Source organism: Mesorhizobium sp. M0152, assembly GCF_040322415.1.
Lineage (GTDB): Bacteria > Pseudomonadota > Alphaproteobacteria > Rhizobiales > Rhizobiaceae > Mesorhizobium.
This window is the reverse complement of the sequence record NZ_JAMYTH010000007.1, coordinates 170533-227394: the sequence shown is the minus strand read 5'-3', so window position 1 is coordinate 227394 and position 56862 is coordinate 170533. Positions and strand designations below refer to the sequence as shown.

The 56862-nt window shown below is 63.8% G+C and carries 57 protein-coding genes (2 of these 57 cut by a window edge); 36 read left to right on the top strand and 21 right to left on the bottom strand.

Features of this window, described 5'->3' with window-relative positions; genetic code table 11:
* The 7 genes from NKJ26_RS10695 to NKJ26_RS10665 form a co-directional block, all read right to left on the bottom strand.
* On the bottom strand, positions 1 to 277 hold the 5' portion of the coding sequence (locus NKJ26_RS10695) for a F0F1 ATP synthase subunit B (protein WP_027023007.1). The gene continues 215 nt to the left of window position 1, outside the view; only the first 277 of its 492 coding nucleotides appear in the window; it begins with the start codon at positions 275 to 277; the stop codon falls past the left edge of the window.
* A 10-nt stretch (positions 278 to 287) separates the two neighbouring features.
* Entirely contained in the window at positions 288 to 887 is a 600-nt protein-coding gene (locus tag NKJ26_RS10690; RefSeq protein ID WP_352695218.1) for a F0F1 ATP synthase subunit B, read from the bottom strand.
* A gap of 63 nt (positions 888 to 950) precedes the next feature.
* Positions 951 to 1175 (bottom strand): F0F1 ATP synthase subunit C, encoded by a 225-nt coding sequence (locus NKJ26_RS10685; RefSeq protein WP_013896722.1) that lies wholly within the window; start codon positions 1173 to 1175, stop codon positions 951 to 953.
* A gap of 84 nt (positions 1176 to 1259) precedes the next feature.
* Complete coding sequence (locus tag NKJ26_RS10680) at positions 1260 to 2018, bottom strand: F0F1 ATP synthase subunit A (RefSeq protein WP_352598751.1); 759 nt, start codon at positions 2016 to 2018, stop codon at positions 1260 to 1262.
* A 59-nt stretch (positions 2019 to 2077) separates the two neighbouring features.
* Complete coding sequence (locus NKJ26_RS10675) at positions 2078 to 2485, bottom strand: AtpZ/AtpI family protein (RefSeq protein WP_352598752.1); 408 nt, start codon at positions 2483 to 2485, stop codon at positions 2078 to 2080.
* 256 nt (positions 2486 to 2741) lie between these two features.
* Positions 2742 to 3926 (bottom strand): cell wall hydrolase, encoded by a 1185-nt coding sequence (locus NKJ26_RS10670; RefSeq protein WP_352695217.1) that lies wholly within the window; start codon positions 3924 to 3926, stop codon positions 2742 to 2744.
* Between the two features lie 68 nt (positions 3927 to 3994).
* Entirely contained in the window at positions 3995 to 5356 is a 1362-nt protein-coding gene (locus tag NKJ26_RS10665) for an MFS transporter (protein WP_352695216.1), read from the bottom strand.
* A 119-nt stretch (positions 5357 to 5475) separates the two neighbouring features.
* Between NKJ26_RS10665 and NKJ26_RS10660 the strand changes: the two genes are divergently transcribed.
* Positions 5476 to 6399 carry a LysR substrate-binding domain-containing protein gene (locus NKJ26_RS10660; RefSeq protein ID WP_352695215.1) on the top strand — a complete coding sequence of 308 codons (924 nt, stop codon included), beginning with the start codon at positions 5476 to 5478 and terminating at the stop codon, positions 6397 to 6399.
* Positions 6400 to 6422: 23 nt separating this feature from the next.
* Here NKJ26_RS10660 and der read toward each other — a convergent pair whose 3' ends face one another.
* Both der and NKJ26_RS10650 read right to left on the bottom strand, forming a co-directional pair.
* Entirely contained in the window at positions 6423 to 7862 is a 1440-nt protein-coding gene (gene der / locus NKJ26_RS10655) for a ribosome biogenesis GTPase Der (RefSeq protein ID WP_352695214.1), read from the bottom strand.
* Complete coding sequence (locus NKJ26_RS10650; RefSeq protein ID WP_352695213.1) at positions 7859 to 8524, bottom strand: tetratricopeptide repeat protein; 666 nt, start codon at positions 8522 to 8524, stop codon at positions 7859 to 7861. The genes der and NKJ26_RS10650 overlap by 4 nt, the downstream gene beginning before the upstream one ends.
* Positions 8525 to 8721: 197 nt before the next feature.
* Between NKJ26_RS10650 and NKJ26_RS10645 the strand changes: the two genes are divergently transcribed.
* The gene (locus tag NKJ26_RS10645; RefSeq protein WP_352695212.1) at positions 8722 to 9729 is read left to right on the top strand and encodes a polysaccharide deacetylase family protein; all 1008 of its coding nucleotides are present in this window, start codon (positions 8722 to 8724) and stop codon (positions 9727 to 9729) included.
* Between the two features lie 37 nt (positions 9730 to 9766).
* Here NKJ26_RS10645 and sbmA read toward each other — a convergent pair whose 3' ends face one another.
* From sbmA to NKJ26_RS10630, 3 genes are all read right to left on the bottom strand, one after another.
* Entirely contained in the window at positions 9767 to 11026 is a 1260-nt protein-coding gene (gene sbmA / locus NKJ26_RS10640; RefSeq protein ID WP_352598759.1) for a peptide antibiotic transporter SbmA, read from the bottom strand.
* 114 nt (positions 11027 to 11140) lie between these two features.
* The gene (locus NKJ26_RS10635) at positions 11141 to 12301 is read right to left on the bottom strand and encodes a YbfB/YjiJ family MFS transporter (RefSeq protein ID WP_352695211.1); all 1161 of its coding nucleotides are present in this window, start codon (positions 12299 to 12301) and stop codon (positions 11141 to 11143) included.
* A gap of 116 nt (positions 12302 to 12417) precedes the next feature.
* On the bottom strand, positions 12418 to 12639 hold the full coding sequence (locus NKJ26_RS10630; RefSeq protein WP_352695210.1) for a hypothetical protein: 222 nt from the start codon (positions 12637 to 12639) through the stop codon (positions 12418 to 12420).
* Positions 12640 to 12732: 93 nt separating this feature from the next.
* Between NKJ26_RS10630 and NKJ26_RS10625 the strand changes: the two genes are divergently transcribed.
* From NKJ26_RS10625 to NKJ26_RS10615, 3 genes are read left to right on the top strand one after another with little or no spacing between them, the layout of a single operon-like run.
* Complete coding sequence (locus tag NKJ26_RS10625; protein ID WP_352695209.1) at positions 12733 to 13725, top strand: LysR substrate-binding domain-containing protein; 993 nt, start codon at positions 12733 to 12735, stop codon at positions 13723 to 13725.
* Positions 13722 to 14978, top strand: coding sequence for an aminopeptidase (locus NKJ26_RS10620; RefSeq protein ID WP_352695208.1), 1257 nt, complete (start codon positions 13722 to 13724; stop codon positions 14976 to 14978). Before NKJ26_RS10625 ends, NKJ26_RS10620 begins: the two co-directional genes overlap by 4 nt.
* Before the next feature lie 25 nt (positions 14979 to 15003).
* Entirely contained in the window at positions 15004 to 15357 is a 354-nt protein-coding gene (locus tag NKJ26_RS10615) for a DUF488 domain-containing protein (RefSeq protein ID WP_352695207.1), read from the top strand.
* 220 nt (positions 15358 to 15577) lie between these two features.
* Here the strand turns inward: NKJ26_RS10615 and NKJ26_RS10610 are convergent, their stop codons facing one another.
* From NKJ26_RS10610 to NKJ26_RS10600, 3 genes are all read right to left on the bottom strand, one after another.
* Positions 15578 to 15919, bottom strand: a complete 342-nt coding sequence (locus NKJ26_RS10610) for an ArsC family reductase (protein WP_352695206.1) — start codon at positions 15917 to 15919, stop codon at positions 15578 to 15580.
* A 224-nt stretch (positions 15920 to 16143) separates the two neighbouring features.
* Positions 16144 to 16497, bottom strand: coding sequence for a SnoaL-like domain-containing protein (locus tag NKJ26_RS10605; RefSeq protein ID WP_352695205.1), 354 nt, complete (start codon positions 16495 to 16497; stop codon positions 16144 to 16146).
* Positions 16498 to 16629: 132 nt separating this feature from the next.
* Positions 16630 to 17274 (bottom strand): 2'-5' RNA ligase family protein, encoded by a 645-nt coding sequence (locus NKJ26_RS10600; RefSeq protein WP_352695204.1) that lies wholly within the window; start codon positions 17272 to 17274, stop codon positions 16630 to 16632.
* Between the two features lie 244 nt (positions 17275 to 17518).
* Here NKJ26_RS10600 and NKJ26_RS10595 point away from each other — a divergent pair, with 244 nt between their 5' ends.
* The 5 genes from NKJ26_RS10595 to NKJ26_RS10575 all read left to right on the top strand — a co-directional run bounded on the left by NKJ26_RS10595 (position 17519) and on the right by NKJ26_RS10575 (position 22951).
* Positions 17519 to 18676, top strand: a complete 1158-nt coding sequence (locus NKJ26_RS10595; RefSeq protein WP_352695203.1) for a fumarylacetoacetate hydrolase family protein — start codon at positions 17519 to 17521, stop codon at positions 18674 to 18676.
* 286 nt (positions 18677 to 18962) lie between these two features.
* Positions 18963 to 19898, top strand: coding sequence for a substrate-binding domain-containing protein (locus tag NKJ26_RS10590; protein WP_352598770.1), 936 nt, complete (start codon positions 18963 to 18965; stop codon positions 19896 to 19898).
* A gap of 116 nt (positions 19899 to 20014) precedes the next feature.
* On the top strand, positions 20015 to 21001 hold the full coding sequence (locus NKJ26_RS10585) for an ABC transporter permease (RefSeq protein ID WP_352695202.1): 987 nt from the start codon (positions 20015 to 20017) through the stop codon (positions 20999 to 21001).
* Positions 21002 to 21004: 3 nt separating this feature from the next.
* Positions 21005 to 21796 (top strand): ATP-binding cassette domain-containing protein, encoded by a 792-nt coding sequence (locus NKJ26_RS10580; RefSeq protein WP_352695201.1) that lies wholly within the window; start codon positions 21005 to 21007, stop codon positions 21794 to 21796.
* 132 nt (positions 21797 to 21928) lie between these two features.
* A complete protein-coding gene (locus tag NKJ26_RS10575) occupies positions 21929 to 22951 on the top strand; it encodes a LacI family DNA-binding transcriptional regulator (RefSeq protein WP_352695200.1) in 1023 nt (340 codons plus the stop codon).
* Between the two features lie 330 nt (positions 22952 to 23281).
* Here NKJ26_RS10575 and NKJ26_RS10570 read toward each other — a convergent pair whose 3' ends face one another.
* A complete protein-coding gene (locus NKJ26_RS10570) occupies positions 23282 to 23872 on the bottom strand; it encodes a TetR/AcrR family transcriptional regulator (RefSeq protein WP_352695199.1) in 591 nt (196 codons plus the stop codon).
* 245 nt (positions 23873 to 24117) lie between these two features.
* On the opposite strand from NKJ26_RS10570, the gene NKJ26_RS10565 reads away from it, so the two are divergent.
* The 9 genes from NKJ26_RS10565 to NKJ26_RS10525 all read left to right on the top strand — a co-directional run bounded on the left by NKJ26_RS10565 (position 24118) and on the right by NKJ26_RS10525 (position 36173).
* Positions 24118 to 24372 carry a hypothetical protein gene (locus NKJ26_RS10565; protein WP_352695198.1) on the top strand — a complete coding sequence of 85 codons (255 nt, stop codon included), beginning with the start codon at positions 24118 to 24120 and terminating at the stop codon, positions 24370 to 24372.
* Positions 24366 to 27542: an efflux RND transporter permease subunit gene (locus tag NKJ26_RS10560; RefSeq protein WP_352598776.1), complete on the top strand. Its 3177-nt coding sequence runs from the start codon at positions 24366 to 24368 to the stop codon at positions 27540 to 27542. Before NKJ26_RS10565 ends, NKJ26_RS10560 begins: the two co-directional genes overlap by 7 nt.
* A gap of 15 nt (positions 27543 to 27557) precedes the next feature.
* Positions 27558 to 28712: an efflux RND transporter periplasmic adaptor subunit gene (locus NKJ26_RS10555; RefSeq protein ID WP_352695197.1), complete on the top strand. Its 1155-nt coding sequence runs from the start codon at positions 27558 to 27560 to the stop codon at positions 28710 to 28712.
* Between the two features lie 208 nt (positions 28713 to 28920).
* A complete protein-coding gene (locus tag NKJ26_RS10550) occupies positions 28921 to 29613 on the top strand; it encodes a GntR family transcriptional regulator (protein WP_352695196.1) in 693 nt (230 codons plus the stop codon).
* Positions 29614 to 29645: 32 nt separating this feature from the next.
* Positions 29646 to 30752, top strand: coding sequence for a mandelate racemase/muconate lactonizing enzyme family protein (locus NKJ26_RS10545; protein ID WP_352695195.1), 1107 nt, complete (start codon positions 29646 to 29648; stop codon positions 30750 to 30752).
* Between the two features lie 114 nt (positions 30753 to 30866).
* Positions 30867 to 31631, top strand: coding sequence for an SDR family oxidoreductase (locus NKJ26_RS10540; protein ID WP_352695194.1), 765 nt, complete (start codon positions 30867 to 30869; stop codon positions 31629 to 31631).
* A gap of 436 nt (positions 31632 to 32067) precedes the next feature.
* A complete protein-coding gene (locus NKJ26_RS10535) occupies positions 32068 to 33042 on the top strand; it encodes an ABC transporter substrate-binding protein (protein WP_352598781.1) in 975 nt (324 codons plus the stop codon).
* 75 nt (positions 33043 to 33117) lie between these two features.
* Positions 33118 to 34197, top strand: a complete 1080-nt coding sequence (locus NKJ26_RS10530) for a quaternary amine ABC transporter ATP-binding protein (protein WP_352695193.1) — start codon at positions 33118 to 33120, stop codon at positions 34195 to 34197.
* On the top strand, positions 34194 to 36173 hold the full coding sequence (locus NKJ26_RS10525) for an ABC transporter permease (protein ID WP_352695192.1): 1980 nt from the start codon (positions 34194 to 34196) through the stop codon (positions 36171 to 36173). The genes NKJ26_RS10530 and NKJ26_RS10525 overlap by 4 nt, the downstream gene beginning before the upstream one ends.
* Positions 36174 to 36188: 15 nt before the next feature.
* Here NKJ26_RS10525 and NKJ26_RS10520 read toward each other — a convergent pair whose 3' ends face one another.
* Positions 36189 to 37547, bottom strand: coding sequence for a trimethylamine monooxygenase (locus tag NKJ26_RS10520; protein ID WP_352695191.1), 1359 nt, complete (start codon positions 37545 to 37547; stop codon positions 36189 to 36191).
* A 261-nt stretch (positions 37548 to 37808) separates the two neighbouring features.
* Here NKJ26_RS10520 and NKJ26_RS10515 point away from each other — a divergent pair, with 261 nt between their 5' ends.
* Complete coding sequence (locus NKJ26_RS10515) at positions 37809 to 38519, top strand: helix-turn-helix domain-containing protein (protein ID WP_027023041.1); 711 nt, start codon at positions 37809 to 37811, stop codon at positions 38517 to 38519.
* A gap of 408 nt (positions 38520 to 38927) precedes the next feature.
* On the opposite strand, the gene NKJ26_RS10510 is transcribed toward NKJ26_RS10515, so the two are convergent.
* The 4 genes from NKJ26_RS10510 to NKJ26_RS10495 are packed head-to-tail and all read right to left on the bottom strand — an operon-like array spanning position 38928 to position 42711.
* Positions 38928 to 39968 (bottom strand): heme-dependent oxidative N-demethylase family protein, encoded by a 1041-nt coding sequence (locus NKJ26_RS10510; RefSeq protein WP_352695190.1) that lies wholly within the window; start codon positions 39966 to 39968, stop codon positions 38928 to 38930.
* Positions 39969 to 39977: 9 nt separating this feature from the next.
* Positions 39978 to 40943: a PDR/VanB family oxidoreductase gene (locus tag NKJ26_RS10505; RefSeq protein ID WP_352695189.1), complete on the bottom strand. Its 966-nt coding sequence runs from the start codon at positions 40941 to 40943 to the stop codon at positions 39978 to 39980.
* Positions 40940 to 41536: a dimethylamine monooxygenase subunit DmmA family protein gene (locus NKJ26_RS10500; protein WP_027023044.1), complete on the bottom strand. Its 597-nt coding sequence runs from the start codon at positions 41534 to 41536 to the stop codon at positions 40940 to 40942. Before NKJ26_RS10500 ends, NKJ26_RS10505 begins: the two co-directional genes overlap by 4 nt.
* 41 nt (positions 41537 to 41577) lie before the next feature.
* Positions 41578 to 42711 carry an aminomethyl transferase family protein gene (locus tag NKJ26_RS10495; protein WP_352695188.1) on the bottom strand — a complete coding sequence of 378 codons (1134 nt, stop codon included), beginning with the start codon at positions 42709 to 42711 and terminating at the stop codon, positions 41578 to 41580.
* A gap of 286 nt (positions 42712 to 42997) precedes the next feature.
* Between NKJ26_RS10495 and NKJ26_RS10490 the strand changes: the two genes are divergently transcribed.
* The 16 genes from NKJ26_RS10490 to NKJ26_RS10415 all read left to right on the top strand — a co-directional run.
* Complete coding sequence (locus tag NKJ26_RS10490) at positions 42998 to 43285, top strand: hypothetical protein (RefSeq protein WP_352598790.1); 288 nt, start codon at positions 42998 to 43000, stop codon at positions 43283 to 43285.
* Positions 43286 to 43297: 12 nt separating this feature from the next.
* Positions 43298 to 43675 (top strand): hypothetical protein, encoded by a 378-nt coding sequence (locus tag NKJ26_RS10485; protein ID WP_352598791.1) that lies wholly within the window; start codon positions 43298 to 43300, stop codon positions 43673 to 43675.
* A gap of 15 nt (positions 43676 to 43690) precedes the next feature.
* A complete protein-coding gene (locus tag NKJ26_RS10480) occupies positions 43691 to 43852 on the top strand; it encodes a hypothetical protein (RefSeq protein ID WP_352598792.1) in 162 nt (53 codons plus the stop codon).
* A 14-nt stretch (positions 43853 to 43866) separates the two neighbouring features.
* A complete protein-coding gene (locus tag NKJ26_RS10475; protein WP_352695187.1) occupies positions 43867 to 45270 on the top strand; it encodes an APC family permease in 1404 nt (467 codons plus the stop codon).
* 45 nt (positions 45271 to 45315) lie between these two features.
* Positions 45316 to 46005 carry a hypothetical protein gene (locus NKJ26_RS10470; protein ID WP_352695186.1) on the top strand — a complete coding sequence of 230 codons (690 nt, stop codon included), beginning with the start codon at positions 45316 to 45318 and terminating at the stop codon, positions 46003 to 46005.
* The gene (locus tag NKJ26_RS10465) at positions 46002 to 46331 is read left to right on the top strand and encodes a hypothetical protein (protein WP_352598795.1); all 330 of its coding nucleotides are present in this window, start codon (positions 46002 to 46004) and stop codon (positions 46329 to 46331) included. Before NKJ26_RS10470 ends, NKJ26_RS10465 begins: the two co-directional genes overlap by 4 nt.
* 86 nt (positions 46332 to 46417) lie before the next feature.
* Positions 46418 to 47314, top strand: coding sequence for a class II glutamine amidotransferase (locus NKJ26_RS10460; RefSeq protein ID WP_352695185.1), 897 nt, complete (start codon positions 46418 to 46420; stop codon positions 47312 to 47314).
* 4 nt (positions 47315 to 47318) lie between these two features.
* Entirely contained in the window at positions 47319 to 48059 is a 741-nt protein-coding gene (locus NKJ26_RS10455; protein ID WP_352598797.1) for a GltB/FmdC/FwdC-like GXGXG domain-containing protein, read from the top strand.
* A gap of 6 nt (positions 48060 to 48065) precedes the next feature.
* The gene (locus NKJ26_RS10450; RefSeq protein ID WP_027023053.1) at positions 48066 to 49394 is read left to right on the top strand and encodes an FMN-binding glutamate synthase family protein; all 1329 of its coding nucleotides are present in this window, start codon (positions 48066 to 48068) and stop codon (positions 49392 to 49394) included.
* A 63-nt stretch (positions 49395 to 49457) separates the two neighbouring features.
* Positions 49458 to 50765 carry a type III glutamate--ammonia ligase gene (gene glnT, locus NKJ26_RS10445; RefSeq protein ID WP_352695184.1) on the top strand — a complete coding sequence of 436 codons (1308 nt, stop codon included), beginning with the start codon at positions 49458 to 49460 and terminating at the stop codon, positions 50763 to 50765.
* Between the two features lie 92 nt (positions 50766 to 50857).
* Entirely contained in the window at positions 50858 to 52111 is a 1254-nt protein-coding gene (locus NKJ26_RS10440) for a sarcosine oxidase subunit beta family protein (protein ID WP_027023055.1), read from the top strand.
* Between the two features lie 10 nt (positions 52112 to 52121).
* On the top strand, positions 52122 to 52397 hold the full coding sequence (locus NKJ26_RS10435) for a sarcosine oxidase subunit delta (RefSeq protein WP_352695183.1): 276 nt from the start codon (positions 52122 to 52124) through the stop codon (positions 52395 to 52397).
* Positions 52394 to 52642: a hypothetical protein gene (locus NKJ26_RS10430; RefSeq protein WP_352695182.1), complete on the top strand. Its 249-nt coding sequence runs from the start codon at positions 52394 to 52396 to the stop codon at positions 52640 to 52642. The genes NKJ26_RS10435 and NKJ26_RS10430 overlap by 4 nt, the downstream gene beginning before the upstream one ends.
* Positions 52639 to 55620 carry a sarcosine oxidase subunit alpha gene (locus NKJ26_RS10425; RefSeq protein ID WP_352695181.1) on the top strand — a complete coding sequence of 994 codons (2982 nt, stop codon included), beginning with the start codon at positions 52639 to 52641 and terminating at the stop codon, positions 55618 to 55620. Before NKJ26_RS10430 ends, NKJ26_RS10425 begins: the two co-directional genes overlap by 4 nt.
* Positions 55613 to 56230, top strand: a complete 618-nt coding sequence (locus tag NKJ26_RS10420) for a sarcosine oxidase subunit gamma (protein ID WP_352695180.1) — start codon at positions 55613 to 55615, stop codon at positions 56228 to 56230. The genes NKJ26_RS10425 and NKJ26_RS10420 overlap by 8 nt, the downstream gene beginning before the upstream one ends.
* Positions 56231 to 56587: 357 nt before the next feature.
* Positions 56588 to 56862 carry the 5' portion of a trimethylamine N-oxide demethylase gene (locus NKJ26_RS10415; RefSeq protein WP_352695179.1) on the top strand. Its footprint extends 2095 nt past the window's final position, so 275 of the gene's 2370 nt are visible here — the first part of the coding sequence; it begins with the start codon at positions 56588 to 56590; its stop codon lies beyond the right edge, outside the window.

Genomic DNA, 56862 nt, shown 5'->3' with positions numbered 1-56862 from the left:
GCGCTTCGGCGGCGAGCAGTTCGGCCTCGCGCTTGGCGGCCGCGACAATGTCGGCGGCCTCCTGCTCTGCTTCCTTGCGCTTGCGCTGGTAATGGCCGAGCAGTTGCTGGGCCTCTTCACGCAGCTTGCGCGCTTCGTCGAGTTCGTTGCTGATCCTGGCGGCGCGGGCGTCGAGCGCCTTCGCGATCATGCGGGGCACCTTGATGTAGACGGCGACGCCCAGGAAGATGACCAGGGCAATCGTTGCCCAGAGCGTTGCTAGAGATGTGGCGTCCATGATGCGCTCCTCACCGGGCCACGGATTTGACCGCGGCCGCGATCTCGGCCTTGCTGGCCTTGCCGCCGACCAGTGCCTCGACGATCGCCGAGGCGGTGTCTTCGGCGATGCCGCCGACTTCCTTCATGGCGTTGGCCTTGATGGAAGCAATACGCGCTTCGGCCGCGCCAAGCTTTTCATCGAGCGCGGCCTCGACCTTCTTGCGCGCGGTCTCGGCTTCGGCCTTGGCCGCATCGTTGGCCAGCTGGCCGATCGAATTGGCATTGGTCTTGGCCTCCGCCAGTTCCTGCTCGTAGGCAGCAACGGCGGCGTCGGCCTCGCCCTTCAACTTGGCTGCCTGGTCGAGGTCCTGGCTGATGCGATCGTTGCGGACGTCGATGATGCCGCCGACGCGCGGCATCACGACCCGTTTCAGGAAGAGGTAGAACAGCCCGAAAGTGATCGCCAGCCACAGAAGCTGCGACGGGAAGGTCGCAGGATCGAACGGCGGAAACGTGCCGTGCGCTTCGGCAGGCACGCTGGTGCCGGAATGCGTTTCGCCTTCCGTCGCAGCGTGGCTGGTGTCGGCTGATGGCGCGGACTCTTGCGCGAAGGCAGATGTCACGAACATGGACTATTCCCTGATATCAGGCCCACCGCTTTCGCGGCCGGCCTGTCCAATCAACGCAGAGGTTCAGCCGAACAGGGCCAGAAGCGCGATGAGAAGCGAGAAGATGCCAAGAGCTTCGGTCACGGCGAAGCCGAAGATCAGACGGCCGAACTGGCCATCGGCGGCCGACGGGTTGCGCAGCGCGCCCGAGAGGTAGCTGCCGAAGATGTTGCCGAGGCCAATGCCCGCGCCGCCCATGCCCAGGCAAGCGATACCAGCGCCGATGTACTTTGCTGCTTCTGCGTCCATTTGTTCAACTCCTTTGGATCTGAAATTCCGTTGTTATTCCATTCCGGCGGCAAGGTTGGAAACTCTTGGGCCGGAAATTTTCGATCAGTGCCCGGGATGCAGGGCGTCGTTGAGATACATACAGGTCAGCACGGCAAAGACGTAGGCCTGCAGGAAGGCGACCAGCAGTTCAAGCGCCGTCAGCGCCACGGCCATGGCCAGCGGCAGCACCGAGCCCGCCACGCCAACCGCGCCGAGCGCGGAGAGGCTGACGACGAACCCAGAGAACACTTTCAGCGTGATGTGGCCGGCCAGCATGTTGGCGAACAGACGAACCGAGAGGCTGACGGGGCGCGACACGAAGGAGATGACCTCGATCAGCACCACCAGCGGCAGCAGGAACACCGGCACGCCATGCGGGACGAACAGTTTCAGGAAGCCGAACCCATGCTTCATGAAGCCGTAGACGACGACGGTGGCGATCACCAGGGCAGCGAGGCCGAAAGTGACGATGATGTGGCTGGTGACGGTGAAGAAATAGGGGAACAGGCCGAGCAGGTTGGCGACCAGTACGAACATGAACAGCGAGAACACGAAGGGGAAGAACTTCATGCCCTGGGTTCCGGCGGCATCGCGCAACATGTTGCCGACGAACTCGTAGGCCATTTCGGAGACCGACTGGAGCCGGCCGGGAACAAGGCTGCGGCTCGACGTGGTCAGGAACAGGAACGCCGCCGCGACGACCACGGTGGCGACCATGAACAGCGCCGAATTGGTGAATGACAGGTCATAGCCGCCGATCTCGATCGGTATCAGCTTGTTGATATGGAACTGGTGGATCGGATCGACCTTGTCAGCTGCCACTTTCAATCCCCGTCAATGCCGCGTGCGGCCTCGTTACCATTGCCGCACATGAAGGGCGGTCATTTCGTGTCGTCCTGGTCACGGCGCGATCTGTCGCCCTGCCCGAATTCAGCAACAACGCCCGCCGAACGCATGACATTGAGCACGCCGGCGCCAAACCCGAGCAGCAGAAACACGATCAGACCCCATGGCGATGTCCCCGCCAGCCGGTCGATGATCCAGCCGATGCCGGCACCCACCACTACTCCGGCGATAAACTCGCTGGAGAGTTTGAGCGCCTGGCCATATCCGGCCACACTGCCCGCTTTCGCGTCGTCTTTCCCCTCGAGCCGGTTCGGCAGCCTTGTCGCAAGCGATGCTTCAAGTTCACGCCGACGTCGCTCAAGATCGTCGTCGCGGATGCCGGTTTCATGCTGATTGCCGCGGCCGGTTTCTCCGGTTCCGCCTGGCCCATTCTTTTCGGCCATCGCAACCCCCCTGCCCGGTCAGACCGTCACCGTCCGTCCGCTTCTAAAGTCGCCGGCAACATAGTTAGAGGGTTTGCGCCCGTCAAGCCACGGGCGGAAGTTCATACTCATGTATTTTAGTGAATGAAATCAGCGGATTAGAGAGGTGCGACATCGTGCCCGCCGCGATGACGGGGGTGCGTCGCGCGAATCCCCCGGACAATGGCTCCTCGATCGGCCGCAGGACCGCGCGAAAAGATCGCGGGCGTGCGGGCACTCAGCTCCAGCCGCCGCCGTACGTGCGGTAGAAGATGTGCAGGCCGATCTTGGTCATCTTCTGCATCGTGCGCGCCCAGCCGGGATGGACATATTGGGCGTAGTAATGGGTCGACGACCCGACCTCCGGGATGAAGATCTTGCCGGCGCTGACGGCCATGGCGATGTCCTGCGCGGTCTTGTAGGCGACAGGGCTGTCGATGCGCTTCTTCCTGCCGTCGCAGGCGAACGAGAACTGGCAGCGATTGAACCAGTTGTCGTTCTGGTAGACGACGCCGCAGATCGAGTTCGGATAGGATGGATTGCGGACGCGGTTGAGGATGACCTGGGCGACGGCGGCCTGGCCGCGCAAGGATTCGCTCCTCGCCTCGAAATAGATGCCGTTGGCCAGGCACTTTTGCTCGGGCTGGGAAAAGACGCTTGCCGGCAACGGGGTCTGGATCCACGAATGATCGCCCTTGGCCATCGGCGGGATGAAGCGGCCATCATTCGGCTGCTCATCCTGCAGGAGCGCTTCGAAAGGCGAGGCCTTGGCATAGTCGGGCGCGGACTGCGCATAGGCGGTCGCCAGCACGTCCGGATGGTCGTTGTTGACCAAGCCGGCAAGCATGGACGGCACGCCGGAATCAGGCTTCTTGTCCTCACGCGCATGGAACGCCGCGGCGATCTGGATTTCTTTGCCTTTGATCTGCGGCTTGGCGAAGGCCATCTTCAGGTCGCCATCCATGCTCGGCCGCGTCAGGGACGAGGTGCGCTCGAAGATCGACCCGGCATTGAAGTTCTTCGGCGGGGCGACGGGAGACATTTGGACGACGCGGCCCTTCTTGTCCGCGCGCAGGACGCGTGCCTCGTCCGGCGTTGCGCTGACCTTGCCGCCCTTGCCGCGAAACGATACGGCGCCGACACCGGGGAGGCGGACACCGGAGCCGGAAATCGAACCGGTGATGTCGGAATCGGCGAACGGCATCTCGGCGGCCTGGACCGAGCCGGCGACGGATTTCTCGACATAGGAATTCCAGCGCGCGCTCGACGCTTCGAGGCCGGAAACGAGGCTCGTCATGTCCTGGTAGGCGGCGACGGTCGGAAAGCCGATCCAGATGCCGAGGCCGACGACGAACGGCGTCAGAAAGCCACGCTTCTTCTCACCGGCGGCGGCGACAAGCCGCGTCAAGACACGTCGATGCACGGAACTCTCTCCAGGAACGCTACTGACCCCACTGGAGAGCAAAATGATGCATTAACCTTGATGGGACGTTAACGACTTCGATCAGGTTTTGTCAGTCGGCTCAGGGTCGTCGTTTCGAACTGGGGCGGTTTTGCGGCGGGAGTTCGGGCCGGCCGCAGGAAGACCGGCCAGGCGCCCAGTGCGCAGATGGCGGCCGCGAGCCAGACGCCGGGCCACGACCAGAGGTGCAGGAGCCCCGGAATGGCCACCGGGACCAGGAAGAAGCCGATGAAAACGAAGCTGTTGGCGAGGCTGAGCGCGGTTCCGACATGGCCGACGCCAGCAAGCGTGGCAAGCTCGGTATAGGCGACGCCGTGCCAGGCGGAGACGGAGATGCCTGCGACAATCAGCACCAGGGGAAATACGACCTGGCCGCCTGGCAGGACGGGACCGGCCAGAACCAGCAACCACAGCACCGAGAAGGCAAGCGCGCTGAGCGCACTGCACGAGCGGAGAAACTGGCGGCGGTTGCCGTTGCGGTCGGTGAAGCGGCCGCTCCAGACACGCATGACCATGGCGCCGATCTGGACGGCGGCGAGGCTCGCGCTTATCGCCGCCGTTCCCAGCCCGGCGAAGTCGTGCAGGAACACCGACGCGAAGGTGAGCACCGCCACCTGTGGGAAGCAGAGCAGGCCGATGGCGGTGGCGATGCGCCAGACCTCGACATTGCGCAGCGGCGCCGGTCCAGCGACAGCCGCCGAAGCGACGTGGCCCTCGCCCGCCGCCGGCTGTTCGTGCAGCCAGCGCCAGGCGAACAGGGCGGAGAGAGCGGATGCCGCCGCCAGGAGGCCGAATACCGCGGCAAAGCCGGACGACAGGGCAAGCGACGGCAGGACCAGCGCGCCGAGGCCGCCGCCAAGCGGCACCGCGGTCTGCCGGATGCTCATGGCGAAGCCGCGCTCGTTTTCCCGAAACCATCCCATGATGGCGCGGCCGCTCGAACCGTTGACGCTGCCGCCGAGCAGCCCGGTGACGAGCAGGCTCGCGGACAGCAGGGTGACGCCGGGGATATCGGTCCTCGTCGGCACGACGAGCATCGCCATGACGAAGAGCCAGGCCGCCGTCGCGCCGAGCCCGGTCAGAAGCACGCGGCGATCGCCCCAGCGGTCGGTGAGCAGGCCCCAGGGCAGTTCGCTGAGCGCGACCCCCAGCCCGAGCAGGCCGAGCGCCAGGCCAAGCTCGGCATTGCCCAGATGATAGCCCTGGCGAAGCACGACCGCCGTGGCCGGTATGCCGGCGAACGTGGCCGAGAAACTGGCGTTCGCGGCGACGCCGAGGCCCAGGACCTTCCAGCGGTGCCCGGGCTTGAATGCCCTTTCGACAGGGTTGGCAGCCCCGTGCTTCAGGCATTCAGACGATTTTTGGCCGGTGCAATCGACGATGGCGGACATGATTTCATTCCCGTGGCGGGCCAGCGGCCTGGCCTTGACGGGACGTCTTTAGCGCCATAACTTCGTCCCTAAAATCAGGAAGTTTTGGATAGATAATTCCAAAAATTAGGACGATAATCGTGCGACGCGTAACATTCGACCTCGACGTTCTCAGAAGTTTCGTCACCGGCATGGAGCTTGGGAGTTTCGCCAAGGCCGCCGACCGGCTCGGCCGGTCGACCTCTGCGATCAGCGCGCAGTTGAAGAAACTGGAAGAACAGGCGGCAACGCCGATCTTCCGCAAATCGGGGCGCGGCCTCGCCCTGACGGAGGCTGGCGAGACCATGCTCGGCTATGCGCGACGGCTGCTCGACCTGAACGACGAGGCGGCGGCCGCCATCCACGACGTCGAGCTGGAAGGCTGGGTGCGGCTCGGCCTGCAGGAGGATTTCGGCGAGGCGGTGTTGCCGGAAGTGCTTGGCCGCTTCGCCCGCGCCCATCCCAGGGTCAAGATCGAAGCCAGGATCGCGCGCAGCCACGAGCTCGCCGAAAGGGTCACGTCAGGCAATCTCGACATCGCGCTCGCCTGGCACAGCGGCGAGGCATTGCCCCATAGCCGGCACGTCGCCGACGTGCAGATGCGCTGGATCGGCCCGGCAAAGCGCATCGAGACCAGCCCGCGCAACGGCGAGCCGCTGCCGCTGGTGGCGTTCGAGGCGCCGTGCCTGTTGCGCACCGTGGCGACGGAAACGCTCGACCGCGCCGGCCTGTCGTGGCGGATGGCCTTCTCCAGCCCGAGCCTTGGCGGCATCTGGGCGGCGGTGGCGGCGGGACTGGGGCTGACGATCCGCACCGAGATCGGCCTGCCGGCCAACGTCAGCACGTTGACGCCCGAGATCGCCGGGCTGCCGGCACTGCCCAAATTGGCGTTGTTCCTCTATAGCAGGGATGCCGAACCCGAGCCGGTCGCGGCCCGCCTCGCCGACATATTGCTGGACGCGGCGCGGCAGGCATTGCCCGACGGCGCGCGGGCTAATGACGACGGTTTGCGCAACGCGACGTGATCACGGATCGCCGGCGCCGGCACTCAGCCGCGCTTCTTCGCCCGCCCGGCAAACGGATTGTCCGATGTGCGAAGCGCTATGCGGATCGGCACGCCGGGCATGTCGAAGGCTTCGCGCAGGCTGTTCGAGAGGTAGCGGACATAGGATTGCGGCATCGCGTCCGGCCGCGAGCACTGGACAACGAAGCCCGGCGGGCGCGTCTTGGCCTGGGTGACATATTTGACCTTCAGCCTGCGCCCGGCAACGGCGGGCGGCGGATGATGCGCCAGGATGCTTTCCAGCCAGCGGTTCAGCTTGCCGGTCGAAACGCGGCTGTTCCACACTTTGTGGGTCTTCAGCACCGCGTCCATCAGCTTGTCCAGGCCGCGCCCGGTTTCGGCCGAGACCGGCACGGCCTGGATGCCGCGCGCCTGCGGCAGCAGCCGCTCGGTCTTCTCGCGCAGCTCCGCCAGAAGCTCCTGCGGGTGGTCGATCACGTCCCATTTGTTGAAGGCGATCACCGGCGCCCGGCCTTCGCGGATGATCAGGTCGGCGATCTGCAGATCCTGCTTCTCGAAGGGAATGGTGGCGTCGAGCACGATGATGACGATCTCGGCGAAGCGAATGGCGCGCAAGCCATCCTGTACCGACATCACTTCCAGCTTCTCGTGGATCCGGGCCTTGCGGCGCATGCCGGCCGTATCGAACAGTTTCATCCGGCGGCCGCGCCAGTCCCAGTCGACGGAAATCGAATCGCGGGTGATGCCGGCTTCCGGTCCGGTGAGCAGCCGCTCCTCGCCGATCAGCGCGTTGATCAGCGTCGACTTGCCGGCGTTGGGGCGGCCGACGACGGCGATGCGCATCGGCTTGGTGTCGTCATAGGCCGGCGCTTCCTCGGCGTCCGGGTCGGCGATGTCCTCGCCGATCAGCACTTCGCCGGCGGCGATCTCTTCGTCTTCGCCGTCTTCGTCCTCGCCGAAGGCGCGCGCCTCGCCGAGCGCGCCGATCACCGCGTCACGCAGATCGGGCATGCCCTGGCCGTGTTCGGCCGAAACCGGGATCGGCTCGCCAAGGCCGAGTTCCCAGGCCTCCAGCATGCCGCCCTGCGCGCCCTTCGCCTCGGCCTTGTTGGCGACCAGCACGACCGGCTTGCCGGACTTGCGCACGATTTCGGCGAAGGTCCTGTCGTCCGGCAGCAGGCCCGACTTGGCGTCGATGGTGAAGAAGATCAGATCGGCCTCGCGGATGGCGATCTCGGTCTGCGCGCGCATGCGGCCGGGCAAGGTCGAGGCGGCGGCGTCCTCGAAGCCCGCAGTGTCGATGACGTCGAAATGCAGGTCGTAGAGCTTTGCCGCGTGGACGCGACGGTCGCGGGTGACGCCGGGCGTGTCGTCGACAAGCGCCAGCTTTCTCCCCACCAGCCGATTGAAAAGGGTCGATTTGCCGACGTTAGGCCTACCGATGATGGCGACTTTGAAGGTCACGACGCACTGCCGGAGCCGCGGATCAGCTCGGACATCAGCGTTGCCCGCTCACGCGTGTTGCGCGGCGCGCCGTCATCGGAGGCGATCTGGTCGAACAATTTCAAAGCATCCTGCGTCTTGCCTTCCTTCCAGGCGGCAAGGCCGAGCGCCTCGCGCGCGGTATGGCGCAACGTGTTGGTGTCGGACGTCAGCGCCTCGACGCGGCTGGAGACATCGGCGAAGGAGCCGTGGTCGACAAGCAGCAGCGCGGCCCTGAGGCGCGCCATGTCGCGAATGCCGGCGGGGATCGCGGTGTCGGCGGCGACATCGTCGAAATCCTTGACGGCGGCGGCAGCGTCGCCCTTGTCCGCCTTGACGGTCGCGGCGCGCATGCGGGCGAGCAGCGGATAGGCGCCGTAGCCATCCTTCTCCAGCTGGTCGAGCGCGGTCAGCGCATCGTCGCTCTTGCCGTCATTGGCGAGCTTCAGCGCCTGCGAGAACGCATCGCCTGAACGGTTGGCGCGCGTCTCGTCCCAATAGCGATAGCCGACGAAGGCGGCGGTGCCGAGCACCACGAGAACGGCCAGGACGAGCACGGCCGGACCAAAACGGTCCCACAGCGCCTGCGCCTGTTCGCGGCGCATCTCGTCGTTGACTTCACGGATAAAACTGTCGTCGGACATCAATCAAAACCATTCCTGCCCCGGGCCGGGGCGGTTCACGAGCCCGCGTTTTAGCGAAATTTCGTCGGCATGGAAGGGGTTCGGCCGGAAAATCGGCGTATCGCGCGCCAAGCGACCACAAAGAGCGACCGCACCGAAGCCACATTTGCCCGCTAGCCGGCTTTCAGACATTTCCCCGAACCCAGATCAGATCGCCGATGCTTCGTCCATTCCGCGTTGTTGCGTTTTCGCTTGGCTCGCTCGCCGTTTGCGGTGGGGCCTGGGCCGACCCGCCGGCGCCGCCAGCGCCGGCCAAGCCGAAGCAGGTGGTGATCATCTCGTTCGACAGCGCCCGCGACATCTCGCAGTGGAAGCGCAGCCGGGCGCTGGCGCAACGCAGCGGCGCGCATTTCACCTATTTTCTGTCCTGCGTCTTCCTGCTGTCGCCGGAGACACGCAGCCAGTACACGCCGCCGGGCAAGACATCGGGCAAATCCAATATCGGCTTTGCCACCTCCACGCTGGAGGTGACCGAGCGGCTCGAGCAGATCGGGCTCGCGGCCTCGGAAGGTCACGACATCGCCAGCCATGGCTGCGGCCATTTCGACGGCAAGGACTGGAGCAAGGCCGACTGGCTGAAGGAATTCGGCTCGTTCGAGCACATTCTCGAGAACGCCTATTCGATCAACGGCATCGCGCCCGAACCCCAGGGCTGGCGCGATTTCGCGCGGCATGCGGTTGTCGGTTTTCGCGCGCCATACCTGTCGGCGAACAAGGCGCTTTACGCGGCACTGTCCGCCGCCGGCTACCAGTTCGATGCAAGCAGCGTCTCGCAGGGGCCTGTCCCGCCGGCAGCCGCCAATGGCATCACGCGCTTTTCGCTGCCGCAGATTCCGGAAGGCCCGAAATCAAGGCCGGTGATCGCCATGGATTACAATCTCTACGTCAGGCATTCCGGCGGTTTCGAGCGACCGAGCCAGGCGGACGAGTTCGCCAGCCGGACATACGACGCCTTCCGCGCCGCCTTCGACGCGCAATACCAGGGCAAGCGCGTCCCACTGGAGCTCGGCTTCCACTTCGCCTTGATGAATGACGGCGCCTACTGGAACGCGCTGGAGCGCTTTGCCGGAGAAGTCTGCGTCAAGGCCGACGTCGAATGCATCAGTTTTCGCGATTATACCTCGCGACAGGATGCCGGCCAGAAGCAGCCGGCGGTGGGCGGCTGAGCCGCCCGGCCGCTTCGCATCTAACCTCGATGTTCTCCTAGGCCGGATCCTCGGCGCCCTGCCTTGCCAGGTAGCGCTGGTCGATTTCAGGCAACGGCTCGCCGAGCAACGTCGCCTCGAAGGCCCGCAGGCGTTTGTGGACCGACTGAAGTTCGACGATGGTCGACCAGGAGGTGAGCAGAAACTGCAGCGAGCCCGTCACCTTGCCGAATGCGTTCGAGATCTGGTTCAGCGCACCGAACGTTATCTTGTGCGCAACCAGCGACGGACCCAGGATCAGCAGCGAGAAAATGTTGTCGGCCTGAAGGTAGGTGTACCGGACGACGTTGAAATAGATGTAGTGGAAATAGAGCCTGAAATAGTTGTGACGGACATTCGCGAACAGCTCGGCGGTGGTGGCGGGCTGGGCCCTGTCCGCATTGTCCTCGCCATAGACGAGTTCCTTGCGGTAAGCCGCTTCGACGCGCTGATTGCGGAACTGTAGCCCTGGAAGTTTCAGGCCGGCAATCATGACCGAAATCGTTCCGAACAGACACCAGGCCAGCGCTGCGACGACCAATGGCTGCGGGACCGTGCCGATGATCGGCAACTCGGTGATATGGGCCTGCAACTGGATCATGACCGGCAGGAAGGCGATCAGGGTCATGATCGACTGGACGAAGCTGGAGCCGAGATCTTCCATGATCTGCGAGAACCGCATCGTGTCCTCCTGGATACGCTGCGAGGCGCCCTCGATGTGGCGCAGCCTGCCCCAGTTCTCAACGAAGTAGTTGTTCATCGCCGTTCGCCAGCGGAAGATCCAGTGGCTGACGATGAAGGCGTTGACCACCTGCACGTTCATGCCAACCAGCGCGAGCCACGAGAAGTCGGCCAGTCCGGTATAAAATTCGCCGTTTGTCGACGTTCCGGTCCCCGACATCAGCCCCTGCACGTAATCGAAGAAAGGGCCGTACCAGGCGTTGACGGCGACGCTGACCTGCACATTGAAATAGATGAAGAACAAAATGACCGCCGTCATCAAGATCGACCAGCGCTGCCACGGATGCGGCGAATACCAGCTCCAGAACGCATAGAAAGCGATCACGCAAAACGCGAAGTAGATATAGAACCAGAGAAACGGTTTCGAGACGAGCACGGCGATGCCGATGATGGGCGGCACGCCGGCCGCCACCGCCGGCAGGCCGAAAACAGCGCCCAGTTGCTCACCGCCGAAAAACCAGAACAGGATTGCCGCAAGGCTCCAGGCGGCCGCCGAAGAGAAAAACAGCTTCGGCTGCGGGAAAAAAGATACGAACACTGTGGCGAATTCCTCGGTCTCTGCGCAAATCAGCGGGGCTTAGCGGGCATAAGGTCACACATTAGTGGGAAAGAAAATGCCTGCCCGATGCCCGGCTTCGAGCAAGACGGCAAATCATGGCGATTTTGGCGCAGCCGACCATATGATGGCGCCGGAGGCGACCAGCATGGCCGCGGCGGCGATGGACGCGAGGAAGAAATCGCCTGACGCCTGCGCCAGCAGCCCGGCGGCGATCGGGCCGACGATCTGGCCAAGACCGAAGGAAGCAGTCATCAAGGCGAAGATGCGCCGGGGCGCCCTTGGCGCCTGCTGCCGTGCCGCCTGAAGGCCAAGCGCGGTGATGGCGACGAAAGTGCCGCCCAGCAGCAGGCCGCCGAGCAGCGGCCCGGTGCGGCCGCCGACCGCCACGCTGGCGGCAACGCCGACGACTTCGATCAGGCACGCCAGCGCATAGGCGGCATGGAGCCCGATCCGTGCGGCGATCTTCTGCCAGAGCCAGGTCGAGGGAAAGGCGGCAAGGCCAGCGGCCATCCAGACGACAGCCTCGAAGACGCGGCCACCGCCGCCTTGCCTGACTATGGCGACCAGGAATGTCGCCGTCACCACATAACCGAAGCCAAACAGGCCGTAGCCGACGATGATCTTCATCAACGACCGGTCTTTCGGCAATGCGGGTTCGCCCGCGGCTTTGCCATCGGTGAGCGGGCCCTCATTTGCCAACAGCGCCACGAGCACGAAACCGCAAGCCGAAATTGCCGCCGACCACAGCCAGCCCGCCGCCCAACCGGCATGTACCGTGACCAGCACCGCCATCATCACCGCCGATATCGCGATACCGAGGCCGACGCCGCCGAAATGCCATGCCTGGAGATCGCCGCGACCGGCGGCGGCGATGCGGCTGAAGACGATGCTGGCCATGAACACCATGACGCAGGCGCTGGCCAGGCCGGCTAGAAATCGGATGATGAGAAAGGCCGCCATCGCATCGGTCAGCCCCATCAGCGCCGCAAGCACGGTGCTGGCGCCAAGACCCGCCAGCATCAGCAGGCGCTCGCGCCCATGCGCCCAGCCGCCGCCCGCCGCCAGCGCGCCGACGAGGTAACCGAGATAATTGGCGGAGGCGATCCAGCCGGCATCGGCCGGCGTCAGACGCAGTTCTTCCATCATGCCGGGCAGGATCGGCGTGTAGACGAAACGGCCGACACCCATGGCGACGGCCATGGCGATCATGCCGGCGAAAGCGAAGCGCAGCGCTGTTGACGTGGCTGATGTCATTGCAGCGCACAATAAGTGTCCGAACGGACGAAACAATCCGCCTTTGTTAGGCCAGTGCTATTGCGGAACTCCGCGCTTGTCCCCGCTGTTGCCTGATCGGTGAGCGTGGCGTTGGCTCAACAGCGTCCGCCGCAGCCATGCAACGAAGCGGTCTCATGCACCGTGCGCCGCGCCGTCAGCCTGAACGGAACATCGCCAAGTTCGCGCTCCGACATCGTGTCCAGCACGGGATGCGAAAGCGGATCGGTCAGCCATGTCTGTGGCTCGTACCGCCAACGCGGCTCATGCAGCGCGTCCACGGCGAACAGGACCTTCAGCGACGACAGCATTCTCAACATTTCCGGCTCCGGAGTATGTCCTTGCGCCAAAGTCCGCCGTTTCGGCATGTCTATCAATTGAGATTTCAGCCGGATCGGTTTAGAAAAACTCAAATGGCCATGCTCAACCGCATCCACCTCAACGGCCTGCGCGCCGTCGAAACCGTTGCCCGTCTCGGCTCGCTCGCGGCGGCGGCCGGTGAACTCAACGTTTCCTCCAGCGCGGTCAGCCAGCAGATAAGCCGCACCGAAAAGCAGCTCGGCCAGGCGCTGTTCGAACGCACCGCGAACGGCCTGGTGCTGACCGAGTTCGGCGCCGCGTTCGCGGCCCGCCTCAGCACGGGCTTTCGCGAGCTTGTCCAGGCCGTCGCACTGGCCGACGAAGCGACGCAATGCACATTGGTGGTTTCGGTGGCGCCGGCCTTTGCCTCGAAATGGCTGCTGCCGCGACTGTCGCGCCACTTCGCCCGCCATCCCAACGTGCTCCTGCGCATCGACGCCTCGGTGCGGCTGGCCGATCTCGACCGCTCCGACATCGACATCGCCATCCGGCTTGGCGACGGCAAATGGCCGGGCGGGCGATCGGAACTGCTTTTGGCGCAGGAAGTCTTCCCGGTCTGCGCCCCTGACATCGCCAGGAAACTGAAATCGATCGAGGACCTTTCCAAGACCTGCGCGATCACCGACGAGCGGGCGATGATCAACTGGGAAAGCTGGTTCGCGGCGGCCGGCGTCGAACCCGTCACCTTTCAGAAAGGCGCGCGCTTCACCGATCCGATGCTGTGCCTGGAATCGGCGATCGCTGGCCATGGCGTGATGCTGGGCTGGCAATTGCTCGCCGCCGATGCGCTGGCCGACGGGCGGCTCGTGGCGCCTTTCGGGATCCGCGCCCAGAGCGGGCTCGGCTACTGGCTGGTGACCTCCTCGACCAGGCCCGAAAGCCGCAAAGTCCGGGATTTCAAGCTCTGGATCAAGGAGGAGATCGAGGCGACGATGGCGCGGTTCGGGTCGGCGGCTAAAGGAACCGCTGGCGCGATCGCGGTGGAAAGCACCGTGGCGCCGGTCTATGTAGAGTCTGACATCAAACTACGGCAGGCAGGATCATGACCACACATTCGCGCGGCGTTTCCGCAACGATCGACCCGGTGAAGCTCGACAGGCTGGCGGAGGTCGCCATCAAGGTCGGACTGCAATTGCAGCCGGGGCAGGACCTGGTGCTGACGTCGTCGATCGCGGCATTGCCGCTGACCAGGCGCATCGTCGAACACGCCTACAAGGCCGGCGCCGGGCTGGTGACGCCGATCTTCAACGACGACGAGATGACGCTGGCGCGCTATCGCTTCGGCGCCGATGCCGGCTTCGACCGCGCCGCCGGCTGGCTCTATGAAGGCATGGCGAAAGCCTTCTCCAATAATGCGGCCAGGCTTGCCGTGCGCGGCGAGGATCCCTCGCTGTTGTCGGCGCAGGATCCGGCGAAAGTAGCCCGCGCCAACAAGGCCAATTCGATAGCCTACCAGCCGGCGCTGGAAAAGATCACCGGCTTCGACATCAACTGGAACATCGTCGCCTACCCGGACCTCGCCTGGGCCAAGCAGGTTTTTCCCGGCGACGCCGACGACGTTGCCGTGGCGAAGCTCGCCGACGCCATCTTCGCCGCGTCGCGAGTGGACGTGGAGGATCCGATCGGCAACTGGAAGGCGCATAATGCAGCGCTGCGCGGCCGCACCGAATGGCTCAACAGCCATAATTTCCACGCGCTGCACTTCACCGGCCCAGGCACCGACCTGACGGTCGGGCTGGCGGACGGCCATGAATGGATGGGCGGCGCCTCGACCGCCAAGAACGGCATCACCTGCAATCCCAACATCCCGACCGAGGAAGTCTTCACCACGCCGCACGCAAGGCGGGTCGAGGGCCATGTCTCCTCGACCAAGCCGCTGTCCTACCAGGGCACGCTGATCGACGACATCTCGGTGCGTTTCGAAGAAGGCAGGATCGTCGAGGCAAAGGCTTCGAAGGGCGAGGATGTGCTGAAGAAGGTGCTGGATACCGACGAGGGTTCGCGGCGGCTCGGCGAAGTTGCGCTGGTGCCGCATTCCTCGCCGATCTCGGCGAGCGGCCTTTTGTTCTTCAACACGCTGTTCGACGAAAACGCCGCCTGCCACATTGCGCTCGGACAATGCTATTCGAAGTGCTTCGTCGACGGTGCGTCGCTCAGCCAGGACGAGATCGCCGCGCGCGGCGGCAACAAGAGCTTCATCCATATCGACTGGATGATCGGTTCGGACAGGATCGACATAGACGGCGTTCACAAGGACGGCAGCCGCGTGCCCGTCATGCGCAAGGGCGAGTGGGTCTGAGCGGATCGCTCCCGAGGAGGGCTTGGTGGCCTTCGATATCGCGGTGAAGCGCATCTACGAAGCGCCCGAAAAGGCGGACGGCCAGCGGGTGCTGGTCGACCGCATCTGGCCGCGCGGTATCCGCAAAGAAGATGCCGCGCTGACGCTGTGGCTGAAAGAGATCGCGCCGAGCGACGAGTTGCGCAAATGGTTCGGGCATGAGCCCGGGCGCTGGGCGGAGTTTCAGAAGCGGTATGCAGCCGAGCTGGATAGGAATGGCGAGGCGGTGGCGCAACTGCGTGGCCTGCTCGGCGAAGGCAAGGTGACGCTGCTCTACGGCGCCCACGACGAAACGCGCAACAATGCAGTGGCGCTGATGGGGTATATGCGCGGGCGGTGATGCTCTTCTGGTACTTTCGAACGCTGGCGGGACAGCGCCCCCCTCTGTCCTGCCGATCTCCCCCACTTGGGGGGAGATCGGCAGCTTCGGTGCTCCGCTCGCTCCTGCGACGTTGGCGATTTCGCGAAAGCCGGGGTGACGGCCAATCTCCCCCCTCGTGGGGGAGATGTCCGGCAGGACAGAGGGGGGCGCGAAGGAACGCAGCGTACGGAGTGTTGTTCTACTTCCCGCCCACCGCCGCCTCATAAGCATCCGGCTTGAAGCCGACGAGAATCCGGTCGCCGACCTCCAGCACCGGGCGTTTGATCATCGTCGGCTGGGCCAGCATCAGCGTCTTGGCCTTCTTTACGTCCAGGCCCTGCTTGTCCTTGTCCGCCAGTTCGCGGAACGTCGTGCTCGCCTTGTTGAGCAGGATTTCCCAGCCAACCTCGCCGACCCAGCCATCCAGCCGCTCGGCATCCAGCCCCTCTGCCCGGTAATCGTGAAAACGATAGGCGACGTCATGGCCTTCCAGCCAGACGCGTGCCTTCCTGATCGTGTCGCAGGTGGTGATTCCGTACATGGTGATCGTCAAAACAGGGGCCTTTCGGATTTCGAATCCGACCGCAGATTAAGGATGCCCCGCACGCTTTGCCAGCGGCCCGCCAAAACCATCAAGAGATGAGTTTCTTCAATGGCGGGGGGCACGGACGTGCATCGGGTCGGAGCGCGGCCAGGAGACGATCCTGGCCGCCTGGTCCTGGAGGATGCGGCGAAATGTGCCGAACGCCGAGCGCGATTTCGGCCTCAATAATAGAAGCGCTCTTCGGCAATCTTGCCGTTTTTGACCGTGTACAGGCCAACCTCGTCCATGGTGACACGCTGGCCCGCGGCCTTGGGCGTTATGTCAAATGTGAAGCGCACAGCGAACTGGTCGCCGTTGACATAAGGGCCCTCGACGGAGCCGCCATGGACCTCGTTGTTTTCCTGCCACCACTGGCCTTTCTGCTTGACGGCGTCCTTGCCACGGCAGACGGCCATCGGCCCCTCCATCGCTTCGTAGCTGACGATGTCGTCGGCATTGTATTTCTCGGCAGCACTTTCGTTGTCGCCCTGCTTGAGAAGTTCGGTGAAATGCTTGGCAATATCCGCGATGGTCATGTGTTCCTCCTGTTCGGATCTTATTGCAAATAGGGAACAGCCCGCTGCCTGCCATCGTCGTTCCGGTTGGTAGCTGACATATCATGTCAGGATGATGGACCGCGCGGCGCATGTGAGGACGATTCCAGGCGCTCACATGGCGGGCAGTGCATCGTCCTGGCCGGTCAGTTGCCAGCGTCCGGGATGCTTGTAGGCACCCTTCCCAGTGAGACTGTGGATGAGTACAAAATCGCGGACAGTCCAGCCGACCGGATCGATCGACCGCTCGCGAATCCTGGGAACGCCCACCTCGTCACGAAGCAACGTAACATGCGGTTCGATGGACCTGGTGAGAAAGGGTTTCAACGGGCTGTCCGAGATCACCGCCGTCAGATCACGCCAGAACTTTTGCAGCGCCGGATTGCCATCGCTGCCGCGCAGGACCAGCGCACCACCGCCAAAAGCCGACAAGCGATCGAACGAAACCTCGAAGGGCTTCGCAACGATCATCGATCCGATATGACAGGCGGTCTCCACCAGCTCTTGCGGATACTCCTCTTGGTCGCCGAGGCCGACAAGCGAGATGTGGATGTGGTTTTCCGGAACCAGCCAGCCTTGCAATCCGAACTCACGGTTCCAGGCCATGGCCTTTCGCGCGAGACGACCAGCAATCGCACTGCCGACGAGGATGGCAAAGAACAGGCGGTGGAAATGCTTCCCGGCCTGTTCCCAGCGGAAAAAGGCCTGGCCGTTCTTCGCGGTTCCAAATGCAGGTTGTCCACTCATGACCGATCCCATCCGGCAAATTGAATCAGGTCGCGAGTTATAGAACAAAACAAGAACAAATGCAAGCCAAAAATACTACAAGCGCCGGCGCTTCGGCACCCATGCACGCATCGCCATGTTTGTCGGCGAGATGCCGGCTCTCGGCGGCGGTGGCGCCTGGATCACCACATACGGGATAGACCTTTGACAGGAATCCGGTGAAAGTGCCGCGTCGATCCGGCAAGCCGCATTTTCGATGATCAGAGGACCGAACGCCATGACGAACCCGACGCAGCTGCCCGCCGAGGGACTTTTTGTCGGCCGAGCCAGGAGCAGCGGCGCCTCGTACCCGCTGGTGATCACGGTGCGTGACGGCACGGTCTTCGACATCACGTCGAGCACGGCACCGACCGTGCGTGATATTTGCGAGATGACCGATCCGGCGGGGCATGTGCGCTCGGCGAAGGGCAGACCGATCGGGTGGCTCGACGCCATCGCGGCCAACAGTTTCCAGGCCACGCGCGATCCGGCAAAACCCTACCTCCTGTCTCCTGTCGACCTACAGGCGGTCAAGGCGTCGGGCGTTACCTTCGTCGTCAGCCTGCTGGAACGCGTGATCGAGGAGCAGGCGCGTGGTTCGGCCGAGAAGGCCGATGCCATCCGCGCCGACATTGCCGGGCTGATCGGCCATGATCTGTCGAAACTGAAGCCCGGTTCGCCCGAGGCGATGGAGATCAAGGCCAAGCTCATCGCACGCGGCGCCTGGTCGCAATATCTGGAAGTGGGCATCGGCCCCGACGCAGAGATCTTCACCAAATGCCAGCCCATGGCCTCGGTCGGCTTCGGCGCCGATGTCGGCCTGCACCCGGTGTCGACCTGGAACAATCCGGAGCCCGAGATCGCCATGATCGCCGCCAGCAGCGGCAGGATCGTCGGCGCCACCATCGGCAACGACGTCAATCTGCGCGACGTCGAAGGGCGTTCGGCGCTGCTGCTCGGCAAAGCCAAGGACAACAATGCCTCGGCCTCGCTCGGTCCCTTCATCCGCCTGTTCGACGACACCTTCTCGATCGATGACGTGAAACGGGCGGTCGTTCGCCTGAAGGTCGAGGGCGAGGACGGGTTCTCGCTGGAGGGCGCGAGTTCGATGGCCGAGATCAGCCGCTCGCCGGAGGAACTGGTCGCCGCCGCCATGGGTGCCCACCATCAGTATCCGGACGGGCTGGCGCTCTATCTCGGCACCATGTTCGTGCCGTCGAAAGACCGTGGCGAGAAGGGCAAGGGCTTCACCCACAAGGTCGGCGACATCGTCACCATCTCGTCGGAGAAGTTCGGCGCGCTGGTCAACCGGGTGCGGCTGTCGCCAGACTGCCCGCACTGGACCTACGGCGCCAGTCATCTGATGCGCGAGCTGGCGCAGGCCGACCTCATCTGACCGGGCCTGGCTCGAGCAAGCATGCCGAAGGCGATCCGCTCGGCTGAGCTTCCGCGCCAATCATCCGTCGGCTCGGAAAAAATCACCTGAACTGATGCAATCTGATGGGACCGCTGATGGCGCCTCGTCAGGCGCCAACTACATCTGCAGATGGAGGCTTGCCATCCGCCGGAAAAGAGGATGCTCTGACGCATCCAACCGGTGCTGGCGAAGGAGGCGCGATCCGGTTCTTGCCGGAACAAGAGGTGGATCCGGACTGATCATCTTCAAAATGGGAGGAAATCAAATGCTGACACGGCTAAGAGTGGTTCTATTCGGCCTGCTGGTGGCGCTGACGGTCATTCCGGCAGCGGCGCAGGCCAAGACATTCTACTGGATTTCGCATGGCGGCCCGGCCGACCCGGTCTGGACCTACTTCCTGGCCGGCGCCAAGCAATGGGCCAAGGACACCGGCAACACCGTCAACACCTCGTTCCACAATGGCGATGTGGCCTCGCAGCAGGAAGCGGTCCGCGCCGCCCTCTCCGCCAAGGCCGATGGCATCGTCACCACGAGCCCCGATCCGGGCAGCCTTGTCGAGATCGTCAAGGAAGCCCGCGCGGCGAACGTCCCGATCATCAACTTCAACACGCCCGATCCCAAGGCTAATTTCAACGCCTATGTCGGCGGCGACAACGTCACCTTCGGCAAGCACTGGGCGCAATATCTGGTCGACAAGGGCCTGGTGAAGAAGGGCGATTTCGTCTGGATGCCGGTCGAGATCCCCGGCGCCACCTATGGCGTCCAGGAAGAGGAAGGCATCAAGAGCGTCTTCGAGCCGCTCGGCATCACCTATGAAGTGACCGAAGCGACGCTCGACCAGGCCGAGGTGATCAACCGCATGGTCGACTACCTCACCGCCAACAAGGCCAAGGTCAAGGCGATCATCGGTCTCGGCGACCTCGTCACCGGCTCGATCAAGCGGGTGTTCGACCAGGTCGGTATCAAGCCGGGCGAAATTCCGGTCGTCGGCTGGGGCAATTCGCTCGACACAACCCAGGAAGTGCTGAACGGCTACGTCAATGCCGGCCAGTGGCAGGATCCACAGGCGACCAGCTATGTGGCGCTTTCGCTGGCCAACATGGCCGCCAGCGGTATTCCTCCGGGCTTCAACGTCATCACCGGCGCGCTGTACGAAAAGGACACCGCCGAGGTCTACGACAAGATCCTGTCCGGCAAGTAACCCGCGATCCCTGGCGCCGCGCCGTTTCCGGCACGGCGCCCGGCATCTTCCCTACGCCGCGACCCGCCCGATGCGGTGGCGATCCCGGCCCGTTCCAACCCTGTCGCGGATTGCCAGTGGAAAATCGCTCGCTCCCCCAACTTCTGATCGCGCGTCCGGAATTCGGGCCGTTCGTGCTGCTCATCGTCGAGATCGCCGTTTTCTGGGGCTTCAATCACGACTTCCTGTCACCGCAGAACATTTCCAACACGCTGGCGTTCACGGTCGAACTCGGCCTGATCGCGCTGGCGATGACGTTGCTGATGACGTCAGGCGAATTCGATCTTTCCGTCGGCTCGCTGTTCGGCTTCTCGCCGGTGCTGATGTGGACGCTGTTCAACAGCGGCCTCACCTCGCTGGAAGTGGCCTTCATCGTCGCGCTGCTGGTCGCCGCCTTCATCGGGCTGGTCAATGGCTGGTTCGTGACGCAGCTCAAGATCCCGTCCTTCCTGGTGACGCTCGGAATGCTGCTTGTAGTGCGCGGCACCGCGCTGTTCGTCACCGACGGTTTTCCGCAGCGCACCTGGAGCGCGGAAGGCAGCTGGCTGGCGGAAGCGCTGGTCGGCGACTTTTTCATCGGGCCGTTCCGCATCTACATGTCGCTGTTCTGGTTCATCGCCGCGGCGATCGCGCTGGGCTATGTGCTGACGCAAAGCCGCACCGGCAACTGGATACAGGCGGCGGGCGGCAATCCCGGCGCGGCGCGCGCCCGCGGCGTCAACGTCAGCCGGGTCAAGATCGGCCTGTTCATCCTGTCATCGGTCATGGCCTCGCTCGCCGGCGTCATCTCCTCGCTGCGCACGTCCGCCGCCAACCCCAACAGCGGCACCGGCTACGAGCTCGAAGTCATCGCCATGGTGGTGATCGGCGGCACGGCACTGACCGGCGGGCGCGGCACCATCATCGGCACCGTGCTCGGCATCCTCATCCTGCGCGTAATGCGCAACGGCATCGTGCTGATCGGCGTGCCCGGCCTTGCCTACAACATCTTCATCGGCGCGATCATCCTTGGCATGATGGCGCTGCATTCATGGCTGGAACGCCGGCATCAGGCGGGGACTTGAACCATGGCCGAGCCACTGATCCGCATGCAGAACATCCGCAAGTCCTATGGCCGCGTACAGGCGCTGGTGGACGCCAATTTCCACGTCAATGAAAGGGAGATCGTCGGCCTGCTCGGCGACAATGGCGCAGGCAAGTCGACGCTGATCAAGGTGCTGTCCGGCGCGGTGCCGCTGACCAGCGGCGAGATCTTCATCCGCGGCAAGAAGGTGAGCTTGCGCAACACCAGCGACGCCATCGCCCACGGCATCGAGACGATCTACCAGGACTCGGCGCTGGTCACGCAGCTGTCGATCGCCCGCAATCTGTTCCTGGGACGCGAACCGATCAAGCCGCCGCGCTTCCTCAACCGCATGGACCAGGAGGCCATGAACGTCGTTGCCCGCGACCTGCTCAAGCAGGTCGGCATCTCGAAAAACATTCCGCCGACGACGCCGATCGGTTCGCTATCCGGCGGCGAGCGCCAGGCGGTGGCGATCGCGCGCGCCATGCATTTCGACAGCGACCTCATCATCCTCGACGAACCAACCAACAACCTTGGGGTCGCCGAAACACAGGGCGTGCTGAGTTTCGTGCGCAGCGCCCGCGATTCCGGCCATTCCTGCATCTTCATCGCCCACAACATCCATCATGTCTTCCAGGTGGTCGACCGCATCGTCGTCATGCGCAGGGGAAAGGTGGTCGCCGACGCTATCGATCCGAAGACGACCAGCGTGGCGGAAGTCGAGCGGATCATCACCGGCATGTCGGACAAGGAAATCCGCGATGCCATCGCCGACGGCAAGCCGTCGCACTGAGCACGGGCGAAAGCCCTTGCGTGAAATTGGCCGAATGCGCGTCCGGGCGCAATCATCGGTCGCCTCGGATCGCATCGCCTGCGGCGCATCGCTTGTCCGGCGCGGCATCACTTCAGCGCATAGGGTCGCGGCATGAAGGCAACCGTCTCCGACATCGCCAGGAGTTGCGGACTGTCGACCGCAACGGTCGACAGGGTGCTCAACAACCGGGCGGGCGCCAGCGCGGCCAACAGGCAGCGCGTCATGGAGGCCGCCAAGCAGCTCGGCTACCTGCCGGTGGCCGACCAGGTGACGCTTCCCTCGCGGCCGGCACATCTCGAGTTCCTGCTGCCGATCGGCAGCAATGCCTTCATGCGCGATCTGGCCGGACATATCCAGGACTATGCCGCGCGGCTGCCGCTCGTCGCCTCGTGCCGGATCCACAATCTTGCCGGCATCTCGCCAAACGCGCTGCAGAGCGCCGTCGAAAACCTTTCGCTCAATGTCAACGGCGTCGGTGTCATCGCCATCGACCATCCACGCACCCGCAACATCCTGCGCGACGTCGTCGATGCCGGCATCCGCCTGGTGACGCTGGTGTCGGACATTCCGGCGGCGCCGCGCTCGGCCTATGTCGGCATCGACAACCGGGTGGCCGGACGGACGGCGGCATTGTTGATGGGCCGCTTTCTCGGCGGCCGCGAGGGCCATCTGGCAATGGTGGTCGGATCACGCTCGTACCGTGGCCATGAGGAACGCGAAATGGGTTTCCGCTCGGTGCTGGGCGAAGAATTTCCCAACCTGGTCATATCGAGCGCGGTCGACATCAACGACGAGCCCGACGTCAGCTATGCCGAGACCATGAAGGCGCTGCACGACGAGCCGGAACTGCTGGGCATCTATTGCGTCGGAGCCGGACGCTCGGGCGTTGCCAAAGCAATCCGGGAAGCCAGGCCCAACCGCAAGCCGGTGTTCATCTGCCACGACCTGACACGCGAAACGCGCGGTTACCTGGTCGATGACCTCGCCGATGTCGTCATCGACCAGAATGCCAGGCTTATCGCCGAGCAGTCGGTCATCCGCCTGCTCGGCTCGATCGCCTCATCGGCGCCGTATCTGACGCGGAAGTTCATCGAACCACGACTGATCTTCAGGGAAAACGTTCCGGTGCAGTGATTGGCGGCCCTGGACGTGAGCTTTTCCGGTCACACCGCACAACTTTCGCGGGCGTCACGGCGAATCTGCACAGCTGCTATGCACGATTCATGATTGCCGAATCATTGGGCAACTCGTAGTTTCTGGTTGTCGGCCATCTACTCCTCCCAGATGCGATGCCGGCGCTGAGTGGGGTGCACCTCCTCCCGCACCACATTCGAAATCGAGCCCGCTGCCACCTCCTCCCGGCAGCGGGCTTTTTTCGTTTCGGCCAGCAGCAATTCCCGGCCAGGGCGCACCGGGACGTCAGCGGTCATATGATCGACGGGACGTCGGCCGCCGCAGGAGACTTCAACCAGCCGCAGAGCCCCTGAAGGACAGGATCAATCCTTCCGCCATACGAACGAATTGCGCGCTGGGGCCCTCGGCGCCGACGGTCTGCACACTGACACGCGCACCTTCAAGCAGCAGCGACAGCGTATCGGCGAGAAGTTCAGCCTGCCCGATGCCGGCACCGCGGCAGAGCGCGACCAGATGTTCGCGCTGGGCTTCCTTAAGCTCCTTGATCACCCGCCTGGCCGGATGATCCGGCTCAGTCAGTTCGGCAGCGGCATTGGCCATGTCGCAGCCGCGGCCGTCGGCGTTGAGCATGTCGGCCGCCTTGCGAACCCAGGCATGGAGTTGCGCCAGCTTGTCGCCCGGATACTCGGCCTCGAATGCGTCCCACATCGCGCCCGCCTTGCAAGCGGTGGCGCGGAGGCATTCGACAATCAGTTCGTCCTTGGATTCGAAATGACGGTAGAGCGTCATCTTGTTCGTGCCGGCAGCCTCGGTGATGGCGTCGACGCCGACGCCCTTGATGCCGTGCTTGTGGAACATGTCACGCGCCGTTTCCAGGATCCGATCCCGGGGACGCGAGCGCTCCACGACGCCGTCTGTCATCATGATCTCCTTTCGTTTCCAAAAATCCCTCGGCCACCTCTTGACTAGGGTGTTACCGGTCTGTAACTTCCAGAATGTTACTTACTGGTAACACCTATATCGTCCGTCGTCAATAACAAGGCCGTGAACTGGTCCTGCCAGATTGGGACGGATGAAAAATTGCCAATCATGCGGCTTCGGCCGGTGAAGAGATGAAAAACGGTTCGCGAGCAAGGGCTGCGGGCCGACACACAAGGAGCCGGCCAATGCCACAGCGCCGCGATCTTACCATAGATGAAGCCGTCCGGGATCCGATGATCCGGCTGGTCATGAAAGCCGACGGCGTCGATCCGCACGCCTTCGAGAAAATGCTGCGTTCGCTCGCCGGTGCGCGGGAGTCGCATCGTGATGTGCCGCTGCTGCGCTCGCCGGAGGATTCCCGGCGCGGCCAGCGGTTGTCGAGAGTTGCCAGTGCCTTCGGCAGGGCAAGAGCAGCCGGAGAGGCGTGTGTGTCGTGGTAAACTTTTTCATCCATCGTCCGATCTTCGCCTCGGCGATCGCCATCATCATGGTGCTCGCCGGGACGATTTGTTATTTCCTGCTGCCCGTCTCGCAGTTTCCCGACATCACGCCGCCACAGGTCGTGGTCAGCGCCCACTATCCGGGCGCCAGCGCGCAGGTGGTGGCCGATACGGTGACGACGCCGCTTGAGCAGCAGATCAACGGCGTGCAAGGCATGACCTACATGTCGTCGACGAGCTCCAATGACGGCTCCTCGACCATCACCATCACCTTCGATGTCGGCTACTCCCTGAGCACCGCCGCCGTCGACGTCCAGAATCGCGTCTCGCAGGCGGCCTCGTCGCTCCCGGCGATCGTCAACCAGGGCGGCGTGACGATCAAGAAGCAGAATCCGAACTTCGTCCTGATCGTCAACCTCACTTCGCCCGACAGTTCGGTCGATCCGGTGGCGCTGAGCAACCTTGCCTATCTGCAGGTGGTCGATCCGCTGAAGCGGCTGCCCGGCGTCGGCGACGTGCAGATCTTCGGCGAGCGGCGCTATTCGATGCGCGTCTGGCTCGATCCCGACAAGCTCGCCAATCTCGGCATCACCGCCGTCGATGTCCAGAATGCCATTGCCGAACAGAACGTCCAGGTGGCTGCCGGCAAGATCGGCCAGTCGCCGGCACCGGCCGGCACCGCCTTCGAAATGCAGGTCAACGCCGTCGGCCGCTTGAGCGATCCGAAGGAATTCGGCGACATCGTCGTGCGCGCCAATACGGACACCGGCTCGCTGGTGCGGCTGCGCGACGTCGCCCGCATCGAGCTCGGCGCGCTGCAATATTCGTCGTCAGCCTTCTTCGGCAAGGATCCGACCGTAGTGCTCGCCGTCTACCAGATGCCTGGTTCCAACGCGCTCGATCTGCAGCAGCGCGTCAAGGACAAGATGCAGGAACTGTCCGGCCGCTTCCCCAAGGGCGTCTCCTACGCCATGCACTACGACACGACGCGCTTCGTCTCGGCGTCGATGCATGACGTGCTGATCACGCTTGGCGAAGCGCTGGTGCTGGTCGTCGCCGTGGTGTTCATCTTCCTGCAGAGCTGGCGCACCACGATCATCCCGACCATCGCCATTCCGGTGTCGCTGGTGGCGACGCTCGTGGTCATGGAGATGATGGGCTTCTCGCTCAACATGCTCTCGCTGCTCGGCATGGTGCTGGCGATCGGCCTTGTCGTCGACGATGCCATCGTGGTGGTCGAGAATGTCGAAAGACAGCTCGAGGCCGGGCTCAAGCCATTGGCGGCGACAAAGGCCGCGATGGCCGAAGTCACCGGTCCCATCATCGCCACGACCGCGGTGCTGATGGCGGTGTTCGTGCCTGTCGCCTTCATTCCGGGCGTCTCCGGCAAGCTCTACAACCAGTTCGCGCTTACCGTGGCGATTTCGGTCGGCATCTCCGCCTTCAACTCGCTGACGCTGAGTCCCGCGCTCAGCGCCGCCTTCCTTCGCCATCGCCAGGGCTCGCAGTTCGTGCTGTTCCGCTGGTTCAACACCGGCTTCGACAGGCTGTCGCATGCCTATGCCCATGGCGTGCGCTTCCTCATCCGCCTGCGCTGGATCATGCTCGGCCTGTTCGCGGCCGGACTGGTCGCCACCTACTTCGTCTGGCAGCGTCTGCCCTCGACCTTCCTTCCGGTCGAGGACCAGGGCTATTTCTTCGTCGTCATCCAGCTGCCCGACGGCGCCTCGCTGGAGCGCACCGACGCGGTGGCGCAGAAGGCGCGCGACATCCTGCAGGCGACGCCGGGCGTCGACATCGTCGGCTCGATCAGCGGCCTGAACTTCCTGACCAGTGCCGCGCAGTCGAATTCGGCGGTCGAGTTCGCCATCCTGAAGCCTTGGGAGGAACGCGGCCCCGACCAGAGCGCGTCGAAGCTCGTCGCCGATGTGCGCGGCAAGCTGATGCAGATTCCGGAAGCCTTCGCGCTGAGCTTCGATCCGCCTTCGATCCCGGGTATCGGCACCACGGGCGGCTTCGAGTTCGTCGTCGAGGACCTCACCGGGCGCGGCAGCTCGGCCCTCAACGACGCGACGCAAGCCGTGATCGCCGAGGCTCGCAAGCAGCCGGAAATCAACCCGCAGCAATTGTTCTCGCCGTTCTCGACCTCGACGCCGCAGTTCAACTACGACCTCGATCGAGCCAAGGCCAAGCTGCTCGGCCTCAACCTGCCTGACGTGTTCAACACGCTGCAGATCTATCTCGGCTCGCTCTACGTGAACGATTTCAACCTGTTCGGCCGGACCTTCCGGGTGACCATCCAGGCCGACAAGGATGCACGCGCGGGTGCGGCCGACATTTCCCGGCTCTATGTGCGCAATGCATCCGGCGGCATGGTGCCGCTCAGCACGCTGGGCAAGCTCGTGCCGTTCGTCGGTCCGGAAACCGTGCCGCACTACAACAACAACGCCTCGGCCTCGATCAATGGCGGCGCTGCCCCCGGCTTCTCCTCGGGCCAGGCGGTCGCCGCGATGGAACGGGCCGCCGCCACCGCGCTGCCCAGGGATTTCGGTTTCGAATGGACCGGCATCACCTTCCAGGAGCTCAAGGCAGGATCGATCGCATCGGTCGTCTTCGGCCTCGCCATCGTCTTCGTCTTCCTGATCCTGGCGGCGCAGTACGAGAGCTGGGCGATGCCGTTCATGGTGCTGCTGGCGGTGCCGCTCGCCTTGTTCGGCGCGTTCGCCGCGCTGTGGGCGCGTGGCATGCAGATCGACGTCTATTCGCAGATCGGTTTCGTCATGCTGATCGGCCTGGCGGCCAAGAACGCGATCCTGATCGTCGAGTTCGCAAGGCGGCGACGCGACGAAGGCCTGAGCATCGTCGAGGCGGCGATGGAATCGGCACGGCTGCGGCTGCGCCCGATCCTGATGACGGCCTTTGCCTTCATCCTCGGCGTGCTGCCGCTGATGTACGCCACCGGTGCCGGTGCTGCCAGCCGGCAATCGATCGGCACCACCGTGTTTGGCGGCATGGTCGCCGCGACCATCCTGTCGCTGGTGTTCGTGCCCGTCTTCTACGCCGTCATCGAACAGCTGCGCGAACGCCGTGGAGGCGGCTCGCCAGCTTCCCATCATACTGAACCAACCGCCGAACCCGCCTTCCCTCCCCTGGCGGAAGCGGCCGAATAAGATTGGAGATCGATCATGCGTAAATGGAAAATAGCGTTGGGAACGGCTGTCGCGCTAGGTGCGATCTCGGTGGCGAGCGTGCACCTGCTCGACATGGGCAATCTCGGGCTCAGCGCCGACTCGGCTGGAGCGGCGACACCCGCTCCAGCGGCCTTCGTCATGCCGGTGCCGGTGGCGAGCGTCGTCAAGAAGACGATCCCGATCTATCTAGACTATGCCGCCCGCACGGAGTCGATACGCAGCATCACGCTGCAGGCCAGGGTGCCGGGCTATCTGCAGGAGCAGAGCGCCGAGGACGGCGCCGACGTGCGGCAGGGCGATCTTCTCTACAAGATCTCGCCTGACGACTTCCAGGCCGCGCTCGACCAGGCGAAGGCGCAGGTCCAGCGCGACACGGCGACGCTCGATTATGCGCGTTCCAATCTCGGCCGCGGCACCGAGCTCGCCAAGAGCGGCTATCTGGCCAAGGATAGTTTCGACCAGCGCACCAGCACCTTGCGCGAGGCGCAGGCCTCGCTGGCGCTCAACCAGGCGGCTGTCCGCACGGCGGAGCTCAATCTGGGCTACTCGGAAATCCGCGCCCCGTTCCCCGGGCGCCTGGGCCGCAACCAGGCTTCGGTCGGAACGCTGGTCAGCGTCGCCGGCACGGTGCTCAACACGCTGGTGCAGCTCGACCCGATCTACGTCACCTTCAATCCGAGCGAGACTGATCTCGCCGAGATCGAGCAGGCGCGCGCCGCCGGCCCGATCGAGGTCGAGGTCCTGCTTCCCGGCGAGACCACAGCACACCAGAAGGGTCAGCTCACCTTCATCGACAACACGGTCGACCACTCGACCGGCACCATCACCGCGCGCGCCACCATCGGCAACGGCAAGTTCACGCTGCTGCCCGGCCAGTATGTTCGCGTGCGGCTGCATGTCAGACAGCAGCCCGATGCGCTGATGGTGCCGCAGACGGCGCTGGGCTCCAGCCAGCTCGGCAAATATGTCTACGTCGTCGGCAAGGGCAACACGGTCGACCAGCGGCTGGTCTCGCTTGGCCCGACAAGCGGCGATCTGGTGGCCATCCTCAGCGGCGTCTCCGAAGGCGACCAGGTGATTACAGGCAATCTGCAGAAGATCGGACCTGGAATGCCGATTTCGCCACTCCCTCAGAAACCGGCTACCTGACACCCCCGCAGGCCCGGTTTCTGCGCGGCGCTCCGACCTTCCCACGGGTCGGGGCGCCGCTTTCGCGAGCAACCCCACCGCCCCTTTTTGACCGCCCGTGCGAATTTCGAAGCGGTCCCGGAGCGTCTGCCTATCCAATCCGAAAATCGCTCCTTGTTAGATTGTCGACAATCTGGTTGTGTTGTCTTCGGTTTCTTGGAGTGGCCGAATGGGGAAAGCGGATTTCAGTCCGATCGCGGATACGACGCGCCGCGCCGAGATCGTGGCGCTGCTGCGACGTGCGATCCTGACCGGACAACTGGGACCGGGCCAGAAGCTCAACGAACTTCGTATTTCCGAACAGATGCGAGTGAGCCGCGCGCCGCTGCGCGAGGCAATGCGCGAACTGGTGCAGGAAGGCATCCTGACCAGCATTCCCTACGCCGGCACCTTCGTCATCGAGGTCACCGCCAAGGACATCGACGATGCCTATTCCCTCAACAAGGTGCTCGACGAGTTCGCCATCGAACGGACATGGAAGCTGCGCGACCAGCGCTTCTTCGATGAGCTCGACCGCCGCCATGAAGCGGTAAAGCAAGCAACCCGCCACCGCGACACCACCCGCCAGATCGAGACCGCGCTGCAACTGCACGGCCTGATCCATGAATGGGCCGACAATTCGGTGCTGCTGGATACCTGGCAGCGGCTGACCAGCCGGTTGCAGATGTATTTCGCCCTGCACCAGCAGGCACGCAATCAAGCCGTGCCGGCCGAGGACATCCACGAGACCTATGTGCGGCTGCTCAAGGGCACCGACATGCGCGCTGCCCAGCGCCATGCCCGCGAGCATACCGATCTCGATTTCGAAGAGCTCCTTACCTATGCGCGTGGCCTCGAACAGCGTCCCTCGAACGGCGCCTGATCATTTCCTCAAACATCGCAACGGACAACAACGTGAAGATCGAAACGATAAAAGCCTATCATGTCGTGCAGCCCTTCGTGGACGGCCCCTATCGCATGTCGAAGGGGCGCGTTGCCGACGCATTCGACGCGGTGATCGTCGCCATCACCTCGGACGATGGCATCACCGGCTGGGGCGAGATGGCGCCGCTCGGTAATTTCTACTCGCCCGCCTTCGCGGCCGGCGTTCGCGCCGGCGTGGTCGAGATCGCGCCGCATCTCATCGGCCACGATCCGCGCGGACTTGCCGGCATCGGCCGGCTGATGGACACGGTGTTCAAGGGCCACCCCTATATCAAGTCGGCGCTCGACATGGCGTGCTGGGATCTCGCGGCGCGCGCCGCCGACGTGCCGCTGGTCACGCTGCTCGGCGGCAAGGAGAGCGAGACGGCTGAACTCTACAAGGTCGTCACCCACGGCAGCGTCGACGCCATGGCCGCACTGGCGAAGCACATCGTCAAGGACGGCTTCCACCGGCTGCAGGTCAAGGTCGGCGGCAATGTCCATGACGATATCGAACGCGTCACCGCGGTCGCGGCTTCGGTGCCGAAAGGCACCGTCATCTTCTGCGACGCCAATGCCGGCTGGACGCCCTACCAGGCCCGCCAGTTCGCTGATGCGACGAGGGCGATCGATTATACGTTCGAGCAGCCCTGCACCACGATCGACGAGAACATGTCGGTGCGCCGCTCGCTCGACAAGCCGATGGTGCTCGACGAATCCGTCGCTTCGCTGGACGACATGCTCGACATCCATCGCAAAGGTGCGGCCGACGGGCTGACGCTGAAAATCTCGCGGCTCGGCGGCGTAACCAAGACGCGCCAGATCCGCGACCTCGCGGTCGACCTCGGCTTCATGATCACCGTCGAGGACACCGGCGGGGCCGAGATCGATACGGCGGCGATGGCGCATCTGTCGCTGTCGACGCCGGAAGAGCGCCGGCTGCACGCAATCGCCTTCCATGAATGGGTGACGGTGCGCACGGCGTCCAACACGCCGCCGGTCACCGGCAGCCGCATGGGCATTCCCGACGGGCCGGGCCTTGGCATCGATGTCGTGCCGGACCTGCTCGGCGCGCCGTTCTTCGAGGTCGGCCGCTGAGCTGAAAATCCGCGGCATCAAAGCCATGCCGATCGATCTCCGTCTCGAGGCGCGCAGAGGCTTGATCGAAGTACGGCGTAGCGCTTACCCTTCCCGAGCCAGGGAGGGCTATCGATGGATCTTTTCAAGTTGGACGGTGATGTTGCGCTGGTCACGGGCGCCGGCAGCGGCATCGGCCAGGCAATCGCGATCGGACTGGCGCAGGCGGGTGCCGACGTCGCCTGTTTCGGCCATGCATCGAAAGGTGGGCTGGACGAAACCGCTCACCGGATCACCGCGCTCGGCCGCAAGGCGCTGGTGCTGAACGGCACGGTGACCTCCGAGAGCGATCTCGCGGCGGCCATCGATCGTGTCGAGGCCGAACTCGGCGCTTTGACAGTCGCGGTCAACAATGCCGGCATTGCCGGTTCGGAGCCGGCCGAGACCCTGTCGCTGGAGAAATGGCAGAAGGTACACGAGGTCAACGTCGCCAGCGTGTTCCTGTCCTGCCAGGCCGAAGCCCGCAAGATGCTGGCGCGATGCAAGGGCTCGATCGTCAACATCGCCTCGATGTCTGGCACCATCGTCAATCGGGGATTGACGCAGGCGCATTACAACTCCTCGAAAGCGGCCGTCATCCATATGTCGAAAAGCCTCGCCATGGAGTGGGCCGATCGCGGGCTGCGCGTCAATGTCGTCAGTCCGGGCTACACCCTGACGCCGATGAACAAACGGCCGGAGGTCGCGGAAGAGGTCAAAATCTTCAAACGCGACACGCCGATGGGGCGCATGGCAGCACCCGAAGAAATGGTCGGGCCAACCGTGTTCCTGGCTAGCCGCGCGTCGAGCTTCGTCACTGGCCTCGACCTGATCGTCGATGGCGGCTACGTCTGCTGGTAAAGGATAACGTCTGGTCGCGGGGGTAGCGGCCGGAGTTCCCCTTCGGTCCGAAATTATGCGCCTCGCGAGGCGTTAGTCGTTGCGCGTCATGAGCGTTGGTATATATAATTTCATCCTATGAAACGTCCTTGGCGGGTACGGGCTCGCCGGGTCGATAGCCGAGATCATGGGACCTTGATGGCTCGCACCGTGCAGGGCGCCGCAGGACTGGCGAATGATCCGCCGGGGATCGCTCGCGCGGTGATCCATCGGTAGCCATGACATCGGTTCTCCCCGCATTCGTCATCACCGAAATCGAGCATCATTCCGCCTGCGCCGGCCAGGGCCGCGACATGGCGGCAACGGCCTTGCGCAACGACAAGTCTTTCCAACACAACCAAAAAAAGACGCAAGAAGGGAACGAACGATAATCGTCACAGCTTGAAGGAGAACAAGCATGTCATTTCGCAGTCGAATTTCGAGACTATCCATGGGCGCCGTCGCGCTCGCGACACTAAGCCTGGCGGCACCTTCCGCCCACGCCGCCGCACCCGAATCCAACGACCCTATAAAGATCGCGCTGTTCGACTGGACCAGCGTCAACCTCAACGCCAAGATCCTCGGCGGCATCCTGGAAAAGCTCGGCTATACCGTCGAATATCCGACCGCCGACTACCTCTCCAGCCTGACCACCGGCCTGACCAATGGCGACCTCGATGTCGGCCTGGAGTTCTGGGACACGACCGCCGGCGAGGCGATGAAGGCGTCCGACGCCACCGGCCAGACCGAACGGCTCGGCAAACTGGGACCCAAGGCCAAGGAAGAGTGGTGGTTTCCCGAATACATGAAGGAAAAGTGCCCCGGCCTGCCGAACTGGGAAGCGCTGAAGGACCCGAAATGCGCCGAGGCCTTCTCGACGGCCGAGACAGCGCCGAAGGGCCGTTATCTCGGCGGCCCGGTGACCTGGGAAGGCTTTGACGACGAACGCGTCGAGGCGCTGAAGCTGCCCTTCACCGTCATCCATGCCGGCACCGACGCGGCGATGTTCGCCGAGCTGGACTCGGCCTATCAGCGCAAGGCGCCGATCATGCTGTGGATCTATTCGCCGCACTGGGCGCCGGCGAAATACAAGGGCGAATGGGTTGAATTCCCCGAGTACACGCCCGAGTGCTACAATGACCCGAAATGGGGCACCAACCCCGACGCCAAATATGACTGCGGCAAACCGCATGGCGAGATCTGGAAATACTCCTGGTCCGGCATGAAGGACAAATGGCCGGTCGCCTACAAGGTGGCGAAGGCGTACACGGTCGACACGGACGAACTCAACAAGATGAGCGGCGACATCGATCTCGGCGGCAAAACGCCCGAAGACGTCGCCGCCGCCTGGATCGCCGCCCACGAGGCGGACTGGAAAGCCTGGGCGCAGTGACCGTTCCGACTGGAAATTGCGAGACCCGGCCGCTGGCAGCCGGGTCTCTATCCCATATTCCAGAAGGGCGATTGCATGAGCGAAGCGACTGACCAGAACCTGAAAAAAGCTGGCACGGATGCCCGCCCGGTAAAGCTCGCCTGCCGCAACGTCTGGAAGCTGTTCGGATCGAACGCGGCCAATTTCATCCGCGAGCGCGACGGCAAGGCCAGCATGGCCGATGTCGCCGCTGCCGGGCTGGTCGGCGCGGTGCGCGCCGTCGATCTCGAAATCCGCCAGGGCGAGATCTTCATCATCATGGGCCTGTCGGGATCGGGCAAATCGACGCTGGTGCGCTGCATGTCCAGGCTGGTCGAACCGACGCATGGCAAGGTCGAATTCGAAGGCAAGGACCTGCTGAAGATCTCGGATGCCGCGCTGATAGAATTGCGGCGTCACCGGATGGGCATGGTGTTCCAGAACTTTGCCTTGCTGCCGCATCTCAACGTGCTGGAGAACATCGCCTTCCCGCTGAGCATCCAGGGACAGGACCGTCCGACGCGCGAGGCGCGGGCCCGCGAGGTGATCGAGCTGGTCGGCTTGCGTGGCCGCGAGCATTTCTATCCGCGCGAATTGTCCGGCGGCCAGCAGCAGCGCGTCGGCATTGCCCGCAGCCTGGCGACAAAACCGGAAATCTGGTTCCTCGACGAACCGTTCTCGGCACTCGATCCGCTTATCCGCCGCGAGATGCAGGACGAGTTGATGCGGCTGCAAACCATGCTGCACAAGACCATCGTCTTCATCACCCATGATTTCGACGAGGCGATAAGGCTGGCCGACCGCATCGCCATCATGAAGGACGGCGAGGTCATCCAGATCGGGACGCCGGAGGAGCTGGTGGTCAATCCGGCGACCGACTATGTCGCCGAATTCACCCGCGACGTCGACCGCGCCAAGGTGATCTCGGCGCGCGGCCTGATGCGCGCCTGCGACGGCGCCGAGCATGGCGGCACGGTATCGCCGGACGCCAAGATAGCAAGCTTCTCGGCCAGCATCGTTGCGGCCGGCAAGCCGTTCGCCGTGGTCAACGGCACCGGCAAGCCGATCGGCGAGGTGACGCCGCAAGCGGTGATCGATCTGCTGGCCGGCATCGAGCATGCGGGGGCCGGCGCATGACGGTGACGGCAAGCGCCAGCGAAGCGAGGCCGCCTGTTCAGCGGTGGCTGGCGATCTGGGCGGCGGCACTTGCCGCCGTGCTCATCGTGTTTCTTCAGCAGGAACGCATGCCCTGGGCCGTCAACTATCCGGCCAGCGGGATCGTGCCGGTCGCCGACTGGGTCGGCGCGCTGATGGGCTGGATCAAGTCGAACCTGTCCTGGCTGACGCGCTCGATCACCGCGGTGCTCGGCGTGCCACTCGATTTCGCGCTCAATCTCCTGGCCAAGAACTTCAAGATCGGCCATGGCGCCGACGCCTACGTCCTGCCGCGCCTGTCCTGGGCCGGCGTCTGCGCCGCCGCCTTCCTGGCCGGGCACGCCGTGGGTGGGCGAAAACTCGGCATGCTGGTCGGCGGCTGCTTCCTCTACATCGCGCTGTTCGGCCAATGGACCAGCGCCATGCTGACGCTGGCGCTGATCTCCATCGCCGTGCCGTTCTGCATCGTTACCGGTCTGTTCGCCGGTATCTGGGCCTGGCGCAAGCCGTGGGCGGAGAAGCTCGTCGTCTCCCCTGCGCTTGACCTGATGCAGACGATCCCGACCTTCGCCTATCTCATCCCGATGCTGCTCCTGTTCGGCAACAGCCCGGTTTCGGCGATGATCGCAACCGCCATCTTCGCCACGCCGCCGATGGTGCGCGCGACGATGCTCGGCCTGTCGCGGGTGCCGTCGGAGATCGACGATTTCAGCGAGATGGCCGGCTGCACGGCGCGGCAGAAACTATGGCGCGTGCTGCTGCCCTCGGCGCGGCCGACATTGATGATCGGCGTCAACCAGGTCATCATGCTGGCGCTGAACATGGTCATCATCGCCTCGATGATCGGCGCCGGCGGGCTGGGTTATGACGTGCTTCTGGCGCTGCGCGCGCTGAAGGTCGGCGAAGCGATGGAAGCAGGGCTGGCCATCGTGGCGCTGGCCATCGCGCTCGACCGGCTGAGCCAGGCCATCGCGCACAAACAGGCAAAGGGCCATGCCTTCGAGGATGCAGAAGCGAACTTCTGGCGGCGCTACCCCAATCTGACGCTGGCCATCGCCATCCTCGCGGCCACCACGCTGCTCGGACTGTTCGTGCCGGCGTTCTCCGCCGTGCCGAAGGCGATCACCTTCACCACCGCGCCGCTGTGGAAGGCGGCGGTGAACTGGGTGACGATCAATTTCTTCGACACGATCGAGGCGTTCCGCGTGGTGCTGATCCTCAACGTGCTGAACCCGGTGCGGGCCTTCTGCGAAGGCTTTCCGTGGCTGGGCGCGGTGTTCCTGCTCGGCCTTGCCGGCTATCAGCTTTCCGGTTTGCGTCTGGCCGCTTTGGTGGCAGTGCTGACCGCCTTCTGCGCCGTCACGGGGCTGTGGGAAAAGACCATGGCCACGGTCTATCTCTGCGGCATCTCGGCCTTCATCGCTTGCCTGATCGGCATCCCGATCGGCCTGATGGCCGCGCGCAGCGACCGTTTCGAGAAGGTGATTACGCCTGTCATCGACACGCTGCAGGTGCTGCCGTCGTTCTGCTTCATCATTCCGGTGGTGATGCTGTTCCGCGTCGGCGACGTTACCGCGATGATCGCAACGATCGCCTTCGCCGTGGTGCCGGCGATCCGCTACACCAATCACGGCATCAGGCAGGTGCCGCCGGCGCTGATCGAGGCGGCCAAGGTATCGGGCTGCACGCCGCGCCAGACCTTCTTTCGCGTGCAATTGCCGCTGGCGCTGCCGGAGATCATGCTCGGCGTCAACCAGACCATCCTGATGGCGCTGGCGATGATCATCATCTGCGCCATGGTCGGCACGCGCGATCTCGGCCAGGAGGTGTTCATCGCACTGTCCAAGGCCGATTCCGGCCGTGGCATCGTCGCCGGTCTCGCCATCGCCTTCATCGGTATCGTCGCCGACCGGCTGTTCAACGCCTGGACGGCGAAGGCAAGGGCAAGGCTGGGATAGTGTGAGGCGCGACGGCTACTCCGCCGCGACGCCCTTCACCTCGAGATAGCTCTCCATCGAATCATCCAGCGCCTGCAGCCACGGCGTATGGTGCAGCGGCGCCATGGTGCCGGTCATCAGCGAACGATAGGCGTTGTCGCGGAAGCCCATGATGTTCTCCGCCTTGTGGTGCTCCCATTCCATGAAGGTCCGGTTGACCGCCTCGACGTCGAAGCCGGGATAGTCGGTCTGGTCCATCAATTCCCTGGTGTAGTCGCCCTGGAACCAGATCATCTGCTCGGCGTCCTCCAGCGTCTCCTCGCGCGCTCGCCATTTGGCGCCGTGCTCGGCCATCGCCTCGGCCGACGGCAATTTGATGCGGCCCATGATGACATCGCGCGCGTACCAGGCCTGCGCGTCGAACATGTTGAAGGTGTAGAACTGGTCCTGCATGCCGATATAGGAGAGCTGCGGGTTCTTCTCCCAGACGACACCCTCATAGAGGTCCAGCGGCCACATGCGGTTGGCGGTCTTGAGCTTGAGATCGTCGGTGAGGAAGGGGAAGGAATGGAGGTAGCCGGTGCACAGGATGATGGCGTCGACATCCTTGGTGGTGCCATCCTTGAAATGCGCGGTCTTGCCGACGACCTTCTGCAGCAGCGGCACCTCTTTCCAGTTCTCCGGCCATTTGAAGCCCATCGGCTTGGAGCGATAGCTGGAGGTGATCGATCTGGCGCCGTATTTGTAGCACTGCGAGCCGATGTCCTCGGCGGAATAGGAGCGGCCGATGATCAGTATGTCCTTGCCCTTGAACTCCATGGCGTCGCGGAAATCATGGCTGTGCAGGATGCGGCCGTTGAAGGTGGAAAAACCTTCGAAATAGGGCACGTTGGGCACCGAGAAATGCCCGGAAGCGACGACGACATTGTCGAACTCCTCCGAATAGGTGACGTCGTTGCTGCGGTCATGCGCGGTGACGGTGAACTTCTTCGTCTCGTCGGAGAAGGTGACCATGCGCACCGGGCTGTTGAACCGCACCCATTTGCGCAGACCTGATTTCTCGACGCGGCCCTTGATGTAGTCCCACAGCACGGCGCGCGGCGGATAGGAACCGATCGGCCGGCCGAAATGTTCCTCGAACGTGTAGTCGGCGAATTCCAGGCATTCCTTCGGCCCGTTCGACCAGAGGTAGCGGTACATCGAGCCGTGGACGGGATCGCCATGCTCGTCGAGGCCCGTGCGCCAGGTGTAGTTCCACAGGCCGCCCCAATCGGACTGCTTTTCGAAGCAGACGATCTCGGGTATCTCGGCGCCCTTGTCGGCCGCCGATTTGAAGGCCCTGAGCTGTGCCAGGCCGGATGGTCCGGCTCCGATGACGGCAACGCGACTTTTCATTGCAGGGCCTCCTGTCATGATTTCCCCAGCGAAACAAATTTCACTGACAGGACAGTAATTGGCCCATCCATGCTGTCAACTGGCGTTGTAGGAAACCTCGTTTCGCGACACCGGATTTTCCCGCAAAACCCGGCGCCTGCCGAAATCTGCGGTCGGCATCATTCGACCAAGAGGGCTTGCTGTCGCGGTTGCGTTTCTGTATCGGCACCGAATATGTTCACCTTGAGTGAAAAAATCGGCAGATTCCCTCGGGGCGGCAAAATGGCGAAATCAGCATCAAACCTCAAGTCCGGCGCCGTCGCCAAGACAGAGCCATCGCCGAAGACGGGTGACGGGCGGACGATCCGGGCGCCGCTGACGCAGAATCCGCATGCCATTCGCGATACGCGTGAAAAGGTGCTGGAGGTGGCGATCGGCCGCGAGGTGCGGGCGTTCCGCAAGAAGCTCGGCATCACCGTCGCCGACCTGGCGGCCGCCACCGACATTTCGCTCGGCATGCTGTCGAAGATCGAGAACGGCATCACCTCGCCGTCGCTGACTACGCTGCAGGCGCTGTCGCGAGCGCTCGGCGTCCCGGTCACCGCGTTTTTCCGCCGCTTCGAGGAAGAGCGCAGCGCCGTCTTCGTCAAGGCCGGCGAAGGCCTCGACGTCGAGCGCCGCGGCACGCGCGCCGGCCACCAGTACAATCTGCTCGGCCATATCGGATCGAACACCAGCGGCGTCGTCGTCGAACCCTATCTGATCACGCTGACCGAGGATTCGGATGTGTTCCCGACCTTCCAGCACGAGGGCATGGAGTTCCTCTACATGCTCGAAGGCGAGGTCGTTTACCGGCACGGCAGCAACCTCTACCCGATGAAGCCCGGCGACAGCCTGTTCTTCGACGCCGACGCGCCGCACGGGCCGGAGCAATTGACCAAGCTGCCGATGCGGTATTTGTCGATCATCTGCTACCCCCAGAGCGCGGGTTGAGTTGGCCAATCTCACCCTTTGAGATCCCCATCCGGAAGATCGGCAGCTTCACGACATCCGATCTCCCCACTTGAGGGGGAGATGTCCGGCAGGACAGAGGGGGGCGCTGTCCCGCCGACGTATCATTACTGGGCTGGTTCATACCGCGCTTCGTCATCCTCGGGCTTGACCCGAGGATCCTGTGACCTTTGACGAAGGGCGCATCGGAGCAAAACTCTTAGCCGTTGCAATACCTTAACGTCGCGGCATGGATCGTAGGGTCTGCGCCGCGTCGCTTCGCTCCTTGCTTCGCCCTAGGATGACGATCTCAATGGTTCGCATTCCTTCGCGCCCCCCTCTGCCCTGCCGGGCATCTCCCCCTCTTGGGGGGAGATTGGCAGCTTTAGGGGCAGCGCCAACATCAGCTATTCAATCCGGCCCAAACCCCGGGCTTGTCGCACTTCCATCATCCAATTTCGACAGCCACTCCACCAGCGCCGGCCGATAGCGGGTCAGGCCCTTGTAGTTGGCGAGCTCGTCGGGCAGGTCGCGGATGACGCGGTGCAGGCGTCGGGCCCATTTCGGCTGCGTTGCCAGTTCGTCCATCTTGATCAGGTAGCAGCGGATCGGGAAGACGATGCCGTTGGAACGCGGCAGACGCCAGAAGCTCTGCAGCTCCACGCGCAGATGCACCTTGTCGCCGACGTTTTCCGGCGTCACCGTGGCGCGGTCCGGTCCCCATTTGTGGTAGTTTTCGGGGCTGGTGTCGAGGCGCGGATTGATGGTCATCGTCCAGTTGAGACGCCGCGCCGGCTTGCCTTGCTGGATGTTGGTGAGGAATTTCAGCGCCCTGACGAAAATTCCCTTCTCATGCGCCAGCGGCACCGGCGCGTGCCATTCGAAGAAGTTCATGCCGATGTCGAAATCGAGCGACCAGTCGGCCTGGGTGGTCACCATACCGGCATCCATCCACAGATTGCCGTCGCGCTGGTCGAGGATGCAGAAATCGCCCTGGCTTTGGCGGGTAATGTATTCCATCGGGCCATAGGGCAGCGTCGAGGTGTCGCCGAAGGTGAAGGTGTCGTCGATGCCGAGCGGCCGGTTGATCCAGCGCCAACGGTCGCCGTCACGGGTGAGCGTGAAATGCTCGGGATAGCCCAGCGCCTGCTGCTCCATCAGGAGTTCCAGCAAATCCCAGCCGGCCAGCGTCATGTGCGGCAGCGATTGGCAGCGCAGCGGGTCCTCCGCCAGCACCAGAGCGCGGTCCTGCATCTCGGCGATATAGTGCTCGTCGACGTCGATCAGGTTTTCCAGCACGCTGCCCTTCGGCCCGACGACATGCGGCTCGATATTGACCGCGTACATGTAGGCGTCCTCGTGGAACGGGAACGGAAAGCGCCTGATGTGCTCCGGACTGTTCCTGAAGGTGAAGTCGTCGCGGAACGTTTCCTTGCGAAAGGTGATGCCCAAGCTCGCCTCCTATCTTTCCAAGACCAGCGATTTGCCTTCGAAGCGCGACACGCACGGCATGATCTTGCAGCCGGAACGGTGATCGTCCTCGCTCAGCCAGTGGTCGTTGTGAATGAACTTGCCGTCGGACGAGACGACATTGGTTTCGCACTGGCCGCAGACGCCGCCGCGACAGAGATAGGGCGGATCGACGCCGGCCGCCTCGATCGCCTCGAGCAGGCTCTGCTGCTCGCCGACCCGGATCGCCTTGCCGCTGACAGCCAGCATCACGTCGAACGGCAGGCCTGGCTGGGGTGCCGCGAAATGCTCGAAATGCACCGTCTCCGGCGGCCAGCCAAGCGCGGCGGCGCGTTCGCGCACCCAGCCGATCATGCCTGCCGGACCGCAGACATAGAGATGTGTGCCGAGCGGCTGCGACGACAGGAGCCTGTCGAGATCGACTCGCTCTTCGCGGTCGTCATGGTAGAGCCTGACCCTGCGGCCGTAGCGCTCCCGCAGTACATCGGCATAGGTGCCGAGCGAGGATGTGCGGCAGGTATAGTGCAGTTCGAAATTGCCGCCCTCGCCCGCCAGCTGCGCGGTCTGCGCCATGAACGGCGTGATGCCGATGCCGCCGGCCAGCATCAGGTGTTTCTTCGCCCTGAGGTCGAGCGAGAACAGGTTGACGGGATAGCTGATTACCATCTCCAGCCCGGGCTTGACGCGCCTGTGCATGAACAGCGAGCCGCCGCGCCCGACATCGTCGCGGCGCACCGAGATCGTGTACTCGCGCGTATCGAGCGGCGAGCCCATCAGCGAATAGGGATTGAGCCTGGTGCGCTCGCCGTCGCGCATCTCGACCACGACATGGGCACCGCCGGAGAAGGTCGGCAAAAGCTCGCCGTCGCGCCGGCGGAAATGAAAGCGGGTGACCAGCTCGTTGACCGGGACGACGTCGCTGACCACAACGTCGAGCTTGGTGGTGCCGGTGCTCATCGGAAGATCTCCTCCATCGGAGGAATTTCGCTGCGATCCTCGGCATTGATGCAGACGCCCTGGAAGGCGGCGAGGCGCCTGGAATAATGATCGCGCACCAAAAGCAGCAGGCCGCAATGCGCGCAGGTGGCCGGCTGCGTCGTGACGTTTTCGGTGATGCCCTTGCAGTGCACGCATTGCATGCGGCGCGCCAGCGAGCCGCGATGCTCGGTCTGGATCGAGGTGTGGTCGATGCCGGCTTCGAGTGCCGCCTGCATGGCCTGGCCGATCAGCCCCTCGGTGCCGGAGAGATAGAGGCGCAGGCCCATATGCGCGTTGGCCAGCGTCTGTCTCAGGCGCGGCAGCAGGCTGGCGAAGGACGGCGCCTGGTGGAATTGCGCGGGCTTCAGCGCTTCAAGCGCCGCAATGTGCTTGCCGTCAGGTCCTGGAATGAAGACGATCTCGGCGCCATCGAAAAAACCGGCGGGGGCTCTGCCGGCCATGTCCGATATGGCGAGCGCCCCTTCGGCATCCGCGATGAAAAGATGGTGTTTGCCGGGCTGAGCGGACAGCGTCCCGTAGACCGGCCGGCTGATGATGCTTTTGGCTGCCATTTACGCTTTCATGCCTCGAACGCCTCGCTTTCGACTATGCCTCAGCCTTTCGCCGTGCGCTTGGTCTTCTTGGGGTCGTCGAACGGCAATGGCTGCGCCGTCGCCCTGATCGATCCGCTCCCGTTGCGGATCTCCAGCCTGGTGTCCTTGACCGCGCAGTCGACGTCGAGGCGGGCGATGCCCATCGATTTCTCGACCAGCGGCGAATACATGGCGCAGGTCACCACGCCGACCTTTTTGCCGTCGCGATAGGCCGGCGCGCCCTCGTCGGCCGGCTCCTTGCCTTCGAGCAGCACGCCATAGATCTTGAAACGCTCCTTGCCTTTCAGGCGATAATGCTCTTCCGCACCGCGGAAGCCTGTCTTGCCGGGGCTGACCGTGAAGTCGAGGCCGAGTTCCCATAGCGTATCGCCGGGGCCTTCATTCTCGAACGGGTATTTCTGCGAATTGTCGTAGGGGTAGAAGAGCAAATAACTTTCGACGCGCAGCATGTCGAGCGTGGTGAAACGGCATGGGATGATGCCGGCGCTCTTGCCCTCGTCGAGGATCCTGTCCCAGATCGTGCCGGCATCCTGGCCGCGGCAGAAAATCTCATAGCCGCGCTCGCCAGTGTAGCCGGTGCGCGAGATCATGACGGGCAAGCCGAACAGCTGCGTCTGCATGTGGTGGAAGTAGTTGAGATCGCGAATACCAGGCACATGCCTGGCCAGATAATCGACAGCGGTCGGTCCTTGCAAAGACAAATCGTGCAGATTGTCGTCGAAGCGCACCGACACATCGCGCCCGACGGAAGCGCGCTGCAATTCCTCGTGGCCGGTTCCCGAACCGTGCACGACCATCCAGGAATTCGGCCCGGTGCGGTAAAGGATACAGTCGTCGGTGAATTTTCCCGCCTCGTTCAGCATGCAGGCATAGGCCGACTTGCCGGGATAGATCTTTTCCACGTCGCGCGTCGTCGCCAGGTCGATGAGATGCGAGGCGTGCGGGCCTGATATGTGGACCTTCTTAAGGCCCGACACGTCCATCAGCCCGGCTTTGGTGCGGATGGCGACATATTCCTCGTCGGCATCCTTGTCGTAGGTCCAGGCGGTGCCCATGCCGCTCCAGTCTTCGAGCTTCGAGCCAAGCGCGCGATGGCGATCCGCCAGGGTCGAAAATCTCCAGGATGCCGTCATCCGCTCGTCCTCCGTTTCGAAAATTACGCTGTTCCCTGCTCCTTTGCATCGAGGCCGGAGCTTTGGTTGGAATATTGACCGCAAACGCTGGAAGCCTGCAATCCCCTTCAAGCAAATAATTTCATTGTCAGGCAAAATCCGGCGTCCCGAACAATCGGTTAACTCAGCGTAAATTCGTCTTGACAATTCCGGAATTCAGCCTGAACTTATGAAAAAAATTTCACTCTCTTGAAAGAGGACGGCGGACGGTGAATTCGGAACCGGACGTCGGAAAAGGGGAAAACCGATGTCAGACCTCCAGCGGCGCATCGAGGCGCTGTATCGCTCCGACGTGCGCGGATCCGCGCTCCTGATCATCTGCCTGTGGGCGACGATCCTGTTCGTGCTGCTGATGACATGGCCATACATACCGGACGCCGGGATCAAGTTCGTGGTGGCGGTTGCCGCCGCCGCCGTGCTGATCTTCAACACGGCGGCCATCCTGGCGATGGTCAACCACTACAAGGAAGACAAGGAATTCATCTACGGGCTCGACATCAAGAACGCCGACGCGTTCCGCAACAGCAAGTCCTGAGGGGTACAACGCATGTCCCGCTATACACCGCCGGAGCAGAGCAAGGCCGGGCAGATCTTTGATATCGTCGTCGTGGTCGTCGCCATTTTCGTGGCATTGTGGCTGCCGCTCAAGATGGGGTTGGCGGGTGCTGCGAAGTCCATCGACGCGCTCGACGCCAAGACGTGGGAAGCGCTCGGCCAAAACCCGACCATGGCCTCGATCTGGGAAAAGCTCGGCTACACGCCCGAAACCGCGCACGACATCATCCAGAACCGCTTCCACTATGTCATCGATTGGCCGACGCTGATCATCATGGCCGCGGTGCTGATCGGCTATTTCGTGTTCCTGTTCCGCGCATCCGACCGCGAATATCGCGACGTCATCAACGAAAAGTTCGAAGACAAGTAGTCCGGGGGACGCATCATGTGGATACCACTCTCTTACGCATGCTGGGGCATCTCGATCCTGCTCGCCCTGTGGATGCTCTACGACTGGTTCAAGGTCGATACGACTTATCCCGAGGACGTCTTGACCTCGTCGCGCGAAGGCGAACTTGAAGCCGTTTCCGAAAAACACCGGATCTGAGTGGGGATTGAACGATGGCGATCGCGGTTGAAACGAGAGAAACGTCAATCCACGGCGACAGGGTTTCGCTGCTCAGGGTGCTCGGCCCGGCCCATGTCTGGGCGCTCGGCGTCGGCATCGTTCTGGTCGGCGAGTTCACCGGCTGGAATTTTGCCGCCGACAAGGGCGGCGCGCTGGCGGCACTGATCGTCTGCTGGATCGTCGGGCTGCTCTATACCTCCGTCGCCATGATCGATTCCGAGGTGACGTCGACCGTCGCCGCAGCCGGCGGCCAATATGCGCAGGCCAAGCATATCGTCGGGCCGCTGATGGCCTTCAACGTCGCGCTGTTCCTGGTCTTCGCCTACACGATGCTCGAAGTGTCGGACGCCATCCTGCTCGGCGACACGATCGTCGCCAAGGCGGGCGTCGAGGGCCTCACCCACAACTCCTTCATCGCGGCCACCATCGTCGTGCTGGCGTGGCTCAACTATCGCGGCGTGCTGATGACGCTCAACGTCAACTTCGTCATCACCGCGATCGCCTATGTCTCGATCGTCATCCTGTTCTTCTCGGTCAGCCCGTGGACGCAAGGCGCCGTGCTGAAGCTCAACGAACTGGTCACGCCAGGCAACGCCCTGCCCTATGGCTGGATCGGCGTCATCGCCGCCTTCCAGTTCGGTATCTGGTATTATCTCGGCATCGAGGGGACCACGCAGGCGGCCGAGGAAGTTCGCTCGCCGGCGCGCTCGCTGCCCTACGGCACGATGGCCGGCATGATCACGCTTTTGATCGCCGCCGCCATGACCTGGTATGTCTGCGCCTCGATGATGCCTTGGGAGTATCTCGGCATCACCTATTATCCGCTGTGGGACGCCGGCAAGCTGACCGGCAGCCCGCTGCTGGAAAACCTGCTGTTCATCGCCACGCTGCTGGCGGCGCTGGCCTCGGCCAATGGTTGCATCAACGACGCGGCACGTGCCTGGTTCTCGCTCGGCCGCGACCGCTATCTGCCGAGCTGGTTCTCGGCGGTGCACCCGAGATATCGCACACCCTACCGCTCGATCCTGTTCCTGCTGCCGATCGCACTGGCCTTCGCCTTCATCGCCGACCTCAACCAGGCGATCACCTTCTCGATCCTGTCTGGCGTGCTGCAATACACCTTCATGAGCATCAACATCATGATGTTCAGGAAAAAGTGGCCGTTGGGCTCGATCCGCCGCGGCTACACGCATCCCTTCCATCCGCTGCCGGCGATCGTGCTGTTCTGTCTATGCGTGGTGACCTTCTTCGCGATCTTCCTCGGCTTCGGTTCGCAATTGATCGCCATGGTCGCGTTCTATTTCCTGATCTCGCTGTGGTTCCATTTCTACCGCTATAGATTCGTGCGGCGCGGCGACCAGTTCACCATGCCATGGCCGAAACCGCAGGGCTATTGATGGGAGAAGGCCCGTCCGGATCCCGGGCGGGCCTGGCATGACAAAATGTCCGAGCTGACGTCAGCACTGCTTGCCGGGGCGATTGTCCTGGCTCTCGTCCTTCATCTTGCCCTGGTGGCGCGCCGCAGCCGCAACAGGGCTGCGGTGGCGCTCGCCGCCGACCACGCCGGCATCCGCACCGTCATTGCCGACGCCGAAGATTTCTCGGACGGCACTGCCGGCGTCGTCACCTGGGAAGGATCGTGGAACGGCCAGCGCGTCCAGGTCCGCACCATCGTCGACACGCTGGCGACGAGAAAGCTGCCGGCGCGCTGGCTCAGCGTGTCGATCACGGAAAAAACAGCCGTGCCCGGCACGTTCGACATGATGATGCGGCCGGGCTCGCCGACGACCTTCTCCAATTTCGATCATCTCGACCATACGCTGCCGAAGGCGCCCGGCTTCCCGGCCGAGGCGGTGCTGCGGACGGACCGGAGGGGCGTGCGCTTTCCGCAAGGCATCATCGCCGACCATATCGAGCCTTTTTCCGAAGGGCGCGCCAAGGAGCTTCTGATCACGCCAAAAGGTGTGCGCATTGTCTGGCTGCTGGCAGAGGCCGAGCGGGCCCGCTACGGTGTCTTCCGGCAAGCCGCTTTCGGCGACGCGCGAATCGACCCGGCGGTGATCGAGCGGCTGCTCGTATCGCTCTTCGACCTGCGTGAGGCCATCAACAGGAACGAACGGCAAGCCGCATGACCAGTTCAATCACCTCGCCGGCGCCGGTCAGCCCTTATCTTGTCCTGGGCGCGGCCATCGTGCTGCCGGGCAGCGGACACGTCATGCTCGGCATTGCGACGCGCGGCCTGCAATTTCTTTTCTTCATCGTTATCCTGGCCTGGGTAACGGCGAAGATCGCGCCGCCCGACGCCAGCTTCGTCGGCCGCCATGCCGGCGGCTTCCTGATCTATGCCTTGTCGATCCTCGATGCCTACAAAACCGCCCGCGTGCGCGCCGCCAAATGGGCCCACGGCACGCACCGGCAAGGCGACAAAAGCGATGACCCCGGCAATGGTCATGTGTAACTAGAGGAAAAATTCTTTCATACCAATTGAATTCCCGAGACTCATTCGATACATCATTTCGGAGCCACAAACGTCGGGAGGCTGACATGTGCGGAATCGTCGGACTTTTCTTGAAGGACAAGGCGCTGGAGCCGAAGCTCGGCGCGATGCTGTCGGAGATGCTGGTGTCGCTCAGCGATCGCGGCCCCGACAGCGCCGGGATCGCGATTTATGGCGCGGCTTCCGGCAACGAGGCCAAGATCACCATCCAGTCGGCGAACCCGGAACGAGATTTCCGTGGCCTCGAAGCGGAGCTTGCCAGGACCATCGGCATGCCTGTGACGATCGCCGTCAAGTCGACGCACGCGGTGGTGCGGACGAGGCCCGAGAAAATCGACGAGGCGCGGGAGGCCATCCAGGCGCTGCGGCCCGATATCCGCATCATGGGCGCCGGCGACGTGGTCGAGATATACAAGGAAGTCGGCCTGCCGGAGGCGGTCGTCGATCGCTTCGAGGTCCGCAAGATGGCCGGGACGCATGGCATCGGCCACACCCGCATGGCGACCGAATCGGCGGTGACGACGATGGGCGCGCATCCGTTCTCGACCGGCGCCGACCAGTGCCTGGTGCACAATGGTTCGCTGTCCAACCACAACAATGTCCGCCGCGAGCTGATCCGCGAAGGCATGAAATTCGAGACCGAGAACGATACCGAGGTTGCGGCCGCCTATCTCTCCTCGCAGATGGCGCATGGCAAGAACCTCGGCGAAGCCCTGGAAGGCACGCTCTCCGATCTCGACGGCTTCTTCACCTTCGTCGTCGGCACCAAGAACGGTTTCGGCGTCGTGCGCGATCCGATCGCCTGCAAGCCCGCCGTCATGGCCGAGACCGACCAGTATGTCGCCTTCGGCTCGGAATATCGCGCGCTGACCAAACTGCCCGGCATAGACAATGCGAGGGTCTGGGAACCGGAGCCCGCAACCGTCTATTTCTGGGAGCATTGAGTTCATGGCGGCAATTTCCAAGGCAACGCGCGATCAAAGCCCCGCTAACAATCAGGCATCGCGCGTCTTCGACCTCGACCAGATGTCGCTGCGCGAACTCAACCAGGCGCTGCACAATCTGGCCCCCGGTTCGAACGAGACGGCGTGGGAAGTGCTGAACCCGAAGGGCAACCATTCGGTCGCCGTCGGCGTCGACCAGCCCATCAGCATCGATGTGCGCGGCAGCGTCGGCTACTACTGCGGCGGCATGAATTCCGGCAGTGCCATTACCGTGCATGGTTCGGCGGGACCCGGCGTCGGCGAAAACATGATGTCGGGCTCGATAACGGTCAAAGGCGACGCCAGCCAGTATGCCGGCGCTACCGGCAAGGGCGGCCTGCTGGTCATCGAGGGCAACGCCTCGTCGCGCTGCGGCATTTCGATGAAAGGCATCGACATCGTCGTGCACGGCAATATCGGCCACATGTCGGCCTTCATGGCGCAGTCGGGCAATCTGGTGGTATTGGGCGATGCCGGCGACGCGCTCGGCGATTCCATCTACGAGGCGCGGCTTTTCGTGCGCGGCAAGGTGGGCAGCCTGGGCGCCGACTGCATCGCCAAGGAAATGCGGTCCGAGCACCTGGAATTGCTGCAGGGCCTGCTCGACCGCGCCGGCATCACCGGCGTGAAGCCGTCGGAGTTCAAGCGCTACGGCTCGGCGCGCACGCTCTACAATTTCAATATCGACAACGCCGACGCGTATTGAGGCAGCATGACCTATCGCAACCCGCCGACGACGCCGCGCAAATCCGCGACCTTCGACGACTACACGCTTTCCGAGATCCGCCGCGCCGCGGCGACCGGCATCTACGACATCCGTGGCGCCGGCGCCAAGCGCAAGCTGCCGCATTTCGATGACCTGCTGTTCCTCGGCGCTTCGATCTCGCGCTATCCGCTGGAAGGCTACCGCGAGCGCTGCGACACGTCGGTCGTCCTGGGGTCGCGCCATGCCAAGAAGCCGATCGAGCTGAAGATCCCGATCACCGTCGCCGGCATGAGCTTCGGCTCGCTGTCGGGCCCGGCCAAGGAAGCGCTCGGGCGCGGCGCGACGCTGTCGGGCACGTCGACGACCACGGGTGATGGCGGCATGACCGAAGAAGAGCGCGGTCATTCGAAAACGCTGGTCTATCAGTATCTCCCCTCGCGCTACGGCATGAACCTGCGCGACCTGCGCCGCGCCGACGCGATCGAGGTCGTTGTCGGCCAGGGCGCCAAGCCCGGCGGCGGCGGCATGCTGCTCGGCCAGAAGATTTCCGATCGCGTCGCCGAAATGCGCACGCTGCCGAAAGGCATCGACCAGCGCTCGGCCTCGCGCCACCCCGACTGGACCGGGCCCGACGACCTCGAGATCAAGATCCTCGAGCTGCGCGAAATCACCGACTGGGAAAAGCCGATCTACGTCAAGGTCGGCGGCGCGCGGCCCTATTACGACACCGCGCTTGCGGTGAAGGCCGGCGCCGACGTCGTCGTCGTTGACGGCATGCAGGGCGGCACCGCCGCCACCCAGGAAGTGTTCATCGAGAATGTCGGCCAGCCGACGCTCGCTTGCATCCGACCGGCGGTGCAGGCGCTGCAGGACCTCGGCATGCACCGCAAGGTGCAGCTGATCGTCTCGGGCGGCATCCGCAACGGCGCCGATGTCGCCAAGGCGCTGGCGCTCGGTGTCGACGCGGTCTCGATCGGCACGGCGGCGCTGGTCGCGCTCGGCGACAACGATCCCCGCTGGGAGGCGGAGTACAACGAACTCGGCACCACCGCCGGCGCCTATGACGACTGGCACGAGGGCCGCGACCCGGCTGGCATCACCACGCAGGATCCCGAACTGATGAAGCGGGTCGATCCGGTGGCCGCCGGCCGCCGGCTGGCGAACTATCTCAAGGTGATGACGCTGGAAGCGCAGACCATTGCGCGGGCCTGCGGCAAGAACAGCCTGCACAATCTCGAACCCGAGGATCTCGTCGCGCTGACGATCGAAGCCGCCGCCATGGCCGGCGTGCCGCTCGCCGGCACCAACTGGATACCGGGGAAGAACGGCTTCTGATCAAGGAAGGGCCGAAGCCCACATGCTCTGCGGCCAACAATCGACAAAAAATGGGGAACTGCGGTGACACTTGATCTTGCTGAATTCGCAAGGGCGAAAAACGTCAAATACTTCATGATTTCCTACACCGATCTGTTCAGCGGGCAACGCGCCAAGCTGGTGCCGGCGCAGGCGATATCAGACATGCAGAAGGACGGCGCCGGCTTCGCCGGTTTCGCCACCTGGCTCGACCTGACGCCGGCGCATCCCGACATGCTGGCGGTGCCGGACCCGGATTCGGTCATCCAGTTGCCGTGGAAGCCCGAGGTTGCCTGGGTCGCCGCCAACTGCATCATGGACGACAAGGAGGTCAACCAGGCGCCGCGCAACACGCTGAAGCGGCTGATCGCGGAGGCCGCCAACGACGGCATGCATGTCAAGACCGGCGTCGAGGCCGAGTTCTTCCTGATCTCGCCCGACGGCAAGACGATTTCGGACGAATACGACACGGCCTCGAAGCCCTGCTACGACCAGCAGGCGGTGATGCGCCGCTACGACGTAATCGCCGAGATCTGCGACCACATGCTGGCGCTCGGCTGGGGCGCCTACCAGAACGACCATGAGGACGCCAACGGCCAGTTCGAGATGAACTGGGCCTTCGACGATGCGCTGGCGACCGCCGACAAGCACTCGTTCTTCAAGTTCATGGTCAAGTCGATCGCGGAAAAACACGGGCTGCGCGCCACCTTCATGCCCAAGCCCTTCCAGGGCCTGACCGGCAATGGCTGCCATGCGCATATCTCGGTCTGGGACAAATCGGGCAAGACCAACGTCTTCGCCGACAATTCGATGGAGCTCGGCCTGTCGGCCAAGGGCAAGAACTTCCTCGGCGGCATCATGAAGCATGCCTCGGCTCTCGCCGCCATCACCAATCCGACGGTGAATTCCTACAAGCGCATCAACGCCCCGCGCACGATTTCGGGCGCCACCTGGGCGCCGAACACGGTGACCTGGACCGGCAACAACCGCACCCACATGGTGCGCGTGCCCGGCCCCGGCCGTTTCGAGCTGCGCCTGCCCGACGGCGCGGCCAACCCCTATCTGCTGCAGGCCGTCATCATCGCCGCCGGCCTCGACGGCATCCGCTCCAGGGCCGATCCCGGCAGACGCTACGACATCGACATGTATCAGCACGGTCACACGGTGGAAGGCGCACCGAAATTGCCACTCAACCTGCTCGACGCGCTGCGCGAATTCGACAACGACAAATCGCTCAAGACGGCGCTGGGTGAGGAATTCTCGTCGGCTTACCTAAAGCTGAAGCACCAGGAATGGAATTCCTATGCTTCGCACTTCACGCAATGGGAGCGCGACCACACGCTGGACATCTAGAGCATCGGACCGAAAAGTGTGAAACGGTTTTCGGGCGAATCCGATGCGTCAAGAAAGTCCCAGCGCGACGCGAGCGGCCTCGGAACGATTTTATGAAATACTCGATCTTCTCGCTCGCCCGCGCCGCATTTTCCGGCCACAAGAACTGGCAACGCACCTGGCGCGATGCCAGCCCGAAGGACCGCTACGATGTGGTGATCATCGGCGGCGGCGGCCACGGCCTGGCCACCGCCTGGTTCCTCGCCAGCGAATACGGCATCAGGAATGTCGCCGTGCTGGAGAAGGGCTGGATCGGCTCCGGCAATGCCGGCCGCAACACCACCATCATCCGTTCCAATTACGGCCTGCCCGGCAACACCGGCTTTTACGAATTGTCGATGAAGCTGTGGGAGCGGATGGAGCAGGACCTCAACTACAACACGATGGTCAGCCAGCGTGGCGTCATCAACCTCTACCATTCCGACGCGCAGCGCGATGCGTATGCGCGACGCGGCAACACGATGCGCATCAACGGCATCGACGCCGAACTGCTCGACCTCGCCGCGGTCAAAAAAATGATGCCGTTCCTGAACTTCGACAATGCGCGCTTTCCGGTGCAAGGCGGGCTCTTGCAGCGGCGCGGCGGCACGGCGCGGCACGACGCCGTGGTCTGGGGCTACGCCCATGCGGCGAGCGCGCTCGGTGTCGACATCATCCAGAATTGCGAAGTGACGGGCTTTGTCAGAGACGCCAACGGCAAGGTGACCGGCGTCGAAACCTCGCGCGGCAAGATCGGCGCCGGCAAGGTCGGCATGGCGGTGGCCGGCAGTTCCTCGCGCGTCGCGGCGATGGCGGGCCTGCGCCTGCCGATCGAAAGCCATGTGCTGCAGGCCTTCGTCTCCGAGGCGATCAAGCCGCTCATTCCTGGCGTCATGACCTTCGGCGCCGGCCATTTCTACGTCAGCCAGTCGGACAAGGGCGGGCTGGTCTTCGGCGGCGACATAGACGGCTACAATTCCTATGCCCAGCGCGGCAACCTGCCTGTGATGGAAGACGTCTGCGAGGGCGGCATGGCGCTGATGCCGATGATCGGCCGCGTGCGGCTGCTGCGCCAGTGGGGCGGCATCATGGATATGTCGATGGACGGCTCGCCGATCATCGACAAGACGCCGGTGGACGGGCTCTATCTCAATGCCGGCTGGTGCTATGGCGGCTTCAAGGCGACGCCGGGCTCAGGCCTCGTCTTTGCCCATCTGCTGGCCCGCGACACGCCGCATGAAGAGGCCGCACGGTTCCGCCTCGACCGGTTCCGGTCAGGCGCGATGATCGACGAAAAGGGCCAGGGCGCCCAACCGAACCTGCACTGAAGGCCCTGTCATGCGCATTACCTGTCCTTTCTGCGGCGAACGCGAACTCGGCGAGTTCACCTATCTCGGCGACGCCAAGCCAGTGCGGCCGGAGGCTGGTGCTTCGATGGACGATGTCTTCGACTACGTTTACCTGCGCGACAATGTCGCCGGCGTGATGGATGAGAATTGGTACCACGGCGGCGGCTGCCGGGTCTGGCTGAAGGTCACCCGTAATACACTCACGCATGAGATTTCCTCCGTCGAACCGGCAACGGGCGTCGGGGCGAGGCAGGTGGTGAAATGAATTCTTCTGTCCAGGCCAGCGCCGCCCCTCACCTGCCTGCCGGCATCCTCTCCCCGTATAGGGACGGGGAGAGGGAGGCTGGCGGCAACCTCGACGCCATTCCTGCGACGTCGATGATTGGCGAAATCGCTGACGAGGGCGTCCTTCTCCCCGTCACTATACGGGGAGAAGTGCCCGGCAGGGCGATGAGGGGCAGCGCAACCCTCTCGCATTTCATCGACCTGACGGAAGGCCGGCAGTCGTGACCTCCAGCCAATCCCATCGTCTCCCCACCGGCGGCCTCATCGACCGCTCGGAATCGCTGAGCTTCCGCTTCGACGGCAGGACTTTCTTCGGCTTCCAGGGCGACACGCTTGCCTCGGCGCTGATCGCCAATGGCGTCAAGCTGGTCGGCCGCTCGTTCAAGTATCATCGCCCGCGCGGTATCCTGACCGCCGGTTCGGAAGAGCCCAACGCGCTGGTCGAGCTGCGCACGGGCGCCAGGCGCGAGCCGAACACCAAGGCGACGACCGCCGAACTCTATGACGGGCTCGAGGCCGCCAGCCAGAACCGCTGGCCGTCGCTGCGCCACGATGTGATGTCGGTCAACCAGCTGTTCGCGCCGATCTTCGTCGCCGGTTTCTACTACAAGACCTTCATGTGGCCGGCCAAGTTCTGGGAAGCGGTCTACGAGCCGGCGATCCGCCGCGCCGCGGGCCTCGGCCGCGCCGCCGGCGTCGCCGATCCCGACCACTACGACAAGGCGTGGGCGCATTGCGACGTGCTGATCGCCGGCTCCGGCCCAGCCGGTCTGGCGGCAGCACTTGCCGCCGGACGCAGTGGCGCCCGCGTCATCCTGTGCGAGGAAGATTTCACGCTCGGCGGCCGCCTGCTGTCGGATGGCGGCACGATCGACGGACTGCCGGCAGCCGAGTGGCTGTCGCGGAGCTTGGCCGAGCTTGGCTCGATGCCGGATGTGCGCATCATGACCCGCACGACGCTGTTCGGCGTCTATGATGGCGGCACCTATGGCGCGATCGAGCGGGTCAACGACCATTTGCCCCAGCCGCCCGAGCATCAGGTGCGCCAGCGGCTGTGGCGGATCGTCGCCAGGCGCTGCGTGGTCGCGGCCGGCGCCATCGAGCGGCCGATCGTCTTTGCCGGCAACGATACGCCCGGCGTGATGATGGCTTCGGCGGTGCGGACCTATCTTGCGCGCTATGCCGCCGCCCCCGCGAAACGCATCGCGCTGTTCACCAACAACGAGGATGGCTGGCGCACCGTCGAGACGGCACTCGGCGCCGGATTGCAGATCGCGGCGGTGATCGACGCACGGCCTGACGTATCGGCTGCCCATCGCTCGCTCGCATTGAAAGGCGGCTTCCCGGTGCTGCACGGCTCGGTCAGCAGCATCGACGGCGGCAAGGACGGGGTCAGGAAAATCGCGGTGTCGCTGACCGGCGGCGCGCGCGCCGAGGTCGAGGCCGACGGGCTCGCCGTTTCCGGCGGCTGGAACCCGGCCGTAGGACTAACCTCCTACCATCGCGGCCGGCCGAAATGGCGCGATGAAATCTCTGCTTTCGTTCCGGACGGCGCCCCTCCCGGCATGGTCGCCGCAGGCGCCGCGAATGGCTCGTTCGGCCTCGGCGCCTGCCTGGCCGAGGGGTTCGCCGCGGGTTCGGCGGCCGCGCTCGACGCCGGGCACGGCGGCAAGGCCGGCCCGGCGCCGGTCGCCGATGACGAGGCTTTCTCGTTGACGCCGCTGTGGCATGTCGCCGGCAAGGGCAAGGCCTTCGTCGATTACCAGCACGACGTCACATCCTCCGACATCGAACTGGCGCAGCGCGAAGGTTTTGAATCGGTCGAGCACCTGAAGCGCTACACGACGCTCGGCATGGCCACCGACCAAGGCAAGACCTCCAATGTCGCCGGCCTCGCCATCATGGCCGCGGTCAGCGGCCGCTCCATTCCCGAGACCGGCACGACGATCTACCGGCCTCCTTACGTGCCCGTCGCCATCGGCGCCTTCGCCGGCCATCATCGCGACGAGACTTTCCATGCCACGCGCCTGACGCCGTCGCATCACTGGGCCGTGGAACAAGGTGCCGTCTTCGTCGACACCGGGCTGTGGAAGCGGGCGCAATGGTATCCGCGCGCCGGCGAGAAGGACTGGCTGGAGTCGGTGACGCGCGAGGTCAAGGCGGTGCGCTCAGGCGTCGGCTTCTGCGATGTCTCGACGCTCGGCAAGATCGACGTGCACGGCCCGGATGCCGGCGCCTTCCTCGACCGCGTCTACGTCAACACCTTCTCAAACCTTGCCGCGGGAAAAGCGCGCTACGGGCTGATGTTGCGCGAGGACGGCATCGTCTACGACGACGGCACGACGTCGCGGCTGGCCGAGGATCATTACTTCCTGACCACGACGACGGCCAAGGCCGGGCCGGTGATGCAGCATCTCGAGTTTTGCCGGCAAGTGCTGTTTCCCGAGCTCGACGTGCAGCTGACCTCGGTTTCGGACCAGTGGGCGCAGTTCTCGATCGCCGGACCGAAAACACGTGACCTGCTCAGGGAACTCGTCGATCCGGCCGAGGATCTTTCCAACGAGGGCTTTCCCTTCATGGGAGCGCGCGAGGTGGCCTTGCGCGGCGGCATCGAGGCGCGGCTGTTCCGCATTTCGTTCTCCGGCGAGATTGCGTTCGAGATTTCGGTGCCGGCGCGCTTCGGCGATGCCATGGCGCGCAATCTGATGCTGGCCGGAAAGCAGTTTGGCGTCACGCCTTACGGCACCGAGGCGCTCGGCGTCATGCGTGTCGAAAAGGGCCACATCGCCGGACCGGAACTGAACGGCACGACGACGGCGGCCGATCTTGGCCTCGGCAAGATGATGTCGACGAAGAAGGATTTCATCGGCCGCGTCATGGCCGGCCGCGAGGCGCTGGTCGCGCCGGACCGGCAGGTCGTGGTCGGAATCAAGCCGACGGACGCGGCAAGCCGCCTGCGCTCCGGCGCGCACATCATCCCGAAGGGCCAGGCCCCAGGGCCTGATAACGACCAGGGCTATGTCACCTCGGTCTGTTTCTCGCCGACGCTTGACCAGTGGATCGGACTGGCTCTGGTCGAACGCGGACGCGAGCGCATCGGCGAGATCGTCCATGCCCATGACCCGCTGCGTGGCGAGGACTATGACGTCGAACTGTGCAGTCCCGTCTTTTACGATCCGGATGGAGGACGCCAGCGTGGCTGAATTTTCCTGGGAAGTCCGCAGTCCGCTTGAACGGGTTCTCGTGCCAGGCTCCTACGGCGCACGCGGAGATGCCGGCATTTCGCTGACCGAAATCCGCAATTTCGACCTGATCCAGGTGATGGCGCGGCGGGGCAAGGCAGCAGAAATGGCCAAGGCCGCGAAGGCGCGCTTCGGCGTTGCGGCTCCGGAAGCGCCGAAGGCAGTCGGCACGGCCGATGCGACGCTGATCTGGTCGGGACCGGATCAATTTTTCGTTCTCTCGAAGAGAGGCAAGCACGCGATCGAGTCACTTGTCCCAGCCTTCGCCGCATCCGCTTCGCTGTCCGACCAATCGCATGCGCGGGTGCTGGTCAGCGTCTCCGGCGCCAAGACGCGGACGATGCTGGCCAAGCTGTCGTCGATCGATCTGCATCCCGATGCGTTCGCTGTTGGCGCGGCGGCCGCGACCTCGATGGATCACACCAGTGTCACGCTTTGGCGCAGCACGGATCGAGATGGATTGGCCGTGTTCAACGTGCTGGTGTTCGCGACTTTCGCCGAGAGCCTGTGGCACACCATTCTTGATTCTGCTACGGAGTATGGCGTGACGATCGGCTATTCGGAAGGATGATCGCCCCGGTTTGCCGGCATAATCTTCGACGTCTGCGCTGCCCCTCATCGCCCTGCCGGGCACTTCTCCCCGTATAGTGACGGGGAGAAGGGGCTGACCGCATCGCTGGCGCCTTTTCTGCAACGCTGGTGATTGGCGAAATCGTGGACGACAGTTGTCCTTCTCCCCGTCACTATACGTCACTATATGGGGAGAAGATGCCGGCAGGCAGATGAGGGGCAGCGCAGACGTCCGAGGTGAGTTTGACGATTGCTCCGCACGCCACCTTCGCCTTGCCAAATCCAACCTCACTGCTATTCTTCCCGCTAAAATAATTTCACGTACAGGCAAACTTGTTTCTCGAACCGCAAGGCTGAGATGAGCCAGTCGCCCTACCCTGCCGTCGCCGCCGGACCGCCCAGGCCGAGCCTCATCCTGAGGCCCGGCGAGATCGCGCTGCCGCCGGGCATGGAGCGCTATACGATTCCGGGCAATGGCGCGGTGCTGATCGAGGTCGAGGCTGGCGACACGGTCACCGTGCGCAATGTCGAGGGCGGGCAGGCTTGCGAATTGCTGGCCTGGGACCAGACGGGCGTCACCGATCCGGGCATGTTCGGTGAGAACCCGAACAGCAATGCCGCCGGCATCAAGGC

Coding starts and splice junctions, on each gene's coding strand:
- NKJ26_RS10690 (WP_352695218.1), bottom strand. CDS start 887: ATGTTCGTGACATCTGCCTTCGCGCAAGAGTCCGCGCCATCAGCCGAC.
- NKJ26_RS10685 (WP_013896722.1), bottom strand. CDS start 1,175: ATGGACGCAGAAGCAGCAAAGTACATCGGCGCTGGTATCGCTTGCCTG.
- NKJ26_RS10675 (WP_352598752.1), bottom strand. CDS start 2,485: ATGGCCGAAAAGAATGGGCCAGGCGGAACCGGAGAAACCGGCCGCGGC.
- NKJ26_RS10665 (WP_352695216.1), bottom strand. CDS start 5,356: ATGTCCGCCATCGTCGATTGCACCGGCCAAAAATCGTCTGAATGCCTG.
- NKJ26_RS10650 (WP_352695213.1), bottom strand. CDS start 8,524: ATGTCCGACGACAGTTTTATCCGTGAAGTCAACGACGAGATGCGCCGC.
- NKJ26_RS10645 (WP_352695212.1), top strand. CDS start 8,722: ATGCTTCGTCCATTCCGCGTTGTTGCGTTTTCGCTTGGCTCGCTCGCC.
- NKJ26_RS10635 (WP_352695211.1), bottom strand. CDS start 12,301: ATGACATCAGCCACGTCAACAGCGCTGCGCTTCGCTTTCGCCGGCATG.
- NKJ26_RS10630 (WP_352695210.1), bottom strand. CDS start 12,639: ATGTTGAGAATGCTGTCGTCGCTGAAGGTCCTGTTCGCCGTGGACGCG.
- NKJ26_RS10625 (WP_352695209.1), top strand. CDS start 12,733: ATGGCCATGCTCAACCGCATCCACCTCAACGGCCTGCGCGCCGTCGAA.
- NKJ26_RS10620 (WP_352695208.1), top strand. CDS start 13,722: ATGACCACACATTCGCGCGGCGTTTCCGCAACGATCGACCCGGTGAAG.
- NKJ26_RS10610 (WP_352695206.1), bottom strand. CDS start 15,919: ATGTACGGAATCACCACCTGCGACACGATCAGGAAGGCACGCGTCTGG.
- NKJ26_RS10605 (WP_352695205.1), bottom strand. CDS start 16,497: ATGACCATCGCGGATATTGCCAAGCATTTCACCGAACTTCTCAAGCAG.
- NKJ26_RS10600 (WP_352695204.1), bottom strand. CDS start 17,274: ATGGGATCGGTCATGAGTGGACAACCTGCATTTGGAACCGCGAAGAAC.
- NKJ26_RS10595 (WP_352695203.1), top strand. CDS start 17,519: ATGACGAACCCGACGCAGCTGCCCGCCGAGGGACTTTTTGTCGGCCGA.
- NKJ26_RS10590 (WP_352598770.1), top strand. CDS start 18,963: ATGCTGACACGGCTAAGAGTGGTTCTATTCGGCCTGCTGGTGGCGCTG.
- NKJ26_RS10580 (WP_352695201.1), top strand. CDS start 21,005: ATGGCCGAGCCACTGATCCGCATGCAGAACATCCGCAAGTCCTATGGC.
- NKJ26_RS10575 (WP_352695200.1), top strand. CDS start 21,929: ATGAAGGCAACCGTCTCCGACATCGCCAGGAGTTGCGGACTGTCGACC.
- NKJ26_RS10570 (WP_352695199.1), bottom strand. CDS start 23,872: ATGACAGACGGCGTCGTGGAGCGCTCGCGTCCCCGGGATCGGATCCTG.
- NKJ26_RS10565 (WP_352695198.1), top strand. CDS start 24,118: ATGCCACAGCGCCGCGATCTTACCATAGATGAAGCCGTCCGGGATCCG.
- NKJ26_RS10555 (WP_352695197.1), top strand. CDS start 27,558: ATGCGTAAATGGAAAATAGCGTTGGGAACGGCTGTCGCGCTAGGTGCG.
- NKJ26_RS10550 (WP_352695196.1), top strand. CDS start 28,921: ATGGGGAAAGCGGATTTCAGTCCGATCGCGGATACGACGCGCCGCGCC.
- NKJ26_RS10540 (WP_352695194.1), top strand. CDS start 30,867: ATGGATCTTTTCAAGTTGGACGGTGATGTTGCGCTGGTCACGGGCGCC.
- NKJ26_RS10535 (WP_352598781.1), top strand. CDS start 32,068: ATGTCATTTCGCAGTCGAATTTCGAGACTATCCATGGGCGCCGTCGCG.
- NKJ26_RS10530 (WP_352695193.1), top strand. CDS start 33,118: ATGAGCGAAGCGACTGACCAGAACCTGAAAAAAGCTGGCACGGATGCC.
- NKJ26_RS10525 (WP_352695192.1), top strand. CDS start 34,194: ATGACGGTGACGGCAAGCGCCAGCGAAGCGAGGCCGCCTGTTCAGCGG.
- NKJ26_RS10520 (WP_352695191.1), bottom strand. CDS start 37,547: ATGAAAAGTCGCGTTGCCGTCATCGGAGCCGGACCATCCGGCCTGGCA.
- NKJ26_RS10515 (WP_027023041.1), top strand. CDS start 37,809: ATGGCGAAATCAGCATCAAACCTCAAGTCCGGCGCCGTCGCCAAGACA.
- NKJ26_RS10505 (WP_352695189.1), bottom strand. CDS start 40,943: ATGAGCACCGGCACCACCAAGCTCGACGTTGTGGTCAGCGACGTCGTC.
- NKJ26_RS10500 (WP_027023044.1), bottom strand. CDS start 41,536: ATGGCAGCCAAAAGCATCATCAGCCGGCCGGTCTACGGGACGCTGTCC.
- NKJ26_RS10495 (WP_352695188.1), bottom strand. CDS start 42,711: ATGACGGCATCCTGGAGATTTTCGACCCTGGCGGATCGCCATCGCGCG.
- NKJ26_RS10490 (WP_352598790.1), top strand. CDS start 42,998: ATGTCAGACCTCCAGCGGCGCATCGAGGCGCTGTATCGCTCCGACGTG.
- NKJ26_RS10485 (WP_352598791.1), top strand. CDS start 43,298: ATGTCCCGCTATACACCGCCGGAGCAGAGCAAGGCCGGGCAGATCTTT.
- NKJ26_RS10480 (WP_352598792.1), top strand. CDS start 43,691: ATGTGGATACCACTCTCTTACGCATGCTGGGGCATCTCGATCCTGCTC.
- NKJ26_RS10475 (WP_352695187.1), top strand. CDS start 43,867: ATGGCGATCGCGGTTGAAACGAGAGAAACGTCAATCCACGGCGACAGG.
- NKJ26_RS10470 (WP_352695186.1), top strand. CDS start 45,316: ATGTCCGAGCTGACGTCAGCACTGCTTGCCGGGGCGATTGTCCTGGCT.
- NKJ26_RS10465 (WP_352598795.1), top strand. CDS start 46,002: ATGACCAGTTCAATCACCTCGCCGGCGCCGGTCAGCCCTTATCTTGTC.
- NKJ26_RS10460 (WP_352695185.1), top strand. CDS start 46,418: ATGTGCGGAATCGTCGGACTTTTCTTGAAGGACAAGGCGCTGGAGCCG.
- NKJ26_RS10455 (WP_352598797.1), top strand. CDS start 47,319: ATGGCGGCAATTTCCAAGGCAACGCGCGATCAAAGCCCCGCTAACAAT.
- NKJ26_RS10450 (WP_027023053.1), top strand. CDS start 48,066: ATGACCTATCGCAACCCGCCGACGACGCCGCGCAAATCCGCGACCTTC.
- NKJ26_RS10440 (WP_027023055.1), top strand. CDS start 50,858: ATGAAATACTCGATCTTCTCGCTCGCCCGCGCCGCATTTTCCGGCCAC.
- NKJ26_RS10435 (WP_352695183.1), top strand. CDS start 52,122: ATGCGCATTACCTGTCCTTTCTGCGGCGAACGCGAACTCGGCGAGTTC.
- NKJ26_RS10430 (WP_352695182.1), top strand. CDS start 52,394: ATGAATTCTTCTGTCCAGGCCAGCGCCGCCCCTCACCTGCCTGCCGGC.